Annotated in this window: 55 protein-coding genes, 1 rRNA gene and 1 other RNA gene (1 of these 57 running past the window's edge); 14 read left to right on the top strand and 43 right to left on the bottom strand. The window is 46.0% G+C overall.

The annotated features are described in order from the left end of the window. The 9 genes from BS617_RS00285 to ffh form a co-directional block, all read right to left on the bottom strand. On the bottom strand, positions 1-11 hold the 5' portion of the coding sequence (locus BS617_RS00285; protein ID WP_075170944.1) for a homoserine dehydrogenase. Its footprint begins 1,291 nt before the window's first position; the window shows 11 of its 1,302 coding nt (coding positions 1-11); its start codon is at positions 9-11; its stop codon lies beyond the left edge, outside the window. A gap of 224 nt (positions 12-235) precedes the next feature. Next, positions 236-961: a DsbC family protein gene (locus tag BS617_RS00280; RefSeq protein WP_075170943.1), complete on the bottom strand. Its 726-nt coding sequence runs from the start codon at positions 959-961 to the stop codon at positions 236-238. Positions 962-1,081: 120 nt separating this feature from the next. Continuing rightward, positions 1,082-2,023 carry a site-specific tyrosine recombinase XerD gene (xerD, locus tag BS617_RS00275; RefSeq protein WP_083609871.1) on the bottom strand — a complete coding sequence of 314 codons (942 nt, stop codon included), beginning with the start codon at positions 2,021-2,023 and terminating at the stop codon, positions 1,082-1,084. A 2-nt stretch (positions 2,024-2,025) separates the two neighbouring features. Further along, positions 2,026-3,375 (bottom strand): hypothetical protein, encoded by a 1,350-nt coding sequence (locus BS617_RS00270; RefSeq protein WP_075170942.1) that lies wholly within the window; start codon positions 3,373-3,375, stop codon positions 2,026-2,028. 132 nt (positions 3,376-3,507) lie between these two features. Continuing rightward, entirely contained in the window at positions 3,508-3,867 is a 360-nt protein-coding gene (rplS, locus tag BS617_RS00265; RefSeq protein WP_075170941.1) for a 50S ribosomal protein L19, read from the bottom strand. A 16-nt stretch (positions 3,868-3,883) separates the two neighbouring features. After that, positions 3,884-4,633 (bottom strand): tRNA (guanosine(37)-N1)-methyltransferase TrmD, encoded by a 750-nt coding sequence (gene trmD, locus BS617_RS00260; RefSeq protein WP_075170940.1) that lies wholly within the window; start codon positions 4,631-4,633, stop codon positions 3,884-3,886. A gap of 3 nt (positions 4,634-4,636) precedes the next feature. Further along, positions 4,637-5,170: a ribosome maturation factor RimM gene (gene rimM / locus BS617_RS00255; RefSeq protein WP_075170939.1), complete on the bottom strand. Its 534-nt coding sequence runs from the start codon at positions 5,168-5,170 to the stop codon at positions 4,637-4,639. A gap of 32 nt (positions 5,171-5,202) precedes the next feature. Next, on the bottom strand, positions 5,203-5,454 hold the full coding sequence (gene rpsP, locus BS617_RS00250) for a 30S ribosomal protein S16 (RefSeq protein ID WP_075170938.1): 252 nt from the start codon (positions 5,452-5,454) through the stop codon (positions 5,203-5,205). Between the two features lie 162 nt (positions 5,455-5,616). Beyond that, positions 5,617-6,999 (bottom strand): signal recognition particle protein, encoded by a 1,383-nt coding sequence (ffh, locus tag BS617_RS00245; RefSeq protein WP_075170937.1) that lies wholly within the window; start codon positions 6,997-6,999, stop codon positions 5,617-5,619. A 182-nt stretch (positions 7,000-7,181) separates the two neighbouring features. Here ffh and BS617_RS00240 point away from each other — a divergent pair, with 182 nt between their 5' ends. Both BS617_RS00240 and BS617_RS00235 read left to right on the top strand, forming a co-directional pair. After that, on the top strand, positions 7,182-7,976 hold the full coding sequence (locus BS617_RS00240; RefSeq protein WP_075170936.1) for a cytochrome C assembly family protein: 795 nt from the start codon (positions 7,182-7,184) through the stop codon (positions 7,974-7,976). Positions 7,977-8,054: 78 nt separating this feature from the next. After that, a complete protein-coding gene (locus BS617_RS00235) occupies positions 8,055-9,329 on the top strand; it encodes an HlyC/CorC family transporter (RefSeq protein ID WP_075170935.1) in 1,275 nt (424 codons plus the stop codon). Between the two features lie 25 nt (positions 9,330-9,354). On the opposite strand, the gene BS617_RS00230 is transcribed toward BS617_RS00235, so the two are convergent. Genes BS617_RS00230 through BS617_RS00220 form a run of 3 tightly spaced genes read right to left on the bottom strand, consistent with a single transcriptional unit; the run spans position 9,355 to position 10,521 of the window. Continuing rightward, positions 9,355-9,663, bottom strand: a complete 309-nt coding sequence (locus tag BS617_RS00230) for an MTH1187 family thiamine-binding protein (RefSeq protein WP_075170934.1) — start codon at positions 9,661-9,663, stop codon at positions 9,355-9,357. 37 nt (positions 9,664-9,700) lie between these two features. After that, positions 9,701-9,916 carry a DUF1289 domain-containing protein gene (locus BS617_RS00225; protein ID WP_075170933.1) on the bottom strand — a complete coding sequence of 72 codons (216 nt, stop codon included), beginning with the start codon at positions 9,914-9,916 and terminating at the stop codon, positions 9,701-9,703. Between the two features lie 11 nt (positions 9,917-9,927). Continuing rightward, positions 9,928-10,521, bottom strand: coding sequence for a CoA pyrophosphatase (locus tag BS617_RS00220; protein WP_075170932.1), 594 nt, complete (start codon positions 10,519-10,521; stop codon positions 9,928-9,930). A gap of 83 nt (positions 10,522-10,604) precedes the next feature. On the opposite strand from BS617_RS00220, the gene BS617_RS00215 reads away from it, so the two are divergent. Continuing rightward, entirely contained in the window at positions 10,605-11,171 is a 567-nt protein-coding gene (locus BS617_RS00215; RefSeq protein ID WP_075170931.1) for an NUDIX hydrolase, read from the top strand. Here BS617_RS00215 and BS617_RS00210 read toward each other — a convergent pair. The 16 genes from BS617_RS00210 to grpE form a co-directional block, all read right to left on the bottom strand. Then, a complete protein-coding gene (locus BS617_RS00210) occupies positions 11,168-12,076 on the bottom strand; it encodes a DMT family transporter (RefSeq protein WP_075170930.1) in 909 nt (302 codons plus the stop codon). The two genes, BS617_RS00215 and BS617_RS00210, sit on opposite strands and share 4 nt — an antisense overlap. 63 nt (positions 12,077-12,139) lie before the next feature. Then, entirely contained in the window at positions 12,140-15,025 is a 2,886-nt protein-coding gene (locus BS617_RS00205) for a bifunctional diguanylate cyclase/phosphodiesterase (RefSeq protein WP_075170929.1), read from the bottom strand. 140 nt (positions 15,026-15,165) lie between these two features. Beyond that, positions 15,166-17,040: a V-type ATP synthase subunit A gene (locus BS617_RS00200; protein ID WP_075170928.1), complete on the bottom strand. Its 1,875-nt coding sequence runs from the start codon at positions 17,038-17,040 to the stop codon at positions 15,166-15,168. After that, complete coding sequence (locus BS617_RS00195; RefSeq protein WP_075170927.1) at positions 17,037-17,735, bottom strand: hypothetical protein; 699 nt, start codon at positions 17,733-17,735, stop codon at positions 17,037-17,039. The genes BS617_RS00200 and BS617_RS00195 overlap by 4 nt, the downstream gene beginning before the upstream one ends. Next, entirely contained in the window at positions 17,732-18,415 is a 684-nt protein-coding gene (locus BS617_RS00190; protein WP_170870303.1) for an ATPase, read from the bottom strand. The genes BS617_RS00195 and BS617_RS00190 overlap by 4 nt, the downstream gene beginning before the upstream one ends. Before the next feature lie 6 nt (positions 18,416-18,421). Then, a complete protein-coding gene (locus BS617_RS00185; protein WP_139303123.1) occupies positions 18,422-18,868 on the bottom strand; it encodes an ATP synthase subunit C in 447 nt (148 codons plus the stop codon). Next, a complete protein-coding gene (locus BS617_RS00180) occupies positions 18,856-20,667 on the bottom strand; it encodes a V-type ATP synthase subunit I (protein WP_075170925.1) in 1,812 nt (603 codons plus the stop codon). The genes BS617_RS00185 and BS617_RS00180 overlap by 13 nt, the downstream gene beginning before the upstream one ends. Then, on the bottom strand, positions 20,664-21,269 hold the full coding sequence (locus tag BS617_RS00175) for a V-type ATP synthase subunit D (RefSeq protein ID WP_075170924.1): 606 nt from the start codon (positions 21,267-21,269) through the stop codon (positions 20,664-20,666). The genes BS617_RS00180 and BS617_RS00175 overlap by 4 nt, the downstream gene beginning before the upstream one ends. Beyond that, the gene (locus BS617_RS00170) at positions 21,266-22,648 is read right to left on the bottom strand and encodes a V-type ATP synthase subunit B (RefSeq protein ID WP_075170923.1); all 1,383 of its coding nucleotides are present in this window, start codon (positions 22,646-22,648) and stop codon (positions 21,266-21,268) included. The genes BS617_RS00175 and BS617_RS00170 overlap by 4 nt, the downstream gene beginning before the upstream one ends. Positions 22,649-22,694: 46 nt before the next feature. Continuing rightward, a complete protein-coding gene (locus BS617_RS00165) occupies positions 22,695-23,006 on the bottom strand; it encodes a YqfO family protein (protein WP_075170922.1) in 312 nt (103 codons plus the stop codon). Between the two features lie 240 nt (positions 23,007-23,246). Next, complete coding sequence (locus BS617_RS00160) at positions 23,247-23,636, bottom strand: DUF3461 family protein (protein ID WP_075170921.1); 390 nt, start codon at positions 23,634-23,636, stop codon at positions 23,247-23,249. A 146-nt stretch (positions 23,637-23,782) separates the two neighbouring features. Continuing rightward, positions 23,783-24,583 (bottom strand): 4-hydroxy-tetrahydrodipicolinate reductase, encoded by an 801-nt coding sequence (gene dapB / locus BS617_RS00155; RefSeq protein ID WP_075170920.1) that lies wholly within the window; start codon positions 24,581-24,583, stop codon positions 23,783-23,785. Between the two features lie 15 nt (positions 24,584-24,598). Continuing rightward, positions 24,599-25,420 (bottom strand): serine O-acetyltransferase, encoded by an 822-nt coding sequence (gene cysE, locus BS617_RS00150; RefSeq protein ID WP_075170919.1) that lies wholly within the window; start codon positions 25,418-25,420, stop codon positions 24,599-24,601. Between the two features lie 44 nt (positions 25,421-25,464). Next, the gene (gene dnaJ / locus BS617_RS00145; RefSeq protein ID WP_075170918.1) at positions 25,465-26,595 is read right to left on the bottom strand and encodes a molecular chaperone DnaJ; all 1,131 of its coding nucleotides are present in this window, start codon (positions 26,593-26,595) and stop codon (positions 25,465-25,467) included. 110 nt (positions 26,596-26,705) lie between these two features. Beyond that, positions 26,706-28,619 carry a molecular chaperone DnaK gene (gene dnaK, locus BS617_RS00140; RefSeq protein WP_075170917.1) on the bottom strand — a complete coding sequence of 638 codons (1,914 nt, stop codon included), beginning with the start codon at positions 28,617-28,619 and terminating at the stop codon, positions 26,706-26,708. A 114-nt stretch (positions 28,620-28,733) separates the two neighbouring features. Continuing rightward, on the bottom strand, positions 28,734-29,324 hold the full coding sequence (gene grpE, locus BS617_RS00135; RefSeq protein ID WP_075170916.1) for a nucleotide exchange factor GrpE: 591 nt from the start codon (positions 29,322-29,324) through the stop codon (positions 28,734-28,736). A gap of 202 nt (positions 29,325-29,526) precedes the next feature. On the opposite strand from grpE, the gene recN reads away from it, so the two are divergent. Next, a complete protein-coding gene (gene recN, locus BS617_RS00130; protein WP_075170915.1) occupies positions 29,527-31,191 on the top strand; it encodes a DNA repair protein RecN in 1,665 nt (554 codons plus the stop codon). A gap of 126 nt (positions 31,192-31,317) precedes the next feature. On the opposite strand, the gene fur is transcribed toward recN, so the two are convergent. After that, positions 31,318-31,743 (bottom strand): ferric iron uptake transcriptional regulator, encoded by a 426-nt coding sequence (fur, locus tag BS617_RS00125; protein ID WP_075170914.1) that lies wholly within the window; start codon positions 31,741-31,743, stop codon positions 31,318-31,320. A gap of 82 nt (positions 31,744-31,825) precedes the next feature. Here fur and BS617_RS00120 point away from each other — a divergent pair, with 82 nt between their 5' ends. Beyond that, the gene (locus BS617_RS00120) at positions 31,826-32,173 is read left to right on the top strand and encodes an outer membrane protein assembly factor BamE (RefSeq protein WP_075170913.1); all 348 of its coding nucleotides are present in this window, start codon (positions 31,826-31,828) and stop codon (positions 32,171-32,173) included. Positions 32,174-32,271: 98 nt separating this feature from the next. Here the strand turns inward: BS617_RS00120 and BS617_RS00115 are convergent, their stop codons facing one another. From BS617_RS00115 to BS617_RS00105, 3 genes are read right to left on the bottom strand one after another with little or no spacing between them, the layout of a single operon-like run. Next, on the bottom strand, positions 32,272-32,601 hold the full coding sequence (locus BS617_RS00115) for an RnfH family protein (protein WP_075170912.1): 330 nt from the start codon (positions 32,599-32,601) through the stop codon (positions 32,272-32,274). Positions 32,602-32,622: 21 nt separating this feature from the next. Then, the gene (locus tag BS617_RS00110; protein WP_075170911.1) at positions 32,623-33,054 is read right to left on the bottom strand and encodes a type II toxin-antitoxin system RatA family toxin; all 432 of its coding nucleotides are present in this window, start codon (positions 33,052-33,054) and stop codon (positions 32,623-32,625) included. 14 nt (positions 33,055-33,068) lie between these two features. After that, on the bottom strand, positions 33,069-34,436 hold the full coding sequence (locus tag BS617_RS00105) for a sodium-dependent transporter (RefSeq protein WP_075170910.1): 1,368 nt from the start codon (positions 34,434-34,436) through the stop codon (positions 33,069-33,071). A 228-nt stretch (positions 34,437-34,664) separates the two neighbouring features. Here BS617_RS00105 and smpB point away from each other — a divergent pair, with 228 nt between their 5' ends. The 4 genes from smpB (at position 34,665) to BS617_RS00085 (ending at position 37,609) form a co-directional block, all read left to right on the top strand. Next, positions 34,665-35,144: an SsrA-binding protein SmpB gene (gene smpB, locus BS617_RS00100; RefSeq protein ID WP_075170909.1), complete on the top strand. Its 480-nt coding sequence runs from the start codon at positions 34,665-34,667 to the stop codon at positions 35,142-35,144. 55 nt (positions 35,145-35,199) lie between these two features. Beyond that, positions 35,200-35,558: a transfer-messenger RNA gene (ssrA, locus tag BS617_RS00095) on the top strand. 334 nt (positions 35,559-35,892) lie between these two features. Continuing rightward, positions 35,893-36,645 (top strand): site-specific integrase, encoded by a 753-nt coding sequence (locus BS617_RS00090; protein ID WP_075170908.1) that lies wholly within the window; start codon positions 35,893-35,895, stop codon positions 36,643-36,645. Then, on the top strand, positions 36,635-37,609 hold the full coding sequence (locus BS617_RS00085) for a hypothetical protein (protein WP_075170907.1): 975 nt from the start codon (positions 36,635-36,637) through the stop codon (positions 37,607-37,609). The genes BS617_RS00090 and BS617_RS00085 overlap by 11 nt, the downstream gene beginning before the upstream one ends. A 95-nt stretch (positions 37,610-37,704) precedes the next feature. On the opposite strand, the gene BS617_RS00080 is transcribed toward BS617_RS00085, so the two are convergent. Then, the gene (locus BS617_RS00080; RefSeq protein ID WP_249263555.1) at positions 37,705-38,541 is read right to left on the bottom strand and encodes an SDR family NAD(P)-dependent oxidoreductase; all 837 of its coding nucleotides are present in this window, start codon (positions 38,539-38,541) and stop codon (positions 37,705-37,707) included. A 70-nt stretch (positions 38,542-38,611) separates the two neighbouring features. Beyond that, positions 38,612-39,502: a LysR family transcriptional regulator gene (locus BS617_RS00075; RefSeq protein WP_075170906.1), complete on the bottom strand. Its 891-nt coding sequence runs from the start codon at positions 39,500-39,502 to the stop codon at positions 38,612-38,614. A 108-nt stretch (positions 39,503-39,610) separates the two neighbouring features. Here BS617_RS00075 and BS617_RS00070 point away from each other — a divergent pair, with 108 nt between their 5' ends. Further along, positions 39,611-40,597, top strand: a complete 987-nt coding sequence (locus tag BS617_RS00070) for a zinc-dependent alcohol dehydrogenase family protein (protein WP_075170905.1) — start codon at positions 39,611-39,613, stop codon at positions 40,595-40,597. A 121-nt stretch (positions 40,598-40,718) separates the two neighbouring features. Here the strand turns inward: BS617_RS00070 and BS617_RS00065 are convergent, their stop codons facing one another. From BS617_RS00065 to BS617_RS00040, 6 genes are all read right to left on the bottom strand, one after another. Beyond that, a complete protein-coding gene (locus tag BS617_RS00065) occupies positions 40,719-42,554 on the bottom strand; it encodes an Lnb N-terminal periplasmic domain-containing protein (protein WP_170870302.1) in 1,836 nt (611 codons plus the stop codon). 114 nt (positions 42,555-42,668) lie between these two features. Further along, complete coding sequence (locus BS617_RS00060; protein WP_075170903.1) at positions 42,669-43,175, bottom strand: DUF3015 family protein; 507 nt, start codon at positions 43,173-43,175, stop codon at positions 42,669-42,671. Between the two features lie 241 nt (positions 43,176-43,416). Continuing rightward, positions 43,417-45,771: a glucose/quinate/shikimate family membrane-bound PQQ-dependent dehydrogenase gene (locus BS617_RS00055; protein WP_075170902.1), complete on the bottom strand. Its 2,355-nt coding sequence runs from the start codon at positions 45,769-45,771 to the stop codon at positions 43,417-43,419. A gap of 238 nt (positions 45,772-46,009) precedes the next feature. Further along, complete coding sequence (locus BS617_RS00050) at positions 46,010-47,020, bottom strand: patatin-like phospholipase family protein (protein ID WP_075170901.1); 1,011 nt, start codon at positions 47,018-47,020, stop codon at positions 46,010-46,012. Between the two features lie 111 nt (positions 47,021-47,131). After that, positions 47,132-47,914, bottom strand: a complete 783-nt coding sequence (locus tag BS617_RS00045; RefSeq protein WP_075170900.1) for a 3-hydroxybutyrate dehydrogenase — start codon at positions 47,912-47,914, stop codon at positions 47,132-47,134. 220 nt (positions 47,915-48,134) lie between these two features. Beyond that, the gene (locus tag BS617_RS00040; RefSeq protein ID WP_075170899.1) at positions 48,135-49,481 is read right to left on the bottom strand and encodes a magnesium transporter; all 1,347 of its coding nucleotides are present in this window, start codon (positions 49,479-49,481) and stop codon (positions 48,135-48,137) included. A 190-nt stretch (positions 49,482-49,671) separates the two neighbouring features. Between BS617_RS00040 and BS617_RS00035 the strand changes: the two genes are divergently transcribed. The 4 genes from BS617_RS00035 (at position 49,672) to BS617_RS00020 (ending at position 56,562) form a co-directional block, all read left to right on the top strand. Further along, the gene (locus BS617_RS00035; RefSeq protein WP_075170898.1) at positions 49,672-50,625 is read left to right on the top strand and encodes a zinc transporter ZntB; all 954 of its coding nucleotides are present in this window, start codon (positions 49,672-49,674) and stop codon (positions 50,623-50,625) included. A 205-nt stretch (positions 50,626-50,830) separates the two neighbouring features. Then, positions 50,831-52,918 (top strand): TonB-dependent receptor plug domain-containing protein, encoded by a 2,088-nt coding sequence (locus BS617_RS00030; RefSeq protein ID WP_083609869.1) that lies wholly within the window; start codon positions 50,831-50,833, stop codon positions 52,916-52,918. Positions 52,919-52,939: 21 nt separating this feature from the next. Continuing rightward, entirely contained in the window at positions 52,940-53,887 is a 948-nt protein-coding gene (locus BS617_RS00025) for an ABC transporter substrate-binding protein (protein WP_075170896.1), read from the top strand. After that, positions 53,887-56,562, top strand: a complete 2,676-nt coding sequence (locus BS617_RS00020) for an ATP-binding protein (RefSeq protein ID WP_075170895.1) — start codon at positions 53,887-53,889, stop codon at positions 56,560-56,562. Before BS617_RS00025 ends, BS617_RS00020 begins: the two co-directional genes overlap by 1 nt. On the opposite strand, the gene BS617_RS00015 is transcribed toward BS617_RS00020, so the two are convergent. From BS617_RS00015 to rrf, 3 genes are all read right to left on the bottom strand, one after another. Continuing rightward, a complete protein-coding gene (locus tag BS617_RS00015) occupies positions 56,559-56,933 on the bottom strand; it encodes a hypothetical protein (RefSeq protein WP_075170894.1) in 375 nt (124 codons plus the stop codon). The two genes, BS617_RS00020 and BS617_RS00015, sit on opposite strands and share 4 nt — an antisense overlap. Before the next feature lie 2 nt (positions 56,934-56,935). Next, a complete protein-coding gene (locus BS617_RS00010) occupies positions 56,936-57,415 on the bottom strand; it encodes a DUF2489 domain-containing protein (RefSeq protein ID WP_139303121.1) in 480 nt (159 codons plus the stop codon). 153 nt (positions 57,416-57,568) lie between these two features. Then, positions 57,569-57,671, bottom strand: a 5S ribosomal RNA gene (gene rrf, locus BS617_RS00005); the annotation flags it as partial.

Raw genomic sequence — 57,671 nt, 5'->3', positions numbered from 1 at the left:
ACCGGTTTCAAAACCTTACCTCGCTGTTAACAAGCCATCCCATGGATTTAAGATACATAAAGATCCCGTCTAATCACTTCAACGACAGACGCTTGCCCAATGCTCAAAAAATGGTCACACATTATAGCGAATAGTTTGACGTTACTCTATTAACACACCATGACCGACCATAAAAAAAGGAGCTTTCGCTCCTTCTTTTCTAAATTACACCAGCAATTTAATGCCTAAAGCTCGTTTATGAATCAGCTTTAATCAGCTCGATCAATCGCGAAGCAGGCATGTAACCGGGGATTAACTTACCCTGCGCCGTTACAATGGCAGGGGTTCCCGTTACACCCGCTTTTTGACCTAGCATATATTGATCGATAACCGGATTTTCACACGTAGCGCTAGCAACCGACTTCCCTTGCTTTGACTGGTCCATGGCTGCATTTCTATCTTCTGCACACCAGATCGATTCCATTTTTTTATGCACAGGAGATCCAGGCCCTTGGCGCGGGAAGGCTAAATACTTCACGGTTACACCTTGAGCTTGCAATTTAGGCACCTCATCATGCAACTTGCGGCAATACGGGCAATCAACATCCGTAAACACAAACACAGACGCTTTTTCGGCACCTTGAGCCGGATAGATGACTAGATCACTATCATCCAACGCCGCCATTTCTTTTTCACGCTGAGCATTTTGCTTTTTCTCAGTTAAGCTGACAAAACCTTCAGCATCAGATAACTGATACAAATTACCCAGCAAAAAGAACTCTCCCTTTTCATCCGTGTAAAGTACTTCTCCGCTACCGAGTTCAACTTCGTACATCCCCGGAATAGGGGCTTTTTCTATTGATACCACTGGTATGCCAGCATCAATTTTCTTAATTTGTGTTTGAATTTGCTCTTCAACGCTTTGAGCAAAAACACTCGTGCTGAGCAATAACAGCAAAGTGGGCAATAGAGTACGGCGCATAACTTCCTCTGAGGATTAATTAATAAAATTTAAGACGTAATGAGTTTGTTTTAGTTCAGCACGAGCGACCCACATCATAAGTTTTAACATAAAAGAGATCTACATTAGGGCACAAATGGATCACCCCCGTGGGTGATGATCCTTATGCAATGCTTGCAGACGCTGCTGCGCTACGTGCGTATATATTTGAGTTGTTGATAAATCACTGTGACCTAACATCATCTGAACAACCCGCAAATCGGCTCCATGATTCAATAAATGCGTGGCGAAAGCGTGGCGTAATACATGCGGTGATAAAGGCTTATCAATACCTGCAACGACAGCATACTGCTTAATACGATGCCAAAAAGTCTGACGAGTCATTTGCACGCCCCGCTGACTAGGAAAAACAACTTCACAAGCCGGGTCCGTCAGCAAATCAGGACGCGCATTTTGCAAATACAACGCTAGACAATTACAAGCTTCTTCTCCTAAAGGAACCAGCCGCTCTTTATCACCTTTACCAATGACCCGAACAACCCCCATTCGCAAGTTAATTTGGCCTAAGGTCAATGACACAAGCTCCGTTACCCGCAAACCAGTTGCATACAAGGTTTCTAACATTGCCCTATCGCGCAAGCCTATCGTGGTACCGGTATCTGGGGCATGTAAAAGCTGTGTTACATCATCTTCGGAGAGCGTTTTGGGTAAAGCACGACCTTTCTTGGGAAGCTGAATTTGCAAAAGCGGATCAACACCAATCAACGACTCCCGCAATAAATAGCGGTAAAAGCGACGTGCGCAAGAAATAAAACGAGATGTAGAAGCCGGGCTCAGCGCCTGGGCCACACGCCAATTGAGGTAACGTCGCACATCAGCAGAAGTAACGCCAAGCAAAGACATACCCAGCTCATTTAGCCAGCAAGCAAATAATGACAGATCTCTTTGATAGGCCAGCTGAGTATTCTTACTCAGGCCTTCTTCCAACCATAGGGCGTCAACAAACTGCTGAATGACTTTAACATCCGCCTCTTCTGGCGCTTTACGCGTAAAACGCTTATCTCCGCTTACAGTGACGTCCACTATCAACGATACACTTCTACGGCAGATATATTTTCGCGCAGCACCGGAATCGTCGCTTTCCCTTGCTGTATATGACGGCGAATGCTAATTCCGGAGCTATTCACTCCCACTAATACGCCATCCATTTCACGACCAAATAAGGTTTGAACTTTTATCGAGCTACCAATGTACCCTTCTAGCTCAGGAAAAGGGGTCAACTCAAAGCGCTTTTCTTTCTCGGGTGGTCTAATCGGCATAACACCCGGAACAATTTCGCGTAATCGAGCCTCACTTATCCCCGCAGGCTCCTCGATGATTGCATCAGGAGTCACCATTGCACGAGCGGCAGAGCGCACATCACCGGCATATAGCTGTAAAATAACTTCCCACTCAGCATCGGTGAACTCAATCAACTTAGCGCCGACACTCCATCGAACTTCGGCTCGACTAAAGACACCTTCTACGCCTTCAATAGCAGTTAAAGCCGACAAGGAAGGAGGTACAGCCGGTTCAAATCGTAATTGAGTACTCATATTCGGCTGCCACAAGGAAACCATCGACTGGAGCACATCTTCACTGACATTCACACCGTACAGCGCCCACCAAGCATTAAGAGCGTCTTGGTATAACGCACTGTAGTTTGCCACTTCAACACCCGCCTGCTCTGCACAACGATTGCGCCAACGCGTATTGATTCCTTGGTCTTTTATAGAAACCCTCATCTGCTGAATAACGCTAGCGGCTAATTGCTCGCGCCTTAGGGAAACCCGACCGGGCTGACCGACCAGCAAATCTATTTCGCCTGCGGCCAACTGGTTAAAATCGGCTTTCAGTACCAAGCGCAAGGCGTTGTTTTGGAGGGACGGATCAAAAAGAAACGTAGCGCTTCCTCTGATATTTTTATAACCCAGCTCCTCAAGGGGTGTCCGTCCAAACGCCGTTTCTTCTGGACAAAGCAACGTTGATAACGAAGGTGTGTCCTTATTATCGACATGCTGATGCTTTAACAGACTAAATGACTCAGAAGACAACTGAAGTTGATCAAGGGAAACAAAAAAAGATGAGGACACAACGCCTGAAGATAAAGCATTGTCTAAGGACAGTAGATCAAGCCAGTTAGTCGCGCCTATTGATAACTGCTCGGCTGATAAAAGCGGCTTACCCGAGTTTAAGCGAACACGCATCCCTGTCAGCGAGACATCTTGAAACGCCCAAGCGCTAATTTGCTGGTAGCTTACCTGCGCGATAGGGCTAATACTGGAGATTAAATTATCAACACTACGCTTAACTTGGAACCAATAAAAACCTTGCACCCCCGCTACCGCTAGCACGGGCAAAATAAGCCAAATTAACCACCTGAAACGACTACGCATCCACTCCCTCAGCTTTATGGACTAGCATCCTAGCTAGTGATTTTAGATGGGTCTTGATCAAGATGCTAATAACATACACAAAAAAGGTGACCATAGGTCACCTTTTTTTTACTGCATTGAACCAAATCAAACTCAGCCGAGTTTTTCTTTGATACGCGCAGACTTACCGCTACGCTCACGCAAGTAGTAAAGCTTAGCTTGACGAACATCACCACGACGCTTAAGAGTGATCTCTTCAACTTGTGTGCTGTAAGTTTGGAAAGTACGCTCAACACCCACACCGTGGGAGATTTTACGTACAGTAAACGCAGAGTTTAGACCGCGGTTACGCTTGCCAATTACAACGCCTTCGAAAGCCTGTAAACGGCTACGAGTGCCTTCAACTACACGAACCTGTACAACAACTGTGTCACCAGGTCCAAAAGCTGGAATTTCTTTACTATTCGTCTGTTCAGCTTCGATTTGCTGAATAATTGCGTTTTTGCTGCTCATCGCTCGCTCCTAATATTCAACCGCCGGACGCTTCGGTCTCGCGGACATAATCAGTTAACAATGCTTGCTGTTCGGCTGTTAACTGCATCTTATCTAACAGGTCGGGCCGGCGTTGCCAGGTTCTTCCTAACTGTTGTTTAAGACGCCAACGCCTGATCTTTTCATGATCACCGCTCAGCAGCACATCAGGTACAACGTGTTCATCAATGACTTCAGGCCGTGTGTAATGGGGGCAATCTAGTAAACCCTCAGCAAAAGAGTCTTCTTCTGCCGAAGCACTATGTCCCAAAACACCGGGTACCAGTCGAGAAACAGCATCAATCATAGTCATGGCGGGCAATTCCCCACCGCTTAAGACAAAGTCTCCAAGCGACCACTCTTCATCTATCTCTGTTCCAATAAGGCGCTCATCAATACCTTCATAACGCCCTGCCACTAAAATCAGCTTTTCGCAAGAAACAAGCTCTTGCACACCTGCATGGTCTAGACGTCGGCCCTGAGGGGACAAGTAAATAACCTTGGCACCTTCACCTGCTTGCGCTTTAGCCGCCTGTATAGCATCTCGTAATGGCTGCACTTTCATCAGCATTCCGGGACCTCCGCCATAAGGGCGATCATCCACTGTGCGATGCTTATCCAACGTAAAATCGCGAGGATTCCAACATTGAATGGCAATTAAACCATCTCGAACCCCTCTTCCTGTTACTCCATGCTGAGTTATTGCCTCAAACATTTCAGGAAAGAGCGTCACCACACCAAACCACACAGCCTAGAACTCCGGATCCCAATCGATCCTCATCGTACCTGCGTCTAGGTCAATTTCTTTAATCACTATATCGGGCAGATAAGGAATGAGTCGTTCGCGACGATCATAGCTTTCTGCATTGCCCCGTACGACCATGACGTCGTTCGAGCCTGTTTCCAACAAGTGACTTACACGCCCCAGATTTTCTCCGGTGAGTGTAATAACCGTCAGTTTTTCCAGCTGGCTCCAATAATATTCACCTTCTCCAAGCTTAGGTAACAACTCGGAATCGATACCAATATCAACACCGCTAAAGCGCTGAGCATGATCTCTGTCATGAACACCATCTAACTTGGCAATCAAACCTTTGCCATGCTTTTTACTTGCCTCCAATTTGAAGGTCTGCCATTGGCCGTTAATTTTTAGCTGCCATGGCGTATAACTCAATAAGTTTTCCATCGGATCAGTATGAGAGAAGACTTTTACCCATCCCTTTATACCGTATACCGAGGTAATCTGGCCGACTACGGTGATATCGTTTGATGTATTTCGGCTCATTATGAATTATCCAGTAACCAGCTGTTCAGAAATTACTGAGCAGCTTTTTTAGCTTCTTTAACTAGCTGAGCAACACGCTCAGACAGTGTAGCGCCTTTTCCAGTCCAGTATTCAACACGGGACAGGTCTAAGCGTAAACGCTCTTCTTGACCGCGAGCTGTTGGGTTGAAGAAACCGATACGCTCAATAAAGCGACCATCGCGAGCATTTCGAGAATCGGCAACTGTTACTTGATAGAAAGGACGCTTCTTAGCGCCACCACGTGACAAACGAATTGTGACCATCGTTGATCCCTTTATTTATGCGGGGTTTTGGTATCGCCCTGCGTTTGATTTCCACATCGCCCGACTAAACTAGCAAGACAATGCAGGCATAAAAATTATAGGGGGCGAATTCTACTCGAACCCGCCCCCTAATTAAAGCTTTCTGATTATTTTTTATTCAGACTACATCCGAGGGAAGCCGCCGCCTCCACCCATGCCCGGTGGCATCATACCTTTCATGCCACGCATCATCTTAGACATGCCACCTTTGCCCGAAAACTTTTTCATCATTTTTGACATTTGCTTGTGCTGTTTTAGCAGACGATTCACATCTTGAATCTGGGTTCCAGATCCCATTGCAATACGCTTTTTACGAGAACCACTGATAATGTCGGGGTTACGGCGTTCTTTTTGCGTCATGGAGTTAATAATCACCTCCATTTGCTTCATGCCTTTTTCTGCTTGGGCTGTATCCGCTTGCTGAGTCAATTGCCCCATACCAGGCAGCTTATCCAACATACCCATCATGCCGCCCATGTTGCTCATTTGCTGCAACTGCTCACGGAAATCTTCTAAATCAAAGCCTTTGCCTTTCTTAATTTTCTGGGCGAATTTTTCAGCTTTGTTTTTATCAATCTTGCGCTCGGCTTCCTCAATAAGAGATAGCACATCCCCCATACCAAGGATTCGTGACGCTAAACGGTCTGGATAAAAAGGTTCTAGCGCATCGACTTTTTCGCCCATACCGATGAATTTAATCGGCTTACCTGTGATATGACGCACAGATAATGCAGCACCGCCGCGCGCATCACCATCAGCTTTCGTGAGGATAACACCGGTAAGTGGCAAGACTTCATTAAATGCTCGTGCAGTATTAGCTGCGTCCTGACCGGTCATGGCATCGACCACAAACAGGGTTTCTACTGGATTAATCGCGCTGTGGAGCTCTTTGATCTCGCCCATCATGCTTTCATCAACGTGCAAACGGCCTGCAGTATCCACCAATAGCACATCAAAATGCTGCAGACGGGCATGTTGGATAGCATTATTAGCTATATCAATTGGCTTTTGATCAGCCGTTGACGGGTAGAATTCAACCCCCACTTCACCAGCTAAGGTCTCTAATTGCTTAATGGCCGCCGGACGATATACATCGGCAGAGACAACCAAGACCTTCTTCTTTTCACGGTCTTTTAACAAGCGCGCCAATTTGGCAACCGAGGTCGTTTTACCCGCCCCTTGCAAGCCCGCCATTAATACGACGGCAGGCGGCTTAGCCGCTAGATTTAGCGCCTCGTTTGCTTCCCCCATGACACGCACGAGTTCTTCGTTAACAATTTTAACGAAAACTTGGCCCGGAGTTAGACTTTTAGAGACCTCTTGACCTACCGCTCGCTCCTTGACCCCATTCACAAAATCTTTAACAACGGGAAGCGCCACATCGGCTTCAAGCAACGCCATACGCACTTCACGTAGCGTATCTTTTATATTGTCTTCGGTCAGTTTTGCCTGCCCCGTAACAGCACGGAGCGTTTTCGTTAATCGTTCTGACAGGTTCTCAAACATAGTCGCCTCTGATACCCCGCATTCCCACCAACATCAGCTATAAAAATCAGGGATTGCGTTACGGTTTACCTTAAATGCTTAAATATGGCGCTCATTATAGCCTAGTGTAATAGAGCACCACACCCCATTATTTCCTATACCTTCTATTTGTGCCAAACTACGGCGTCTATCAGGAGGACTTCATGCTTTTAATTTCAACGCTGTTAGCGGTTTTATTATATTTGGTTGCGGCCACGCTACAGTGGACAGTATTAAAGGGTAACAAACGCACCTCTGGGTTTGCCGTTAGAGCCGTGGCCACTACCGCTGTCGTTCTTCATACTTTTTCGATTTATCACACACTCCACCAGCCCAATGGCATCAATCTTGGCTTTTTTGCCGCAGGATCGTTAATAGCCTGGTTGGTAGCGGTCATTGTCACACTCAGTAGCTTGCGCCAAAAAATAGACAATTTGTTTATTGGTGTTTTACCGATGGCCGCCTTAGCAGCTGGGTTGGCTGTTTGGGGTCCTGAATTAGGTGAGCCACACTTATACCGCGGTGGTTTGATTTTTCACATACTGTTATCCATTTTAGCTTATAGCATGTTTACCGTAGCTACCTTCCAAGCCATTCTATTGTCTCGTCAAGATCAAGCTTTAAAACAACACCACACACGTGGGTTAGTCGCCTCATTACCCCCGCTTCAAACAATGGAGCGTTTATTATTTGAAATGCTTTGGATTGCAATGGGGCTACTATCAGCATCGCTGATCACAGGCTTCCTATTTGTTGATGATTTATTAGCCCAACATTTGGTTCATAAAACAGCTTTATCCATTATTGCTTGGCTGCTTTATGCCGTCTTATTGTGGGGTCGATTAATGCGTGGGTGGCGCAGTCAGCGCGCCGTACGCTGGACAATTTCGGGGTTCGTGATTCTAATGCTTGGCTTCTTTGGTTCTAAGTTAGTAATTGATCTTATCTATGGTGGTTAATCAAGCGCATCAGCGTATTGACAGCGCCGCTGGGGATACTGACAATGAGTCTCCATTTTTAAGTTAAGGCCCTAAGTTTTGGAAGACGCATCAATAGGATTTCTTCTCGGAGTTCTCTGCTTCCTGATTCTCTGTTCAGCATTCTTTTCCAGCTCAGAAACAGGCATGATGTCACTTAACCGTTATCGGTTAAAACATCTTGTTAAACAAAAGCACCGCGGTGCTCGTCAAGCAAGTAAGTTACTGGACCGGCCAGACCGCTTAATCGGCGTCATCTTAATCGGCAATAACTTTGTCAACATTTTGGCATCTGCCATTGCAACTGTCATTGCGGTTCGTTTATGGGGTGATGCGGGTATTGCGATAGCCACCGCAGCCCTGACCATTGTTATTCTTATATTCGCAGAAGTGTCACCTAAAACGGTCGCCGCTTTGTACCCAGAAAAAATAGCATTCCCGGCGAGCTACCTTCTAATTCCGCTGCTTAAAATAAGCTACCCTCTGGTGTGGGTAGTCAATGGTATTACCAATACTATTCTTAAAATTTTTGGGATCAGCACGGCAGGAAGTGGCGACCACCACATTAGCTCAGAAGAACTGCGCACCTTAGTGAATGAAGCAGGCGCGTTGCTGCCCAAGCGTAAGCAATCAATGCTGCTAGGTGTTTTAGAGCTCAATGACGTAACCGTTGATGACATCATGATCCCTCGTAGTGAAATACAAGGGATTGATTTAGATTTAGAGCTCGATGAAATTCTCGATAGACTTTCCCATACGCAGCATACCCGCCTTCCCGTCTATAACGGCGATATCAACCGGGTGGTGGGCATTCTACACATGCGTAACCTCGCTCAGCTCATCCAACAGGGCACGGTCAACAAAGCCTCTATTTTGCAAGTTATCAGAGAGCCTTACTTCATTCCGGAAGGTACTCCACTGCAAACCCAATTGCTCAATTTCCAAAAAGGAAGCCGTCGTATTGGCCTTGTTGTGGATGAATACGGTGACGTCCAAGGCATAGCAACCCTTGAAGACATTCTGGAAGAAATTGTTGGCGAACTATCGGCGGAACACCGTGAAGACAATAACGATATCCACCGCCAAGAAGACGGAAGCTTCTTTATTGAAGCCTCGGCGTATGTTCGAGAGATCAACAAATCACTTGACTGGGAGCTACCCACTGACGGCCCTAAAACCCTCAATGGGTTAATTATAGAAACGCTCGAATCTATCCCTGATGCAAACGTTTGCTTGCAAATAGGCCGCTATCAGATCGAAACATTACAAATGACTGACAACCTGATCAAGTCGGCAAAAATCATTCCGTTACCCGTCGAAGACCTAGACGATTAACCCAAGCGCTGCAGATTACGGCTAGCTAATCTGCAGCGTCTAACTTCTCATAAACACTTTGCACTTTATCAGCGATAGTCTGCTCGCGATCAACGCGCGTCCCAACGCGTATTGAGGTAGTGATCCGTGGTGCGCCCATACCGTGTACCGCTTCATGACACTGTTTGACGGTAGCAAAAACAGCATCCCACTCACCTTCGATATTCGTTCCATATGCGTGCATTTGATGAGATAGACCAGACGCTTTAATAATACGCTGGCATTCGGCCACGTAGGGTGAAACAGAAACACCAACACCCAGCGGCACAACACAAAGATCTATCATGACATTCATAACGCCTCCTAAACGGCAAAAAGATCATGAGTAAGTACTAACATACTTCACCGTTTTCTCGCCGCACAATTCTCTGCCAAGCTTCACGCTTTTGATCGTCGCTCAGTAAACCCCACTCAGCGATCTCCATGCCTGAGCGATGACAAGCTGTGCAAATATCATTCATATCTAATACGCAGACACCTACACATGGATTAGGTACAGGTTTAGTCTGGGAAGGGTTACCACTTGCGGAGGTACTTTTTATCGTCATTTAACTTAACTCTAGCAGTCGCTTTCATGCTCAGGTCTTGGCTTCATAGGAATGCCAGCATCCAAGCCTACATTCAATAATTCTACCAGCATAAACGCCGTCAGCCCCCAAATTATATGACCATCATATTGATAAGCAGGTACATAACGTGTTTTCCCTTTGAATAGAATCTCATCCGTATGGTGTCGGGTATCCTGCATAAAAAAAGACAGTGGCACACGAAAAATTTCATCCAGCTCGTCGAGGTTTGCCGTTAACGGCTCATCCGGCTCAACAATCCCCACCCAAGGCGTTACCACCACTTGATGCAACGACACAACCTGCCCTAATTGCGCTAATATCTCAACACGATGGGGCAGCAAACCGACTTCTTCTTCGGCCTCACGTAAGGCCGTAAACTTTAAATCCGGATCAGTCGCATCTTGCTTACCACCTGGGAAGGCGACTTCGCCACTGTGCGTCGAAAGCTTAGCAGAGCGACGTGTTAGGATCACATGCGGGTCTGGCTCGTTTGTTAGTGCTATTAGCACACTGGCTTGAGGTTTACGCGCGGTAATCAAACGCGGTTTATAAATAGCCAACCGCTGGCGTAATTGGTTTATCATAAAATCACCTTAGCACAAGGCGAACTATCATACCCTTGCGCCACTACTTCACTTAGACTTTTATACAGGTAAGGATAGCACTCATGAATTTTTGCAGTGAATGCGGGCAACCGGTTTCGGTCGAGGTACCAGCGGGTGATAACAGACCCCGCCACGTATGCCATGCCTGTGAGACTATCCATTACTCCAACCCCAATATCATAGCGGGTTGCCTACCAGTCTATCAGGAAGAGTATATACTGCTGTGCAAGCGCGCTATTGAGCCGCGAATCGGCTATTGGACACTACCGGCCGGCTTTATGGAAAATAATGAATCCGTAGAACAAGCCGCTCTACGAGAAACTTTTGAGGAAGCATGCGCCAGTGTCACCATTAGAAAACTGTATACACTGACATCAATCGTCCACGTAAACCAAGTACAAATGCTCTACCTTGCAGAGCTTACTTCCCCCGAATATGCCGCCAGCGAAGAGTCGCTCGAAGTGGAGCTCTTCCATATCAACGAGATTCCATGGGACCAGCTTGCCTTTCAAACCATCCACAATGCCTTGCGTTTTTATATTGAGGACAAAAAGAACGGCAAGTTCCCATTGCATACGGTGCTTCTTGATACGGCTCCAGGAGAATATATACGCGAAGCTAATGCCTAGGCAAAAGATGCCACTTTATCTTTTTTAGATTTCCTCGGTTGCCATTGGCTCAAGAGAACACCGCCTAGTACCAATAACGAAGCGATTAACTGCTGACCATTTAGACGCTCGCCTAACAGCCAGAACGCCAAGCCCAGCGTGAACACTGGTATTAGATTGATAAAGGCTGATGCTTGCCCCGCGTTAATTCGCGACACACCAAAGTTGAACAAGCCGTAAGCGCCAATATTTATCAATGTTCCCAAATACACGATGGGCCAAATCCCCTCTGGAACCACCTGCGTAGGCAATTGCGTACTTGGCAAAAACAAGAAGGGAGCAAAAAATATCGTCCCGCAAAACGCCTGCATGGCCGTCAAAAACCAAGTGGAATAACGAGTAGACAAATGCTTCAAACACAAGGTGTAGCAGGTTGCACATACCATGGCACAGAACTCAAGGAAGTTCCCCCACAATGGATTAGGAGCAGATTCGCTTTCGTCGCCAGCCATACTGAGCCAAACAGCCCCAATAACCGCAACAGCAAAGCCCACCCACGCCATTTTATGGAGCCGCTCAGCCAAAAAAATCAAAGCCCCCATAGCCACTAACAAGGGCGCTAACGCCGTTATCATACCGGCCTGAGTAGCACTGGTATTTTGTAATGCATGGGCTTCAAATAAAAAATACAGGCAAGGCTCACTCGCGACCATCAACAGCAATAGGCGCCAATCCCCCGAGCGATACTCAAACCGCATCACTGCTTTTAAAAAAAACATAAAGCAGACAGCGGCCACAAACATACGCCCAAAAATTACTACCATTGGGTCATAATGAACAAACGCCATTTTCAGAGCAATAAAAGAGCTCGACCAAAGCGCCATGGCGACCAACAGACTAGATACGGGAATCCAGAGTGAAAACATAACTACCTCACTGTAAAAAAAGGGAGATTACAGGAAGATAGAAATTAGCCAAACAAATAAAACTTAAATGGCATTAGACTTACTAATAACAGTTTCTAGTTCATCTGGTGACAATGGATAGGAATAGAAATACCCCTGAGCTACATCACATCCGTTAGCGGTTAGGTAAGCAGCTTGCTCTTGGGTTTCAACCCCTTCAGCAACGGTCTCCAAGCCCAAATGTCGCGAAACATCTAGGATAGAGGCCGTAATAGCTTTGTCATCCGAATCATGAGGCAGCCCATCGATGAAGGCTCGATCAATCTTCAATTTATCGATAGGAAACCGCTTTAGGTATGCCAAACTAGAATATCCTGTACCAAAATCGTCCAAAGCAATACGTACCCCCATTTTCTGCAACGTCAGTAGTATGCGTTCGGTTTTCGCGGTATCGAGCATCAACGCTGTTTCCGTTAACTCTAAAACCAAGCTTTCTCCAGGGAAACCTGTTTTTTCTAAAGCGCGAGTCACTGTGGTAAGCAAGCTTTCTTTAAATTGCGCACCCGACACATTGACAGAAATACACGGTATATCTACACCGGCCTCGCGCCAATAAGCACCTTGACGACAAGCTTCATGAAGCACCCAATCACCGATACCATTGATTAATCCTACCTCTTCAGCCAAGGGTATAAACTCAGCAGGCGGCATGAGTTTCCCCTCATGTTTCCAGCGAATGAGCGCTTCACACCCGGTAACACGACCATCGATCAACGAGTACAAAGGCTGATAAGCAAGGAAAAACTCTTGATGCTCTAATGCCTGACGTAAACCATGCTCCACCCTAAGACGACTGGATGCTTTTTCGTTCATTTCAACACTGTAAAACTGGTAGTTGTTACGGCCTTGCTCTTTGGCATGGTACAAAGCAGTATCCGCATTTCTAAACAACGTATCGGCTGTATTTCCGTCATCAGGGAACAACGTAATTCCAATACTTGGCGTTACCGTTAGCTCCAAATCATCACTGTAAATTGGCGCAGACAACGACTTCATCAAACGTTCTGATAAATTAGCAGCAGCACTTAATACTTCCTCTCGGCGTACGGTTAGCAGAATGGCGAACTCATCACCGCCAATACGCGCCACGCTGTCAACATCTCGAACAATGCTGTTTAGACGTTCAGCTATTTGTCTCAGAACAACATCACCCACATTATGACCTAAAGAGTCATTAATATTTTTAAAACGGTCTAGATCAATAAAAAGCAGCGAAAACTTTTGCATGCCACGCTGTTCTGAAAGATCAATGTACTGCTTAACGCGATCATGCAACAAGCGTCGGTTAGGCAAGCCGGTTAAGTCATCATACTCAGCTAAATACTTTAATTGCTGCTCCGCCAACACATGTTCTGACCGATCACTAAACGTAGCAATGTAATTTTTAATACGCTTTTGATCATCACGGAACACCGAAATTGCCATTTGCTGTAAATATATATCGCCCTGCTTGGTGCGGTTCCATATCTCACCTTGCCATTGATCAAATACCGCTAAACTACTCCACAAAGCACGATAAAATTCGCTTGTTTGCTGACCAGAGGATAAAAAACTAGGGTTTTTTCCAAGAACGCTGCTTTGCTCATAGCCTGTTATTTTAGTAAACGCGGGGTTAGTGGCGACGATGAGATTATCGGCATCTGTCACCATAATACCCTCGCGCGAGGTATCGAAAACACAGGCGGCAATATCAAGTTCTTGACGTGTACGTGAGAAGGCCAGTTGAGCATCGCTGGCTTGACTAGAAACCCCTTGCTGCAACTTAATCAGCGCAAGGCGATAACGCCACACTAAACCTACTAACAGAATTATAACGGCTATAGTTACACCAGAAATCTGCTTAATATAGCTGACATACGGCGAACTTAACGCCACCCATCCCGCGTGTTCGATCTGGTCTTCATCGGGATACATATCTGCGATAACAACCCAACCCCACGGCTCAAAATCTTTTACCAACGCTAACTTTGTTATCGACTCATCATTCCCGTTTTCAAACCAATCATACTCACTAAAGCCGCCTCCCTTTTGGGAAATTAACAACATCTCTCGCATCAGAGATCGAAATGCTAAATCCTCCACTTGGGTATAATGCTGACGTTCCGCCGAAGCTTCTATGGTCGGGCTATAAAGAATATGGCCCGCCTTATCAAGCACCGTAAAAGCACCTCGTTGGCCTATATTCATACTCGCAACGCGCTGCAGGGCTTTCGCTTGAATCTCTTGCTGAGCGATCTCTAAATAATCACCGGCTCCAATAACCCAGTCCATGGGTTCAAAATATTTTATATAAGAAACCTTATCGTACATCTGCGAGCCGTGATAAGGCATATACCAACGGTAACGAGCAAACCCCGCCCCCTCCGGGTTTTTAACCGCATCCAGTATGGCTCTCATGATGAATGTTCCCTGATCATCTTGATTATCTTTTAGCAACATTCCTTCAAGGGAGGGGTTAGAGGGTAATAAAATGCAAAGCCCCTGCATATCATCGATAAAAAGATAGCCGCGCCCTTGTTTAAAACGCCAGCGACGCAGTGTCTCAACAAGCAAGCTTTGCAGTTCAGATTGGGAAAGTGCGCCCTGAAAGCGATTATATAGATAAGTGGCATGACCATGCGCCTGTACCACTTGCGCTTGCAGTTGCTCTTTAAGGTCTTGCTCAGACTGGCCATGCATATAGGCTAGGTAGTCTTGCAGCGACCCCATTTCGTTTTGTAAGCGATTTTGGGTAATTGCCAATAGTCCAGACGAGCCTAAAGGGTTCTCATTTAATACAGCAGCTTGGTTTATCCGCAAGATTGTCGCGATAAACATACCAACAAAGCACGCCAAAATGACCATCACAAAAACAGTGACGCGACTGGTTAGGTATTTAGGAAGTGACACTAAGTCGGTAGGCACCGTCATATTCTACTAAGCTACTCTTACAACAACGCAGCATTCCCGACATTGGCCGAAAACGTGCCTTCATATTCAAAACTGTAATTGTAGCAGAGATTACCAATATGAACGCAAACTTAATAGAATTGCCGAACGATGCTCTACTATCATTTTGAGAAAAGCTGAGCTTTGAAGGTCGCGTAATCCGGGCTGGTTTCTGCACTGTAATTTAAGTTCTTGAAAAGTCCTGTTATCCGCATAAAGTAATGCTGCGCTGCGGCTTTATCATCAAAAGCCGGTAAGCTATCCATGACACGCTGAATAAGCCGCAATTGTTCATTCTGGCGAGACATAGGTGTAGAAGCATCTACCGTATCAAAAGCATCTTGTTGTAAAAACACTTCATCCAGAAACTTTGCTTTTAAAAACGTGCAGTAATCCTCCAAGGTGACTCCTTCTTCACCTGTCACTTGCATCATTTGCTCAATAGCTTGTGCGTCCCGCAACCATTGTTGAGCCTCACTTACGCGCAACAGCCAATCATCGCCTAACGTGGATGTATACCAGCCGGATACTTGATCAGTGTAACGCGACCATGACAATAGAGGATCGATTGCCGGATATGCACGTTTGTAAGCACGATCAGCGCTCAATCCTAAAAAAGTTTTTACCGCCCGCAACGTCGATTGGGTTACGGGCTCTTCAAAGTTGCCACCAGCAGGAGACACAGTGCCTATCATGGTTAAAGTCCCCTGCTGCCCGGCATTGTTTTGGATAACCCCAGCGCGCTCGTAAAGCGCCCTAACTGACGAGTCTAAATAAGCGGGAAAAGCCTCTTCACCTGGTATTTCTTCTAAGCGCCCCGATGTTTCTCGCATAGCTTGCGCCCACCGGGAGGTTGAGTCGGCAATTAACAAGGCGTTATACCCCATCTGCCGATAATACTCAGCCAACGTTAGTCCTGTGTAAATAGAGGCTTCACGTGCAGCTACCGGCATGGATGAGGTATTGCAAATAATAATGGTTCGATCCATTAAGGTTCCCCCTTTTGGATCAGGCATATTCGGGAACTCTGTAATCGTTTCAACAACTTCACCCGCCCGCTCACCACACGCGACGATAATAACGATATCGACATCAGAAAATCGCGCTATCAGTCCTTGGAGTACCGTTTTACCGGCGCCAAAAGGCCCGGGAATGCAGGCAGTACCCCCTTTAGCTACCGGAAAGAATGTATCTACCAAACGAATAGAAGTGAGCAGAGGAACATTGGGGTAACAGCGCTGAGAGCGTCCCGATTTGAGCATAGGTGTGCTCAACGGAATACGGACAGGCCAACGCTGCATCATTGAGACCTCAATAACGTCATCTTGCGCAGAAAGGCCGTCAGTTTGTAAAGAATTGGCGTGACGTCGATGAGATACGCTTCGCAAACGAGCAACCACCGTGGTTACCGTGAAACTCCCTTCCTGTATCCAGCTCACCTCCGCTTCACCACTTAGCTGAAAGGGCACCATTATTTGGTGCGTAAAGCGTCCTTCTTGAACGACGCCTAAACAGTCCCCACCTGATACGCGCGCTCCAACACTCACACGCGGCTGAAATGCCCATTTTTTAGAGGTATCAATCCCCGAAACATCTAAACCACGAGGCAAAAAATAACCATGACCAGAAGCAATAACCTCTAATGGATTCTGTAAACCGTCATAAACCTGCCCTAATAAACCAGGGCCCAGCAACACAGATAACATATCTCCCGTTTGTTCGACGGGGTCACCTACCGCAACTCCCCGTGTGCTCTCAAATACCTGCACATCCGCCTCGCCCAAACGCACACGCAAAACTTCAGCTTTTAAGTATTCTTGGCGTTCATCATCAGCACGACGTTGAGGGCAAATATGGACCAACTCATTTTTTATAATGGGATAAAAATCGCCCTGCTCGTCTGTTAATAATTGAATAGTGACAATATCATCGCGTACTCCCTTAACAGTAGCGCGGACGTCAATGCCCTCGGTTCTTGAGGCCGATAATTGACTCATAACGCCTCCTGCATAAACGGAGTTAGTGAGCTATTAGCTCGATTAATTACACTGTCACGCATCGATAAAAACAAAGACGACTTACTCTCATCACCCTTCATAACTCCCAGCTTCGATACTTTTGCCCGCTCAACAAGGCGCCAGCGCAATACATAACTCACTATATTCTCGTATCGAAACATCTCACTTTGCTCGCACAGTATGAGCTGGTTCCACAACCACTGATCAAACAACCGGCTGGCCTTCTTTGCCTTCTTTTCAGCCAGTGCTTGGGCAACGGCCGCAACCTCAGGCCATTGCGCCTCCAAACCAAACAATACGTCACCTGAACGTTTTGTCACTTGTGGCTGATAGCGCCCGTATACGAGTGTTAGAGGTTGATAGCCAAGCAGCCGCTCTCTCACAACCGATAAAAGCGCTAGCGCCTCCCCCATACGCTGAAAAAAGTCTTTTAAGACATCAGACTCAATACTCTGGCATTGTTGTCGCCAAAAATCGGCCCACTGCTGGTTGGTTTTCAATGTTTCAACAGACAATGAGAACAGAGACTCCATGACGGCTAATTGCTGACGGTCAGCCTCTGATAGAGCGGCTAAGCGTTGCTCTAAGCCAATGCGAGAAATAGGTAAAGCCTTGTTAGCAGACAGCGGGGCTAAATAAGGCAATGATGTAATTATCGTTATGTAATGACTCATGAGCGAATAACCCCTTCTAACAGCGCCCGGTATCTTGGTTGCAAATGCGCCAATAAAAGTGCGGTTAGGGTTTGGTCAGTCAACTCAACTTCTATCGCTTGCTCGCGTAGGCGAACTTTAATGCCCGTTCCATCATGAGTGGCTAAGGTGATACCTTGGCGTAACTGCTCGCCCGTTAACGCTTGAACAAAGTGGCTCAATACATCTTGATTGTAGGCTTTGGGGTTATTGCGTAACTCGGCTAACCCGACTTTTTGTTCAGGTAACAGAAGCGTTATTTGCGCCTGATTATCAAGATCAAGCGTGGTTTTGGCTTGTACAACTAACTCTAAAATCATCTGTGCCAACAGCTGGTCATCCAATACTTGGTCGCAAACCAAACGCCCTAACTGCTCAGAAAAACCTGTCACTAATGTTTCTTTCACATGCAATTGAACATCGCGGGCAGCCATACGCAATGCCTCCTCAGAGGCTTTGTGTTCTCGTGCGATAGAGGCTTTGGCTTCTTTTATCAAATGATCAGCCTCTTGTTGAGCCTGAGCAATTAACCAGTCCGCACGCTGCTGTGCTTCCTTTATTAACTTGGCGGCTTCTTGTTGTCCCGCCAAAACGCCCTTTTCTTTTAACCGTGTTATTAGTTCCTCTACGCCATACGAGGCGGCTTGTTGATCAGTCATCATCGCCTCCTATGCAGGTAAACTACCGCTCAATACCAACGCAAAAATAAACACGAAAACCGCAAAGCCTTCCACTATGGCAGCCGGGGCTAATGACAAACCAAAAATCTCGGGTTTAATACGGGAAACATTAATAGCCGCCGCACAGCAACGTCCTTGATAAATACCACTGACGAGTAAAGCGGCTCCGCATAACAAACCAATTGCCGCGATCCCCGGGGCGTTGGCTATCGAAAGCTCTCTATTCAGCGAGAACATCACGACAATGCCAAAGATAGACTGCGAAGACGGCATGGCCGAGATACCAATATAGCGCCCGTGTCCTGAATCAGTTTCAACTAAGGCCCCGCAAGCCGCTTGACCCGCCAACGAACACCCTAAAATACTCCCCAACGACCCTAGCGCCATTGGTGCATACAAGCCCGCCCACCCAAGCATTAACATTAGGTTTTCCACGGTACCACCTCCTGTTTTTTAAACGGACGAAAGGCATAGCCCTCGTCCGCTAAACTCCAATTAAAGAATTCGATTAAGTTAAGTCGCAAGCCATGAATAACCCCGCTTACTACCGTTAAGGTAAAATTGAGCAGATGCCCTATCAGCAGTATTAACACATAGAAAAGCACACCTAATTCAGGCATGGCGCCGGCAACTTGGCTCGCCAATTGATTAAACGTTACCGCTAACGAGGCACTAGCAAGCCCCAACGCAAACAAGCGCAAATAACTCAGCACATCACCAAACAACTTACTCAAATTCGATAACCCTAACAGGCCGCTAATCCAACGCTGCTTACCCCAACCGGATTGCGACGATGAACACAGAACTATTAAGACTAAGGCGAGCGCTATAGCACCTTGGTGCCAAGGCGTGATGTGAGTTAGCCATGCGGACAACGAAACGATTAAAACAACAACCCATGCAAACGAGGCAAGCATGTGTAAATGAAAACGTCGCATCCACATTTGTAGCAAATTAGCGATCACCAAATGCACAACCCCAATCACAATGGAAAGCGTCATCATGCTGCTAAAATCATTGATATCTACTACTTTTAACGACGCCAGCCAAGCCGTTGGCGGATCTGCACCAAAGTACCCACCCACGAGCACACCCCACACCAACCCGGCTGTTGCTAACGTCAACACAAGCGCACGGATACGCTTTCCTGATTGAGAGTGCCCAAGTTTGCGCCAATAAAAAGCTAGCCCAAGCGCTATTAAAGCGGCATAGCCTGCATCTGACATAATCACGGCAAAAAAACAGGCGAATGAAAAAAACACCAACCTAGACGGGTCCCAGCCTCGGTAGGAAGGCAGCTTGAAAAAGCCAATTAGGTCTTCTCCAGCCGCAACACAGGCAGGGTTTTTAAGCAATGTGGGCGGGGTTTCATGTTTCTTAGGGCTACGCTGCTGCAGTGCTAATCCATGACGGCGGGCAAACGCTTGCAATGCAGGACAGTCATCTTCGGCAACCCACGCAGAAACAACAAAAAGCGCTTCCGATTGCCACACGCCTTGTTCCGCTAAACGTAATTGATACTGATCATCGACCTTGGCTAATGAGTACTGTAAACAGAAAAGCCAACGGCTTAACGATTCACGCTCTATCATCACCTGCTCTTCATCCCGATGTGTTTGAACTAACTGATCTTCCAAAGTAGATAATGAAATGCTCCCCGTATGCGTTCTCGCTACAGGTAACGCATTGCTTGCAGGCTCTACCTCTGAAATAACGACAACATAAGCATAGCGGTGGTCTTTATGTACTTGCTGCCATACTAAAGACACCGCCGTCATTTCCTTTAAGCGATACAAAGGCACTTGATAAAACCACAAGCGCTGGCCTTCAAGAGCATCCAGGTCGGGTAATTCAAAGTTCCCCCAAGGTCGTAAATCAGCAATGCGTCGTTGCAGAAAAATACGCTGATCGGCTAAGTCTCGGGCTTTTTGTCGATTGACTAACACCTCATTAACTAAGCGCTCGGGATCAAAACTTTGATCAAATAACTCTTGTCGGCGAATACGCTGGCAAGCAGCCAAATAACTTACCGCTTGCTTAGCATCTTCGGGGGTTATCGAGCCAAATGCTGACGTTGCAGTGTCAACAAATGTCTCATTGGGGCCATCAACAGAGGCATCCAAGCCTGCGGGCTCTAGGTGCAACATCCCTAACGCCTGCAAATCGTCCAGAACGCTCAATTTCTGTTGTTGTAAACCAATGAGATTAATGTGGCAGAGGCGCTGAATACTCATAACGATACAAACTGCCGACGCTTTTGCTTTGCGATTTTGGCTCGTACCACAGCAGCCCTTTCATTATCAGCTAACGCAATACGTATGCGGCGAATATTCTTTTGTGCACGCGGAATAAGCACTTTTTCAAATAAATTTAATCGCTGCGTCGCCTTTAAAACAGCCGCATCCAAACGCTGCAAACGCTCCCTGAGCACCTGATAGTCTAACCATAATCGGCATGACTGCTCCAATACCTCAATTAACAAATCACTCCAAATAGGCGTAGCGGGCCGACACATATCGACATGCTCAATGACCACCTTATCCAGCCGCGGCAACACTAACCCGACGATATTATCTTCGCCATAAACCAGCTCAGTGATCTGCACTACCTCACCCAAAGCCAACGTACTTTGATCTAACGCGGGGAAATTCTTAATGACACTCGCTTCTAGCACACTTTGTTCTTGGGCAACCGTCGCCAACGCATTACGCGCTTTTGAACGAGCAGCCATCAGTTGCTTTCGCTTCATGTCTAGCGCAGGAACAACACGCTGATACACCACGAGCTGGCCTACTTCGCGATTTAGCGTGCTTTTATTTAACGAAAGGCGGCTCATGAGTTCTCCACCTCTGCGATAGCTTTCTTGGGTAAATATTTATCAACTAGCGCTTGTTTCATTAACAACTCATCCGGTTGAAAATGCTCTGCCAGCGTCGACCAACTCAAATCAAGCGCGGCCTCCAATGGCATTGACGCGCTAATGTCCATAAAACGTTCGCGAAATTGAGCACCAAAAGCCAACAACCGCTTATCGTACTCGCTCAGATCAAATGACATGGCTTGCTTTTGCGCCGCTTCTTCTGAGGCCGCATAAAAACGAATCATCGTATTCATTATCTGACCATGATCTTCGCGCGTCTCTTTACCTATCACATGCTGTTTAAGACGAGATAAAGAGCCAAATGGATCGATCACACCATCATGTAAATAAAACTGCCCCTCTGTAATATATCCTGTGTTATCCGGCACAGGGTGCGTAACATCACCACCAGGCATGGTGGTCACGGACAATATTGTGACCGAGCCTGCGCCTTGATAATCACAAGCTCGCTCATAACGTTTAGCAAGCTGTGAATACAGATCGCCAATATAACCTCGGTTTGACGGTACATGCTCCAAGGCTATGCCGACCTCTTTTAACGCATCGGCATAGGCTGTCATATCAGTTAATAAAACCAACACCCGCTTGCCTTCCTCTACGGCAAAGCGTTCGGCCACGGCTAGCGCCATATCAGGGATAAGTAATGCTTCGACTACTGGATCCGATCCTTGATGAATGTACATCACGGTTTTGGCGAGCACACCGGCTTCATCAAAGGCTCCGCGAAACGCATAGTAATCATCAAATGTTAGGCCAATCCCACCAAACACAAGAATATCAGCATCCGCATGTGCTCCGATTTGCGCCAGCAAGGTGTTGTATGGCTCCCCCGCAACAGAGAAAATAGGAATTTTCTGGCTCTCAACCAAACAATTGAAGACATCGATCATAGGCACATTCGTACGAATCATTTTGGACGCTAAGACTCGCCTCGCCGGATTCACGGTAGGCCCATCGATTGCTACTTTGGGCTCATCCGCTAACGATGGCCCATGATCAAGCGCCGCTCCAGTACCGGTAAAAATACGACCTAAAATATGAGGGGAAAATACCGCCTCCATAGAGTGCCCAAGGAAGCGAATAGAGGAGTGTGTGGACAAACCTTTTGTTCCAGAAAAAACCTGGAGTGAAATATGAGACTGTTCGAGCAGGATGACTTGCGCTAGAAATGAACCTAGGTGCCCGGAAGATTCACTTTCGATAATGGCTAAATCACCAAAACAAACTCCAGATTGTCCCTGGTCATTGAGTGGTACTTCTAATTTAACGATATCCCCCACAATCTCTAAAATGCGGGAGTAACGAACCAACCACTGAGAACTATTAAGAGACAAAGCCAACCTCCTTGCGGCTCGTCTCCAAAAGCAAGAAAGAGCCTAATTAAAAATCGGCGAGTTTCCACACGTCGTAAGCCACTGTTTCATAAGGGTGCGATGACTTGAGCGTTGCGATTAACGTTGGGACTAACTCGTCCTTGCATACCATCTCGACTTTCCATTCGGGAACTTTCTCAACACAGCCAAATTGACCGATAAATGGCTGACTCCCTTCTGTCGGTCGAAACTGACCTTCACCAAGCACTTGCCAACAGCAATGTTCATAATCCCCAATTTTGCCTGCACCCTGCTCAAACAGAGCCGCTTTTACAGACTCCAAATGAGACTCGGGAACAAAAAAAGCTAACTTATACATACAGTACCGTTTTCCATAAAAATGAATATTGATCTAGCGCAGCGAAGCAGCCGCTAGCGAAAGTACACAGCCATTCTTATTAGACAGGATAGCAAGGTTATCGCTCATCATTAAAATAAAGAAAGAGACAAGCCAGAAAAGTAGCGCGGGTAAAATTCAAAAAAGAGGGGGGGGAAAGATGGCGCAGGGAAAGTGAGCGGTAGTCTCATCCTAACAGGATAAAACTACCACACTAAACAGTTAAAGCTCTTCGATTTGACGACGCATATCAGCCAGCTTACGCTCGACCACTTTTTCTAAATGCGACATTTCTTCTAACAAGCGCTCTTTACGCGACTGTGTGTTACGTTCTTCAGCAACTAACTTATCAAGCTCATCAACCGCATGAAGAAAATAAGGCGACGACTCAGTCGTATCAATGTACGGCACACGCCCTTCGTTAACACGTAACGTTTTATGAGTACGTTTAAACTTAAACTTCTTACTTTTTGTAACCCAGTCGCCCTGATGACGGTGGAAGTAAATCTTTAACACATCAGACTCACCTTCAATACGGGCCGTATATCGTTCGATATCATAAGGATCATCAATGCCCATCTCTTTTAAGATGGGAAACTTTTCAGCAGACACGCTTTACTCTCCAGCATGGTTATTTATTAATCAATTGTGCAAGTATAGACCCTGTCACAGCTTATGTGGTATGGCTGAATGCAGATATGTCGCAAAAACAAAAAAAGCTGCGAAAAGGCAGCTTTTAACAAAATTTTTTCTGGCAATTAGCGTAAATTCAGCACATCTTGCATATCAAACAAGCCTACTTCTTTACCGGCTAACCAACCACAAGCACGCACCGCGCCTTTAGCAAAGGTCATACGACTGCTCGCTTTATGCGTTATCTCAACCCGCTCACCTTCAGTTGCAAATAACACAGTGTGATCACCCACCACATCGCCGGCTCGAACGGTTTCGAAACCAATCTCTTTTTGCGTACGAGGCCCTATTTGTCCTTCGCGGCCATACACGGCGCATTCTTTAAGGTCCCGTCCTAACGCATCAGCGACCACTTCGCCTAAGCGCAACGCCGTTCCCGATGGAGAATCCACTTTATGACGATGATGCGTTTCTATTACTTCAATATCGTAATCATCGCCCAACGTTTTCGCGACAAGCTCTAAAACTTTAAAACACACATTCACACCCACACTCATATTGGGTGCAAACATCACTGCTGTTTTATCTGCACACGCTTTTAAATGCGCTGTTTCCGCGTCGTTTAAACCGGTTGTGCCAATCACAATCTTTTTGCTATGGGCAACGCAAAAATCAAGATTCTGTTGAGTCAGTGCGGGTGTAGTAAAATCAATTAACACATCAAAGTCGTCTTTAGCCGCCTCTAGACTGCCAACTAATGCAACGCCTTGGCGACCGACACCAGCCAATTCCCCTGCATCCGCACCGATTAACGAGCTTTCAGGATGCACAATTGCGGCCCCTAGCGTCACGCCTTCGGCTTGGCATACAGCCTCTATAAGCGTTTTACCCATGCGCCCAGCGGCACCAATAACTGCGACTCTCATGTTTTTAATTCCGTATTATTTAGCAACAACATCATCATTTTTTTCAAGATCAAAGCGCTGGTTCATGTCGAGCGCGGGTTTATCGCATCCCGATGACCCAACCACCCGAGCAGGCACACCAACAACGGTTTTGCACGGTGGTACATCGTCTAAAACCACACTTCCGCCGCCCACTTTTGCCCCTTTGCCTACTTCGATATTACCAAAGATTTTAGCACCCGCTCCAATCAGTACGCCTTCGCGAATCTTAGGATGACGGTCACCCGTTTCATTTCCGGTACCACCTAGAGTCACCGATTGTAAAATCGATACATCATTTTCAATGACACAGGTTTCACCCACAACAATACCGGTAGCATGGTCAAACATGACGCCTGATCCGATAATGGCAGCCGGATGAATATCCACCTGAAACACAGAACTTACGCGACTTTGAATATAAGACGCCATCGAACGCCGGCCCTGACCCCATAGCCAATGCGCCACTCGATGTGACAGCAAAGCATGAAACCCTTTGAGATACAGCAAGACTGTTGAGTACTTATCCACCGCTGGGTCGCGTGTATGGACCGCTATAATATCCAAACAAGCCGCGTTAAGAATGAAAGGATCAGTTGCCATCGCTTGATCAAGCAACTCGCGCAACAATATAGGAGACATCACATCATCAGCTAACTTACTCGCTAAGATAAAAGACAATGCAGACTGCAAATCATTATGGTTAATGATACTGGAATGATAGAAGCTGGCGAGAAAAGGCTCTATTGACACCTCCGCCTGCGCTTCTTTCTGAATGCTCAGCCATAAATCAGCTGGCGCTATGGTCAAGTTGGTCATGCTTATCCACCAGACTAAACGGGCCGCTTAGCGGCCCGTTAGGATCAATCTTCGAAGAACTTCTTCACTGAGTCGAAGAAGGAATGCTTTTTAGGGCTGTGCTTACTGTTACTACTGCCTTCTTCTGTTGCCGCCTGGAACTCTTTGAGCAGTTCCTTCTGACGAGAAGTCAATTTCACAGGGGTTTCAACAGCAACACGCACCATCAAATCACCCGCTCCACCGCCACGCACAGGTGCTACACCTTTTCCACGTAAGCGGAATAGTTTACCTGTTTGTGTTTCAGCTGGCACTTTCAGTTTTACACGACCATCTAATGTCGGTACTTCCAGTTCTCCGCCTAAGGCTGCATCAACAAAGCTGATCGGCACCTCACAATATAAATGACGACCATCACGCTCAAAGATAGGATGCTCAAGTACATTGACCTGAACATACAAGTCTCCCGATGGCCCACCATGAGAGCCGGCTTCACCCTCGCCGGATAAACGAATACGATCGCCCGTATCAACGCCCGCTGGAATCTTAACAGACAGCGTTTTGGTCTTCTTAACGCGTCCCTGGCCATGACATGAGTTACAAGGATCAGAAATGATCTTACCTTCACCACGACATGTAGGGCAGGTCTGCTGAACAGAGAAGAACCCTTGCTGCATACGTACTTGGCCCATACCACCACAGGTGTTACAGGTTTTAGCACTTGAACCAGGCTTAGCACCGCTACCGTCACAGGTCTCACAACCGACAAGCGTAGGCACTTTGATCGTTTTCTCGATACCGCGAACGGCTTCTTCTAGTGATAAGTCCATGGTGTAACGCAGATCAGCACCACGCTGAACTGAGCTACGACGGCCACCGCCGCCTCCGCCACCAAAGATATCGCCAAACACATCACCAAACACATCCGAGAAGCCACCGTCAAAACCGCCGCCCCCGCCGCCCATATTCGGATCGACACCCGCATGGCCATACTGATCGTAAGCCGCTTTTTTCTGGGCATCCGACAATACTTCATAGGCTTCATTAACCTCTTTAAACTTATCTTCAGAGGTTTTGTCATCGGGGTTACGGTCAGGATGGAACTTCATCGCCATGCGACGAAATGCTTTTTTAATTTCCTGATCACTGGCGTTGCGATCAACACCTAAAACGTCGTAATAATCTTTCTTAGACATATCCGGTTCTATTCTACTTCAGCGGTTAGCTCCCGCCGGGAGCCGGACACGACAACGCGGGCCAAAGCCCGCGCTGCCACACATACTACTGATTAGGGCAAGCGCGATGCTTACTTCTTATCATCTTTCACTTCTTCAAACTCGGCATCGACAGCGTCATCAGCCGTGGCTTGCTCTTCACCTTGCGGCTGAGCTTCGCCTTCTTGAGCGGCTTCGGCATACATCTTCTGAGCCAATCCAGACACCGCTTCAGTTAGCGCTTCTGTTTTGCTATCGATGTCTGCTTTATCATCAGCTTTCAATGCTTCTTCCAAGGCAGTGATTGCGGCTTCAATCGCAGCGGTTTCTTCAGCTGTGGCTTTATCGCCAGCTTCTTTCAGCGTTTTCTTCGCTGAATGAACCATTGCATCACCTTGGTTACGCGCTTGAGTCAGCTCTTCGAACTGCTTATCAGCATCCGCGTTAGCTTCTGCATCACGAACCATTTGTTCAATTTCTTCATCGCTCAAGCCTGAAGACGCTTTGATAACGATCGACTGCTCTTTACCTGTCGCTTTATCTTTAGCTGACACGTTCAAGATACCGTTAGCATCCAAGTCAAAAGTTACTTCAACTTGTGGAACACCACGTGGAGCCGGTGGGATATCAGCCAAATCGAAGCGACCCAAAGATTTGTTCTGAGATGCTTGCTTACGCTCACCTTGAACAACATGGATGGTTACCGCGCTTTGATTGTCTTCAGCTGTAGAGAAGATTTGAGACTTCTTCGTTGGAATAGTCGTGTTCTTCTCGATCAACGGAGTTGCCACGCCGCCCATTGTTTCGATACCCAATGTCAACGGTGTAACGTCTAATAAAAGCACGTCTTTAACATCACCCGACAGTACAGCACCTTGGATAGCTGCGCCAATCGCTACGGCTTCATCTGGGTTTACATCTTTACGCGGGTCTTTACCAAAGAACTCAGAAACAACTTTCTGAACCAATGGCATACGAGTCTGACCACCAACCAAGATAACTTCGTCGATATCAGAAGCGCTTAAACCAGCATCTTTCAATGCAGTGCGACAAGGGTTGATTGAGTTAGTAACCAGCTCTTCTACCAAAGACTCTAACTTCGAACGTGAAATCTTAACGTTCAAGTGTTTTGGTCCAGTAGAGTCAGCCGTAATGTAAGGCAAGTTTACGTCGGTCGACTGCGCAGACGACAACTCAACTTTCGCTTTTTCAGCACCTTCTTTCAGACGTTGTAGCGCCAACGGATCGTTGTGCAAATCGATACCGGTTTCTTTCTTAAACTCAGCAGCCAAGTACTCGATCAAACGCATATCGAAGTCTTCACCACCAAGGAAAGTATCACCATTTGTAGCTAATACTTCGAACTGGTGCTCACCATCAACATCTGCGATTTCGATGATAGAAATATCGAATGTACCACCACCCAAGTCGTAAACAGCGATCGTTTTATCGCCTTTAGACTGGTCCATACCGTAAGCTAATGCAGCGGCTGTTGGCTCGTTGATGATACGCTTAACGTCTAGACCAGCGATTTTACCTGCGTCTTTTGTTGCTTGACGCTGAGCATCGTTAAAGTAAGCAGGAACCGTGATAACCGCACCTGTCACTTCTTCGCCAAGGAAATCTTCGGCGGTCTTTTTCATCTTTTTAAGTACTTCAGCTGACACCTGAGGAGGCGCCATTTTCTTGCCGTTTACGTCAACCCATGCGTCGCCGTTATCGGCTTCGATGATTTTGTAAGGCACCATGCTGATGTCTTTTTGTACGACGTCGTCTTTGAAGCGACGACCAATCAAACGCTTGATAGCATATAAAGTATTATGCGGGTTAGTCACCGCCTGACGCTTAGCAGGCTGGCCTACTAATGTTTCACCATCTGTAAAAGCAATAATTGAAGGCGTTGTGCGGTCGCCTTCAGCGTTTTCAATAACGCGTGTTTTTTCACCATCAAGAACCGCTACACAGGAGTTTGTGGTTCCTAAGTCGATACCGATTATTTTACCCATGTTTCTTACTCCGACTATTCAGCACCGCTATTTAGCGTGCGTTCAATCAATTAAATACCGTTGATGTCTATATGGTTGCGCCAAACGTTTTTTCAAGGCAATTTGGCGATTTTTTTAACCCTGAACGACAACAACCATGGCAGGGCGAATCAAACGACCGTGCATTGTGTAACCTTTTTGCATCACCGCCATTACGGTGTTTGCTTCATGGTCAGGCGACGGTACCATCGACATTGCTTGGTGCAATTCAGGATCGAATGGCTGACCTTGCGGATCGACTTGTTCAATATTAAATTTAGCTAAACCACTGACGAACATTTTGTGCGTCATTTCAACGCCTTCACGCAACGCTTTTGTGGCCTCATCATCAACGCTACAAGCGTCCAACGTGCGCTCTAAACTATCGATGATAGGCAGCATTTCGTTAGTGAATTTATCCAAACCAAATTTGTGCGCTTTTTCAACATCTTGCTCTGCACGACGGCGAACATTTTGTAGTTCAGCGGTTGCTCGCAAGGCCTGGTCTTTCAGTGTTGCGACTTCATCTTGCGCAGCGGCAAGTGCCTGCTGTAGCGCCTCAACATCAGCAACCACTTCGTTGGCCGCATCGTCAGCCGCTTGTTCTGCTACGTCAGCAGCGTCCGTTTCCTGAGTGTTTGTTTCTTCAGGGGTCGGCTCATTCGGTTTTGTCTGTTCTTCAGCCATTGGGGTCTCCGATTTAACGCAATCAAACTCAACATTAACTGCTGCGTTTTATGGGGACATAGCAACGGGTTTCAACCCTTGGGCAGATAATTTTTTACTAAACGTCTACCGTTAGTCACTTTTTTATTGATCAACAATTGCGCAACGCTTAAAAATGCCTTATACATAAACACTGTATAAATAACCATGTATGAGTTTAGCGATGCTAGCACAACTATCGATTCGAAATTTTGCAATTGTTGAAGCTCTTGATCTGGATTTAAAGGCAGGCATGACCGTCGTCAGCGGCGAAACAGGAGCTGGCAAATCGATTATGCTTGATGCCCTTGGCCTTACGATGGGCGACCGAGCCGAAGCCGGAAGCGTTCGCTTAGGTGCCGAACGTGCTGAAATCATAGCCAGCTTTGATATCAGCCAGCTAACCGAAGCCCGTGAGTGGCTAGCCAGCCAAGATCTGGACTCTGATAATGAATGCATTATTCGTCGTGTTATCACCAAGGAAGGACGCTCGCGCAGTTATATTAACGGACAAGCGTGCCCATTGAATGCACTAAAACAGCTGGGTGAACACCTCATTGCGATACATGGCCAGCACGAACACCAACGCCTGCTTAAAAAAGAGCACCACCGAGAATTACTCGATCAGTTTTCACAAAGCACGGCCCAAGCCAAAAAAGTCGCCCAACTGTTTAACGAGTGGAACGCTCAAAAAAAGCAATTGAATACGTTGCTTAACCAAAGCGCAGAGCATCACGCCAAAGTACAGCTGCTTAGTTATCAAGTTGAAGAGCTTGATCAAATCAATTTACAAACCGACGAGCTGGCCGAGTTAGAGTTAGAGCAAAAAGAACTCAGCCAAGCAGGCGAAATTCTACATAACGGGCACCACTCGCTCAATTTAATGACCGATGGCGATGGTGACAATTGTGAGCAACTGCTCAATCAAGCATTGCACTCACTCGCCAACCTAAATAATGGGGCACCAGCAATCAACCAAACCATTGAGCTACTTCAAAGCGCTCAAATTCAAATCCAAGAAGCTGGCAACGAACTCCGACACTACTTAGACCGGGTAGAAATGAACCCGTCGCGCTTGCAAGCGGTTGAAGATCGCCTCTCCGTCCTGTTTGAGTTAGCGCGTAAACATCGCATTACACCAGAAGAGATCCCCGTATTTCATCAAGCATTGCAAACCGAGCTTGATGAACTCAATCATTCAGATGAAGCACTAGAAGCCTTATCGCAACACGTTGAACAGTTGCAGCAAGATTACACACAAGCGGCCGCCAAACTCACGTTACTGCGCCAAAAAGCCGCCAAAAAACTCAATAAGCTGGTAGATGAGCAATTACACCTACTTGGCATGAGCTCTGCGGCATTTATAGCCACACTGCACCCTGTGGACAAACCGCAAGCCACTGGCGCTGAGGATGTTGAATTTCTTATTACGACGAATAAAGGACAACCCCCTCGCCCGCTGGCCAAAATAGCATCAGGTGGTGAGCTGTCACGTATCAGCCTAGCTATACAAGTAATTACAGCCCAGTGTTCAACCACACCCACGCTCATTTTTGATGAGGTAGATGTCGGTATCGGTGGAGCCATCGCCGAAGTCGTTGGCCGCTTATTGCGCCAACTGGGTCAACAGGCCCAAATACTTTGCGTCACGCACCAACCGCAGGTTGCCTCACAAGGACACCAGCATTTGTTTGTCAGCAAACGATCTGACCGTGCATCCACTCATACACGTATCAATGAGCTGGCTAAAGATGAGCGTGTTCAAGAAGTGGCGAGGATGCTGGGCGGCATTGATGTAACACAGCGCTCAATCGATCATGCGCGCGAAATGTTAGGCACCGTCCATTAAGACTGAGGCACGTCACTTTACTAGGACACAAAAAAACCGATTAGGCCGCTATGGCCTAATCGGTTTCTTAGTATACTGAAGGGCTCTAGCCTACACAGAGCCTGACACAGTCACGTAATTTATACTCTAGCTTTCTACACAACCGTCTGCGCACACACCATAGAGGTACAATGTACGATCAGTGATGTTAAAGCCAAGCTCTTTTGCAATTTCATTCTGACGCTCGATCAGAACTGGGTCTGTAAACTCACGTACATGGCCGCACTTAACGCATACGATATGATCGTGCTCTTCTTCTCGCGCAAGTTCAAAAACAGAATGACCACCTTCAAAGTGATGACGAGATACTAACCCGGCCGCTTCAAATTGAGTCAGCACACGATAAACAGTTGCCAAACCAACATCTTCGCCCATACCCATCAGAAGCTTGTAGATATCCTCTGCACTGAAGTGATCGCCTTCTCCCGCCTTCTCAAGGATCTGATAGATCTTAACGCGAGGCAGGGTAACCTTCAGGCCGGCTTTTCTTAACTCTTGATTTTCGAGAGACATTTTCTTTACTCTATTGATTCAGTCTACTGGATGTTAGACTCTATTATCTTTATTTACACGTCAAAGTGGAAGTCATTTACCCATGCGAAAGGTTTTAATCAGCGTAGCTTTAGTCACCTTACTCACCGCTTGCTCAGAATTCCCCGGTGTATACAAAATCGATATTCCTCAAGGTAACGTCGTTACGCAAGAGCAACTCAACCAACTTGAAAAAGGTATGACACCTAACCAAGTACAATACATTTTAGGCACACCACTTGTCACGGATACCTTTAGCAACAATCGTTGGGACTATATTAGCAGTCTAAGCGTCGCTGGCGGTGACCGCGTCCAAACCCATATTACTGTTTTCTTTGAAGAAGGTAAGCTAGATCATTTAGAAGGCCTACCGACCGAAACAGTACAACCTGCTGTAGCTCCCGCCGAATAACAAGGTTGATAACATACTTCTTATGCGAAAAGGGCTGATTTTTTCAGCCCTTTTATATTTTAGCAGTCATTTACACCTTAGGCATAACGCCTGCACAATTATGTACCTGAAGCTTCTGCCTCTTTTTGCGCTTTCATCTTCGCTGCACGTTTAGCGCGGGCTTCTTTTGGATCAGCAATTAACGGACGATAAATCTCAACACGCTGCCCCTCTTTAAGCACCGTCGTTTTTGGATCTCTTATCGCCTTACCGTAAATCCCCATGGGGTCTGATTCGCAATTAATCTGGGGAAATATTTTTTCAATCCCCGACAATTTTACAGCGTCATACACGGTCGTACCCGGCTCAACCTGCAAGGCCACAATACGCTGCTGGGTTGGCAACGCATAGGTTACTTCCACGTTTATTAAATCTGCATCATCACTCATGTTCTTCACCCAATATACGGCCTAGCCATGAATTGCATCAGCCCGCTGCACAAATGCATCGACCATCGTTGCAGCAACCTGATTAAACACTTTACTCATCGCCAAAGCGGTGAGCTTTCCTGCAAATTCAAAATTAAGATCTAAATTTACTTTGCAGGCTTCATCGCTTAACTTTTGGAACGTCCACACACCCGACAACGTCGAAAAAGGCCCTTTCACTAAGGTGATTTCCATTTTTTCCGGACGCTCTAAGTGGTTAAACGTCGTAAAACTATACTTGAGGCCAGCCTTAGCTAAGTGCAAGGTCGCCTCTATCGACTTATCATCTTCATGATGAACCTCAGTACTAGCGCACCATGGCAAAAACTCAGGGTAGGCATTTACATCGTTCACAATGTTAAACATCTGCTCTTGTGTGTGCATCACCAATGCACTGCGCTTAATATGGGTCATTTTCACCTTCTACTCTATACAGCGAGCTTATTGTACAAATTTAGCGCGAAAATTGCTGCAACGGCTGTTGGCGCGATAAATCGAATAGCCAAGTACCACGCGTTAAACCAAAAAGGATTGCGTATAGCCAATTCGTTTTCCAAAGCCGGACGTTTCATCCACCAGCCTACGTAAATAGAAACTAGCAAACCACCTAAAGGCAGCATGATATTAGCGGTTGCAAAGTCCAACAGATCAAACACACCCATGCCTAACAATGTGTAGTCAGATAAAACATTAAATGAGCCGATACTCAAAAGCCCCAAACCCCAGCCCAACAAGCCTAATCCGGTACAGGCAATTAAGCGATGAACCTTAAAGCGTTCGACAACCCAAGCGATCGAAGGCTCCATTAACGAAATAGCAGAGGTCCAAGCCGCCACTCCCACAAGCACGAAAAACAGAAACCCGAATACTTGGCCGCCAGCCATCTGCCCAAAAGCAACAGGCAACGTAATAAACATTAAGCCTGGGCCTGCTTCGGCACTCAATTGGTTAGCAAACACAATAGGGAAAATAGCCATACCTGCGACTAACGCTACCAGGGTATCTAACACGGCGATAATTAAAACCGTCCCCCCAATAGAGGCCTTTTTAGGCATATAGGCACCGTATGCGATCATTGCACCGATACCCAGCGACAATGTAAAGAAGGAGTGCCCCAGCGCGGTTAACACGGCTTCCCAGCTCAGTTCATCAGGGGAAAAGTGGAACAAGAAGGTCACACCTTCCATAAAATGCCCTGTGGTAAAAGAGTAGCCTAGCAACAATAGCAGTAACAAAAACAACGCCGGCATCAAAATGCGCGAAGCACGCTCTAACCCTTTATTAACTCCACCCACTAGTACGGCCATCACCAACACGACAAAAACCGAGTGCCAAATAAGCATGGTTTCAGGGTCGGCTAACAGGTTCTCAAATGTTGCTCCCACTTGCGCTTTGCCGGCATCAACAAAATCGCCATTTGCCATCGCCGCTATGTAATACAGCACCCAACCAGCAACCACAGAGTAAAAAGAGAAAATCATGAAACCTGCCAGCGCCCCGAGCCAACCAACAAGCCCCCAGCGACGCGAGAGGCCGGACTCTTTAGCGGTTTCGATCATCGAGTTGATAGGGCTCATGCGCCCACGACGCCCCACCAGCACCTCGGAGATCATGATAGGAACCCCTACCAATAAAATGCACAGCAAATAGACCAGCACAAACGCGCCACCGCCATTTTCACCTGTGATGTAGGGAAACTTCCAAATATTACCCAAGCCAACAGCCGAGCCGGTAGCCGCCAAAATGAATACCCAGCGGTTAGTCCATGAACCGTGAATTGACAGTTTTTCCTGCATAATGCTCTCTTAATACTTAACCAATAACGCCTAGAAGCGGGCATTGTTAACGTAAATAGCGATAAACACAACTTTCACCGCCTATCATATATACCGTTCAATGACTCATCCTCCCACCGGACACTGCTGTTTACTACCATCCGACAAAGACAACCAGTCACATAACGATAAACAAAATGCCATCATATTGCTTTCGCATCCCTGAACGCATCGCTATAATCAGCGGCTATGGCTAAACAGAAGAAATCAAAAAACACGGGCAACACTATCTGTCTTAACAAGCGCGCTCGGTATGAATATCATATCGAAGAAAAGCTTGAGGCCGGACTGTGCCTGACCGGTTGGGAAGTAAAAAGCCTTCGCGAAGGCCGCGGACAACTTGTCGATTCATACGTCATTTTCAAAGACGATGAAGCATGGCTAGTTGGCGCCCACATAACTCCACTTATCCAAGCCTCGACTCACTACGTGACAGAACCGCGTCGTGATAGGAAGCTATTACTCCACCATCGCCAAATCAGCCATTTTATAGAAGCAACAGAAGCAAAGGGTTACACCTCTGTCGCCTTGTCTCTATATTGGAAAGACGGCAAAGTTAAGTGCGAAATAGCCTTAGTAAAAGGTAAAAAATTGCACGACAAACGAGAGACCGAAAAGAACCGTGATTGGGACCGCCAAAAACAACGCATCATGTCGAATGCGAACTAAAACGGCTGAACCTCTTTCCATTTGTTAGGTCTTACTCCATAATGCTCCACCTCCTGGGGGTGACTTGGATTCGACGCCGGTTACAAAACCTTAGGTGCATGTCGTGAGTGTAGTGAATCACGTAAATCCATTACTACACAGTTATAGTTGCTAACGACGATAACTACGCTCTAGCAGCCTAAGGGCCGCTAGCGCCGCACTCAGAGGTGTCTGTAACTCAGAGGTTCGCGGTGTCATTTGAGACAGAACCGCCCGGATGCTTCGCCTTAAGCTGAACGGTTAAAACTAAAAAGGCTCGCCCTAAACACCCTGACTCTCGGGTCGTGCTGGGTTAACTCAATAGAGAAGTCTAAACATGTAGATCTTAGGGCAGCGGATTGGCGGACGCGGGTTCGAAACCCGCCACCTCCACCAAATTCAGGAACGATTCAAACCGTTCCAGACCAACGCAGGCTAGCAATCACGCGGCCTGCAGCGGTTCCCTAAACCTTTCCCACTTAGTCCACACTGATCAACATCGGCCTACAGCTCGTCTCAATTTCGTCACAAATTCGGCACCGAATGATGTCGATACGCTTTGTGATGCACTCAAGCCTATTGGTACTCGCCAGTGCCATGACTTTCGCAAACGCATATTTACCACTCATCAAAGCCTTGCTGATGACCTTGTACGAAGCTATTTAGAAACCGCCCAAGAAAAAAGCTACGTCGATGCCAGCACAGCACGATTAGAGACTATTACAGCTCGATGTACTTCTACCTGATTCCAAACTTCGGAAAACTGACTCTTGAAGAGCTCAAGATAGCTAATGTTTACCAATGGCTAGAAACCGTCAATATAAGTAACAAACGTATCAATAATGTATTGGTGCCTTTGCGCCAAGCCTTTCAAGAAGCCTTCTATGATGAATTGATCGACTCAAAACCAATGGATCGTTTCCGAAATCGCTCAACAGAAACAAGGGAGCCTCAACCGTTTAACCATGATGAAATCGAGCGCATTCTTGCCCAACTTGAAGGACAAGAAAAAAACCTCATCCAATTCGCGTTTTGGTCAGGCTTACGTACATCGGAACTCATCGCCTTACGCTGGGAAGATATCGACCTACCCAACAACCGCTTTTATGTTCGAACGGCCATTGTAAGACAGCGAGAAAAGACCACTAAAACCACATCTGGTATTAGAACGGTAGAGCTACAACCAGAAGCTAGAAAAGCAATTGAAGCTCAAGCAGCCTTTACTAAAAACGAACATCGAGTATTTCACGACCCAACGACTGAGAAGCCTTGGAAGGGTGACCACATCATCAGAAAAAGACTATGGATACCTGCACTTAATAACGGGGGTGTAGACTATCGAAACCCATACCAGACTAGGCACACCTTTGCTTCGATGTTACTCTCAGATAATAAGAACCCCCTTTGGGTAGCTCAACAAATGGGACACAAAGACTGGGGGATGATAAGGAAAATCTATGGAAGATGGATAAATGGAAACTAGAATCGGTTTTTCTAATACTACTCTTACAGAAACCTTGTTGTTCAAATTGTTTTTTTGGTCTCCAGTAGTAATAAGCATACTCATAGCCATAGCCATATACTTTTTTAATAAAGAACAAATTACATTATCACTTAATATTTCCGCTTTAGATAACCTATACAGCCATTTCAAACTTCCTCTTCTAATATTAGGCTCGTCTATTCCGCTGACTGCTTTGGCTGCTTCTGTTCATCGTTCTGAACAGACTCAAGCCCAATTAACACAACAGATGCTGCAAAACCAATTTTCCAACCACTTCAAACATATAGAAGAGTTCAAAAAACAATACAACGAAAAAGATATCCAACTTATAAAGACTTTATGGGGTAGTGTAGAGGCTATGCATGGTGCTTTTTACCCAAACACACATATAGGGATTTACAAGAGCACAGTAAACATTACAAAAATTGAAAACACCCTATCCGATTTCATAGAAACTTATGTGAACCGCTATAACGACTTCATTGTCGCCAACACCTTAAAATTTGAAAAGCTTATTACTGATGAGTTGAAAATCAAGAATAAACCGGAAAATGAACTGGTTTTGTTTTCGCCTGATTTATATTTCATAGTAAATAATGCGCAAAGTTTTTCTGGAAACTATAAATCAAAAACTATAGAGCAAGCACTTTTAAGCCACTCACTAACACAAGCAGGAAGCATGGGTATTTTTTTCAAAAGTGCTTATAAAATCATGAAAGAACATGATCCTGATTTAAAGACATTTAAGGCTGAGTGGGATAGAGGCTCACAGGAGTGTTTAGGTCTATCATATCTTTATAATTTCCATATAATAAAATCTAGTGGCTTATTAAATTTGCAGGATTCAAGAGAAAGGAACTCCGTAGTAACTTGTTTACAGAATGCGAAAAATGTTCAATATATATGTCACAAAAATGGCTCAACAATCTTTAAAGCTATATAAATAAAGAAATTATGAAAGATTCGAAACCCTCCACCAAACACCTTGAAAGCCTCGCAACTGCGGGGCTTTCGTTTATTTAGCGTATGGCTTTTAACCTAAAGATAGCTCGCCACTAAGGTGTCCAGCTGTTGCATCAGTTGCGCTACCTTTTGGCTGTTGAGCGCGTCGGGGTGAGGGTCTGAAAAATCAGGAATGTCGTTATCGAAATACAAGCCCGATGCATCGGCAAATTCATCAGAAAGCGCGGCTTTGACCAAAATATCAGCTCCTCGTGTTAAGTCGCTTCCAGAGATACCATAAGCCTCTTTCACCATTTTGCTCCCTAAAAGGGAAGCGGGGTTAACGGCAACGACTACAGGGCCTTGCTTCCCTATTTGTTCAGCGAGGCCGCGCGACCACATCGTGAGCGCAAGCTTACTTTTGGCATACACATGCCCGCTGGGTAGAGAGCTTGGCTGTCGTAACTCAGTAGGGTTTAAATCGGCTTGGGCTGCCGATGATAAGTTAACAACCCTAGCATCAGGTTTGAGTTGCGCCAGTAGTCGTCGTGTTAAGAGGTAAGGCGCTAGGGTGTTAACGGTAAAGCGAGTATCTAGACCTTCCTGTGTGGTGGTGTCTGCAATCGTGTGTACTCCTGCATTATTAATGAGAACATCCAAGGTTGGATAATGCTCACTCACCGTCTTAGCTAGGGAGGCTACTTGTTGCAAGCTCGATAGATCTCCTACAAAAGCTGCCAGTTTAGCGGTGGGCGTTTCTTGCAGTATGGCAGTCTGCGCAGCCTGCAATTTTGATTCATTTCGGCCATGCAGAAGGACGGTGTGCCCCAATTTAACTAGCGCGTGGGCTGTGACTAACCCGATACCGTCTGTCGACCCTGTAATCAGAATCGTTTTTTTCATCCCTTTATCCCCTTGGTCTGCGATCTGCATACCTTTATACCGTGCTTAGGCGTCAGAAATAACAGCGTTAAATAAAGAAAGAGTTTTGTGTATTTATTGATTATGAGAAATACGGCGATTCTGTAAAGTAATCCGAGAAATAATCAATAAACGCCCTAACCTTAGGTGCTACAAGCCGAGAACTTGGATACATCGCCCAGAGAGCAGTACTGCTAATGAGTGGATAATCTTTTAGTACGTGAACCAACTCCCCCCTTTGAATGTTGTCATAACAGCACCACGTTGAACTAACAGTGAGACCTAAGCCGCTAATGCAGGCATCGCGCGCGGCTTCTCCATTATCTGTGCGTAATTTGTTGTTTGTTTTAATGCTTTGCTTGCCGTCCGGCGTTTGAAATACCCATGTTTCTAAGCCCATTAAGTTGACACATTGGTGATTAACAAGCTCAGCGGGAGTGGCGGGTTCGCCATGCTGATCAATGTATGCTGGGGCAGCGCAAACCAGCCGCTTTACGGGCGCTAGTTTTCGGGCAATCATGCTGGAGTCATGTAGGAGCGCATCCCGTATTGCAATATCAAAACCACCTTCTACCATATCGACAACACTGTCACTAAGATACAAATCGACAGACAAGTCAGGATAACAGGCTAAAAAAGGTTCGAGCGCGGGCAGTAAATGCATCCGCCCTAAGGACGCTGGCGCCGCAATGCGTAATCGCCCCTGTGGCTTTGCGTTACCAGCACCAATTGAAGCTCGCGCCGCCTCAGTGGACTCAAGCACTGCCAGTGCATGCGGTAAAAACGCCTCGCCCTCTTCCGATAATGAGACTCGACGGGTAGTGCGATGGATAAGCCGAACTTCCAAGTCCGCTTCTAATTTATTCATGTGCGCACTGGCCACAGCAGGCGATAAGCCCAGCTCTTTCCCAGCTAAACTGATGTTGTGAAGTGCCGCAACACGAACAAAAAGTGCTAGATGATCAATATTCATACGCACCATTATCAATAAAAACTAAAAAGTGATTAGCTTATTTAACATATTATCAACGTTCGAAGCTATAAATATACTGGCTCTATAACTTTTTGAGGAGCCATCACAATGAAAGCAATGATCATTAACGCCTATGGCGACAGCGATGTTTTTGCATTAGCCGATGTCGCAAAGCCCGTTGTAAAACCAGGCCACGTTCTTATTAAAGTCGCGGCTACTAGCGTTAACACCGTAGATACTATGATACGTCAGATGGGCAAAGAGCTTCCGCTTTCTCCTGATTTACCAGCGGTACTTGGGATGGATTTTGCGGGCACAGTAGAAGCCGTCGCTGACGATGTCACCACTTTCAGTGTAGGCGATGAAGTATATGGCTGCGCAGGTGGCCTAGCCGATATCCCCGGGGCGCTGGCAGAATATATGTTAGCAGACGCCAAACTGATTGCTTATAAGCCTAAGTCATTGTCGATGCAAGAAGCCGCTGCCATTCCTTTGGTCGGTATTACCGCTTACGAAGGCTTAATGCGTGCAGGCATTAGCAAAGGCCAAAAGGTGCTGGTTCATGGCGGGTCTGGAGGCGTAGGTCATATTGCATTACAGCTAGCTAACTACTTTGGCGCTGATGTTTATTCAACAGGCGGTGGCGACAAACAACTGGATTTGATTAAGCAACTGGGGGCTACTGCCATTAATTATCGCACCGAGTCTGTTGCTGATTATGTTGCCAGCTACACTGACGGTGGAGGTTTTGATGTGGTATTTGACTCTGTAGGGGGCGCTAACCTAACGAACTCTTTCGATGCAGCTGCCTTAAATGCTCATGTGGCGACAACTGTGTCGATGCTGGAAGTTGATTTAAACACAGCTCACTTTAAAGGCTTGTCATTACATGTCGTGTTTATGTTGATACCTATGCTTTACAACCACAAACGGGAAGTGCATGGCGATATCTTAACGACTCTGGCCGAAATAGCTGATGCAGGAAAGCTTAAGCCTATCGTAGATAGCGAGCAGTTCAGTCTTGAAGACGCCGGTAAAGCTCATGACCGCCTAAACAGCGGCCAAGCATTAGGCAAGGTCGTTATCAACGTGTAATCCGGCTATCATCGGCCCCTATAAAGCTTCGCACACGCGGAGCTTTTTTATTGGCACTTAATCAGTAAACAAACGCCGCGATAAATGACACTGATTACCTTAGCGCATTGAATGAAAAGCCTTAAAAGTAAAACCCAAGCTTGAGGGAAAGCTCTTCAGCTTGGTCATGATCATATACTAACCGAATATCGGTTACTTTTGACAAGGCTGCACGCAGCTCTGCTCCAAGCTTATAACGGCTACTGGCATCGTTATCCACAGCCGTGAGTGACTCCACAAAAAAGGTACCGCTCAAACGATGACCTGTTGTTACGTTTGTAAACGCTCGCACAGCAAGCTCTACGTTCGCATTGTGACTCACATTATCTTGCACAACGCCGCCTAAATAACCCCCTACCAGTAGATGCGGAGTTAATCTTTTAGATTGCCCGTAGTAGGCTTGTGTTTTAAAGGCCATACAATCATCACAACGTAAGTCGAGGGGCTCAATAAGGATATTCAGTTTCCAACTTTGCCCGTTATCTCCAGGTAACCCCGTGACGGCGGCATTTACGCTTTCCAAGTCGATCAGTGACAAGCGTTTCAGCGAAACCGTGCTGTCTTCTACCAACAATTCTGCGCTACCCATGCTTAATACTGAATCGGCTACGTGGCTCTTATCCGCATCCAGTACATCGTAATAAGCCGGGCGCAACCTAAACAGCAATCCATCGCCTTGCGCCGAATTGTGCCTTAAACCAATTTGCACCAAACTAGGAGCACGCCCTTCATGCGGTGCCGCCGTGCTTGCCGTTACAAAGCTGGCCTTTCCCACCGGCAAACGGTAGCGCTCTAATAAGGCTCGCTGATAAAAAGCGTTTATTTTATTACTCGCTCTATCCTCTAACTCCCGAGAGATCTGTAAATAATCCAATAAGGTTTCAATCACTCTCTGTTGCGAAGCTACCGGCTCATGCTTATAGGTATCGCTTTCCAGCAATTTTGGATCGTCTACTAACTCATGTAACAACTTCTTTTCTCGTGCGGATAAAGAGGCATATTTGTCGTATAGCCTAGATTGGCGCGAGGGCCGATAAACCATTGTTTTAACCAAAGGCTGGCCTTTTACAGAGGCATGATGAACTGCCGTAATGAGCGATTGTGGTATGGTTACAGGCTTATCGTCCAGGATGTTAACACCGGTAGCGAGCTCGACTATCTCCGCCATTCGGTAAGCACAGTTTTTCTTAAAAAAGAAATAGGTGTACTCTTTTTTTAAGATCTCCCACGCATGAGCCGCCATGAGCGCTGTATCCTCGGCACTCACATTGAGTTCGTACTCCCACATATCACGGAGTTCGTTATCACCATAGTTATTTGTATGGAAGTAATAACCAACCTCGCTGAAACCTCCGTCATAGCCCCCAAACACTCCTTTTAAGATGTAGGTAATCGGGTTTTCGGCATCGGGGACAATAGCTCCAAAGTTGATAGTTTTATCCAAATCGTGCGAGCGTTTTTGAGCCGTATTGAACTTTAAAAACGTATGCCCATAAAATGATGCAGGATTGCCTAAGTAGCCTGTGACATAAACAATGCTAATGGACTGGAAGTTTTCGCCTTCAGACCAATCTTCATAGGCTTTACACGGCACAGAAGCCGGTAAGGTTAGTTGCTTAGGCGCCCAACGTTTAAACCATAAATAACGAGCCGGAAATCGGCATTGAGCGTGTAGGTCGTTCGAGGAATCTTCTGCATAAAATGCGGTTAGTGTTGCACTAAGCTCGGCGATTGGGTCAGAGCGTCCGTTCTCGTCTAGGTAAAAATCAGGATGCTTGATCGCTCCCAAATAGCCTGAACGCGTCGATACATCACGCTCATAGTGCATTAATTTAAGCCATAAAATATCGGTCGATCGCTGCTGAAGGAGTCTACTATTAAATTCAGGCAGCGCGGCCGCATGTGCACAAGACATCATAAAGCACATAACCACAAAGACGATACGACAGAGCATGAATAAGCATCTTTTCAATGTTAGGTAATAAGAGAGAACTTCACCCAATGCTAGGCTTTGAGTGAAGTATGTGTGTGCTTAGGCAGCGCAGACCTTAGCAGCAGAGGTTACCGCGTTGTAATAAGCCGATGCTTTTTCAACTGTGGTTTGGTTTGTGTAGTTTGCTGAGCCTACTTGCTCAGCCATGTCAGCTCGCACTGCGCTGATGACCGAAACGGCTTGTTCTTGCTGGCACCCGTAAATATCCATCATCGCGGCTAAACTTTCGCCTTGCCCCTTTGCCGTGTCTTCTGCCAGATTTTTATACGATTCCAAAATAAACTGTGCAGCCTGAACATTCTGAGCAGAACACGTTTCAGGGCTCAAGGTCGCGGAAGTAACAGCGGTTGTCCCTAAATCCCAAATGATATTAGACGATACTGCCGCCCAATGTGTGTCCTTAAATAAAGCAGCACCGATACCACAATCAGTGAATGGGTTTGGTCCAGTACCAGGTGCTTTTGTATCAGCTGCAAATGCAGTTGATGTTCCTGCGACACAAGCCGAGGCCAAAACCAATGCACTAATTATCTTTTTAGTTTTCATAATTTATCCTTAATTTCCGATAGAACTTTGAACATCCATCCAAAGCGGCCGCCGAATATAACAAACGGGAGATGTTGAAATATATAGGAATTTTTCCTAATTACAGACACTTTGTATGGATTAATACTAAGAAGATTATTGATCTACAGACGATACGCGGGACCGATTAAGACATGTGTAAAAATAATAAAGCCGCCAAGGAATACCCTTAGCGGCTTTATGTCACTGTACGCCTGCGCTGCTATTCCTGGTTAGGCTTCAGCTTGTAAGCAACAACATAATCGCCAATAGTTGTACCTATTGAGCCATGACCACCAGCCACAATGACAACCATCTGCTCGCCTTTACTATTTAAGTAAGTCATGGGTGTTGCTTGACCACCCGCAGGTAAACGGGCTTCCCAAAGCTGCTTGCCATCGGTGAGGTTGTAGGCACGAAGGTAGTCATCTACAGCTGCCGCCATAAAAACAACACCACCTTCAGTAATCACAGGACCGCCTATCCCCGGTACTCCCATTTTAATCGGGACTGGAATTGGCGATAAGTCTTCTACTGTGCCGTTTTTGTGCATCCATTCAATTTTCCCCGTACGTAAGTCAGCACCCGCAACGAAACCCCATGGAGGCTGCTGACAAGGTACTCCTAACGGCGATAAAAAAGGTCCCATTTGTACGGCATAATCGGCACCGGCATTTTCATTGACACCTTGCTCACCTGTGTTTGTTTCACCTAGTGCAGCTCCCTTTTTAGGGATCAACTTAGACGTAAAGGCAAGGTAAAGGGGCATACCGAACATCACTTGGCGCTTAGGATCTACCGCTATGCTACCCCAGTTGAAGACGCCAAAATTACCCGGATAAACAAGCGTACCTTGCGTGGATGGTGGCGTGTACTGCCCATCATATTTAAGTGATTTAAACTGGATGCGGCACATGAGTTGATCCAGTGGAGTTGCACCCCACATTTTCGCTTCAGTTAAAGGCTCAGGCTTAAAGTTCAGCGCTGACTCAGGCTGTGTTGGCGAAGAAAAATCGCCCGGAATCGTTCCTTGCGGCGCTGGCTTTTCGGTAATGGGGAAGATAGGTTCGCCTGTTGCCCGATTAAGCACATAGACATCGCCTTGCTTAGTCGGAACCACTAATGCGGGTTGTACGCCACTATCAGTATCCAAATCTAACAACGAAGGCTGAGCCGGCGTATCCATATCCCATAGATCATGATGAATAAACTGCTGAACCCACTCAACTTGACCTGTTTCCAAACTCAGTGCAACAACAGACGTGGCGTATTTTTCTTCTGCTGGTGTTCGATACATGCCCAGTTGATCAGGCGTTCGGTTCCCCATAGGGAAGTACGCTAGGCCTAACGCGGGGTCTGCACTTGCTGTCGACCAACTATTCGGAGAGCTCGTGGCATATACTTCGCCTTCGCCTATGGGAGCTGTATCATCAGGATGACCTGAGTCCCAGTTCCACTTTAGCTCACCTGTTTTAACATCATAAGCACGAATAACACCTGATGGGGCATTCACTGCATAATTATCATTTACTGACCCAGCAACGATCACTACTCCACCAGCAACGAGCGGTGGTGATGTAGAGTAATAATAACCCGCCTGTTTGAACGGCATGTTATGCATGAGATCTAACTCGCCATCATTCGCAAAGTTGCTGCATCGCGCGCCTGTTTCAGGGTCAATGGCGATTAAGCGTGCATCCGATGTTGGCAAAAACAGTTGTGCATCACATTGCATACTCGGCATGTTTTCAGCAGGGCGACTAGCTTTAACGGCTACGATCGATTCTGATGTAGATAAACCCGCAGGCGGTAAGTAAGAAACACCTCGACATGTTTGATGCTGACGCTGACTTTCAGCAGGTACTTTGGCGTTGTAGACCCATAGCTTTTCGCCAGTATCGGCATCTAATGCAACCACCCAGTTATGCGGGGTGCAAATATACAGTGCATTGCCAATTTTAAGCGGCGTTGCTTCATACGTTGTTTCGCCGACATCTTTAGGACCTTTCAGGTCCCCGGTACGGTACTGCCAAGCTTGCTCTAAGGTTTCTACGTTATCAGGTGTAATTTGCGTAAGCGGCGAATAACGCTGTCCTAAGTTGCTTCGGCCATAACTTAACCAACTATCAGCGGGGGCATCTCCTGTATCTGGGTTAACAGAGACCGTCTCATTAGATAGGGTCCCCGACACCGTAGAGCTATCGGGCACAATAAGTGTAATCAGCGTGATAGCAGCCGTAGCTCCCCATATTGGCAGTAATAATTTATTACCGCCTTTTCCTTTAGGCCCAGTAGAGATAAACAAGGGAATGGTTAATATCAAAAACATCCCCATTCGGGTTGCAAGTGGCCACCAATCAAAGCCTGATTCGTAAATAGACCATATAAGGGTGCCGACAAGAAAAGCAGCATAGAGCAGCCGTGCAGCACAGCGGTTTTTCTTTATAAGAACGGCTACCGCCAGCAGCACAACACCGGCTATGGCATAGTACAAACTGCCACCTAACGTGATTAACCAGACACCGCCCAATAACAGTGCCAAGCCTATCAACGCAAATAAAATGGAAAATATGATCATACAAAGATCCTTTTCATTGAGATTCCAGAAATATCGCTCTGCCACATTACGATAAAACAATCAGCGCTGTTTTTGACGGCCAAATGTTACTGAGCTTACTACAGGCAGACACAAGAAGAGTGTGTATGTTCCCTAACATACACGAATGAATGTAATTTTCTTTTGTAACGAAATTGTCTTTTTGTAACAGCAAGTTACAAGCAAGCCTCAGTGGGTAACTCATTATGTAGACAGTGCTTTACGAAAACTCTTTCACCAAGTCCAGTGATGAATGTTTGCCAATCGTTTCGTAATGCTGATCTAGGAACTGCTGTGCAGATGCTCGCCCTATATCGCGAAGTTTTTTTAGAAACTCCCACTCAGCATTTAATTTGCTGGAAGCCGACAATGGGTTTATTTCATCCGTCGCTTCAATACGATGAACATGAATATTCGAATAATGATCTTTATCGACTTTTTCAGATTTAACCAATCGCTGCACAAACTCAATGGATCGTAGCTCGCGTAAAAGCGAAGTATTAAACGAAATTTCATTCGCTCTATTGGCTATTTCTCTAGCTGTACGAGGAATTTCGCTTCTTTCTATTGGGTTAATTTGCACAATGACAATATCTTTGGATTTGGCCCCAAACAACGGATAAAGTGGTGGGTTACCAACATAACCGCCATCCCAATAAGATTCACCATCAATATTAACCGCTTGGTAAAGCTCCGGTAAACACGCCGATGCCATGACCATATCCGCTGTCAGCTCTTCTCGTTCAAAGACCTTGATTTTACCGGTCCGGACATTCGTTGCTGCGATAAATAACTTGAGATGCTTGCAAGAGCGTACTAAATCAAAATCCACCTGAGATTCCAACAGCTCTTTTAATGGGTTGATATTTAATGGGTTAAAGTCGTAAGGCGAACTGACATGACTAATTAAATCGTAAAAGAAGTAACTAGGCGATAAATCAAAACTCCAATTACCAGTGAGCACGTCCAACGGAGAGCGCTTAATTGGGCTCAAAGCACCGGCTTTAGATACTGCTCGCCAAAAGTCTTCTAAAGATTGGCGCGCGCCGTCTATACCACCTCTCATATAACCTTGCGCTAGTATCGTCGCATTCATAGCCCCTGCGCTTGTACCCGAGATCCCCTCAATACTAATGCGGCCATCTTCTAACAGATAATCTAATACTCCCCAAGTATAGGCGCCATGAGAACCGCCACCTTGAAGGGCTAAGTTAAGCGATTTTTTTGGCATGTAACACTCCCGTTATAAACGCGAACTAGAACGTAATTTCTGAATATTAATACAGATAGAAAAAACGCCCAGTAAATACCAAGCGTCGTTCTAAAAAATGGTTAGCATTGATTAGTGTGCGGTCCAACCACCATCGATAGGCAAAATTGTGCCTGTCATCGATGAAGCAGCATCACTGCATAAAAATACAGCCATCGCCGCTACTTGCTCAACCGTAACAAACTCTTTAGTGGGTTGGGCAGCCAGCAAGACGTTCTCTTTAACTTCCTCTTCCGTAATCCCGCGAGACTTAGCGGTATCAGCTATTTGAGCCTCCACCAAAGGCGTCCACACATAGCCTGGCGCGATAGCATTAACCGTAATACCCTTTTCGGCGGCTTCCAGCGCCACTGTTTTGGTTAAGCCTGCGATACCATGCTTTGCGGCTACATAAGCTGATTTGTATGGGGAAGCCACCAGCGCGTGCGCAGACGCCGTGTTAATAATGCGCCCCCAACCTTTTTCTTTCATGCCCGGCAGTGCCGCTTTAATCGTATGAAATGCCGAGGTTAGGTTGATACCGATAATGGCATCCCATTTTTCAGCGGGAAACTCATCAATTGGAGATACAAATTGAATACCAGCGTTATTCACTAAAATATCAACCGAACCGAGTTCTTTTTCTGCGGTTGCTATCATTTCGGCGATCTCGTCTGGCTTTAGCATGTTCGCTGATGAGTACAAGGCTTTAACACCAAACTCGGCCTCTAGTGAGGCACGTGTTTTTTCAATCTCATCCGCATCACCCAGGCCATTAATCATTACATTGGCACCTTCTTTGGCGAAGGCTTTAGCATAGGCTAGGCCGATACCTGATGTGGAACCGGTCACTACTGCGTTTTTTCCTTTTAACATGATCTTGCCCCTTACCATTTGGGATTGCTGAAGGCCCTGTGTTCGGTGGTTGCTAAATAATCGTGATCACACGCCTTCAAAAACTGTTAATTGACGATGCGATTTGTCGCTATACATCTAAGACTGCTCCCTAAAATACATCATAGGGATCTAGAAACTACCATATTTGTGTTGCGGCGCACAAAAAAGTTCCCATAGGAATGCGATAGTCAGTGAGGGATCAAATCAATAGTAGTGTTCCTAACCCTAGGAAAGTCACGAAGCCAACGACATCTGTCACTGTTGTCAAAATAACCGAGCCTGACAACGCAGGGTCTATTTTCATTTTATCGAGTATGAGCGGAACAAATACACCAGCAATGGCTGCTGCCAATATGTTAATGGCGATAGCCGAGCCTATAACCACACCGATCATCGGATCACTAAACCACCATGCGGCAATAGCACCAATGGCACCTGCCCACAAAACACCATTAAATCCACCGACACTCAGCTCTTTTCGCAATAGCGGCCATAAGTTACCTTTTGAAATCTGCCCTAAGGCTATCCCTCGAATAATCAGCGTTAACGTTTGGCTACCGGCAATGCCCCCCATCGAAGCTACTATTGGCATTAAGACAGCTAAGGCCACTACCTGCTGTAATGTTGCTTCAAACAAACCAATCGCCCACGACGCTAAAAATGCCGTCAGTAAATTAATCCCCAACCACGTCGCTCGACGCATCGAACTTCGTAAAACTGGCGAGAATAAATCTTCATCTTCCGACAAACCCGCTTGCGCCATCATTTCGGCATCATGAGACTCGCGTAAAATTTGCAGGCCATCTTTTAGTGTCATACGTCCAATTAGCATGCCCTTTTGGTCAACTATTGGCAGTAACACATAATCAGACTTCTCTATAATATCGACACTATCTTCTAGGGAGACTTCAGCCGCCAGCGGCTTAACTTGCTCGTCCATCAATTCAGCCAGCGGAATATGCCCGGGCGAGCTTAACGGTTTATGTAGGGATACTGTGCCGGTATAGCGCCCTGCCCTATCGGTCAGAAACAACGCATCAGTGCACTCGGGGATATCACGACGCATCAGTCGTAAGGCATCGTATACTTTCGCGTTTTGCGGCAGCACCAGCAAACTATGATCGGCATAACGGCCTATTTGGTCTTCATTAAATTGATTACTGTGCTCAAAGTGCTGGCGCTGTTTTTGATCCATTTGGCGCAGCGCGATATCAATGAACTCATCAGGGAGGTCATCAGATAGCTCTATCAACTCTTCTGGCGTGAGCTTAGCGAATAAACTTTCAAGCGCTGCGAATGACAAGGTACGTAAAATACTGAGGCGAGTGTCACCTCCTAACTCCACCAGGATTGCGCTTTGCTCATCGGCGGGAATGCGTTCCCATTGCTCCAAGCGCTCATCTAAGGGTAGCGCGCCTAGCAATAAGGCTAATTGCTCTGCATCTAAGTGTTCTAGTTGCTCGGCTAAGGCTTCGGAAGGAGCGGTATTTTCATCTTTATCGACCTTTAAAATCTGCTCAACTAGTACGCCTATTTCTTCGCTCATATACCGCAACTCCTTAATAGCACCGCATTAGAATGGGTGGCTACACCGCTTAATCTAGCCCACAGATAACATACACACAGTGCACTGTGTTTTCACCTATTCTGCCATCAGAATCCGATAAATTTACTCAACTTTATCAATTATCTATGCGATTATGCCGAACATATCTTTTTTGCTCTTAGAGGTAACAATGGAAGGTTTAATTCACGCATTTGATCTTGACGGTTTAGGCGGAGTCACACCCTCTCCATACCCCTTTGAGAGAAACCACTGTGCTCAATGGATCCATCTCAATTTTGATAACCCCGGTGCAAAACAATGGCTTCGCAATGAAAGCCAAATAGACCCTATTGTGGTCGAAGCACTTTTAGCAGAAGAGTCCCGCCCACGCTTTAACCAATATGATAACGGGGTGTTACTAATTTTGCGTGGCGTCAACCTCAACCCCGATGAAGACCCCGAAGATATGGTCTCTATTCGCATTTGGTTAGAGGAAGGCCGAATTATTAGTACCCGACGCCGCGTGCTCCTGAGTGTTCAGGATACCGTTAAACGCCTCGAAGAAGGCAAAGGACCACGAGACTCAGGTGAACTCATCACCACCTTATGCCAACGACTAACAGGACGAGTGGCTGATTTTGTAGACCGCGTAGATGATCAAGTAACCAGTATTGAAGACAGGGTTGTTGATCAACCTAAACAAGAGCACCGCAAGCAAGTGGCTGATCTTAAACGGCAAATCATTGCGCTGCGTCGCTACTTGTTACCCGAACAAGAGGCCTTTGACGGGATTATCGAGTCAGACTCACCCTTATTAAGCGAACATGACCGTCGCGTAGTTGAAGAAATTAACGAGCGATTGATGCGCAAGCTCGACCAATTAGAATCTGTGAGTGAGCGGATCAGCGTCATTATCGAGCAGTTAGTCAGTTACACAACCGACCTGCTGAATCAGCGCATGTATTTACTTTCTATTATTTCTGCTGTTTTTTTACCTTTGGGCTTTTTAACAGGGCTTTTAGGCGTAAATATAGGAGGCATCCCTGGGACAGAATCCCCATGGGCATTTACGTATTTCGTCGCTGGTTTAACGGCTATTTCAGCTCTCATGCTATGGTATTTCTATCGTAATCGCTGGATGTGAAGGTTCGTAAGTGGTCGTTACAGTTGTGACTACTCGTAAGCGCCTTAAAACAGTATAATTAATGATCAATTTTAAGGTTCTTTAATATGCTCGACTGGGTGCTAACAACGAACGGCTTTATCATCGAAGCTGTTTTAATGACTGCGGTTATTATTTATATCGGCACGCGTGTGTAGCAACAACAAAAATACGGGTTACTTAGTAGATGTCCCTTTTAAAAAAGACATGTGTTCGCAGTTTATTGACGACTTCTTTCTTGCTGTCACAGGATGTGTTCAGTTACAACGAAACGGATCTTTTTAACGACATACCAGAGATATCCTCTGTATCCCGATTACCTCAAAACCTGCAAGAGCTGCCGGTATCGACCACGATTATTTCTCAGGAGATGATTAAAGCGTCAACGGCAACCGATATCACGGAGCTATTTAAGTTGGTACCCGGTTTCCAAAGCTATAATCCCAATGCCAACAAGCATGCGGTTAGCTATCACGGCAACTCTGGAGAGTTTCCGAATCGGCTAGATATACGTATTAATGGCCGCCCCGTATACTTGGCTATGCTATCCACCGTGGCATGGAATACTCTAGGTATATCCATCGAAGATATTGACTATATTGAAGTGGTTCGCGGATCAAACGTTCCATCATATGGATCAAACGCATTAATCGGCGCGATTAATATTGTTACGTTCCAGCCTCTCGATCAAGAATCCCACCATATTAGCGCCACTTTAGGCAGCCAGCAGACAAAGCGTGTGAACGCTTCATTTTCTAAGCGTACTGATGACATGAGTGTCAGAGCCAGCCTGACCCATGACCAGAATAACGGGTTCGATGATGTAAATGATGGCAAGCAAGCCAATATGGGTAACGTATCACTCACGTTTACACCCACTCTGTTTGATACCATCAATATATCGGCAGGTTTCAGCCATGGTTATATTGATATAGGCGCCGCAGACGACCCAGCAGACGAGCCTTATAACTACCTACCACGTGAGCATCATTCTCACTATGAGCAGCTAGATTGGCAACGAACACTAACAGACAACAGCGATATCCGTATTAGCGTATTTAATAACTATTTAAAACTTAACTCGCCACGCTTAATGGCATCAGAATTTTTAGGGGATCCCGGGCTTGCAGGTGTAAACGGTTTACTACAACAGTTAGCAGGGCTTTATGGCCCAGCTTATCCATTCCCTTCGCAAACCGCCTCTGACTTCTCCGTCTGGCCTGCAGGAGAAAAAGGGACTGCTCAAAGCTCCGGACTAGAGCTTCAGTACACCCAAGGCTTTGGCTCTTCAGTCAACATGGCAAGTGGAATCGGCTACCGACAAGATACGGTTAAGAGCGCTGTCTACTTAGGCCAAGAAGAAGCCATCAACGAAGATCTATTTTATGCGTTTAACAATGTAGAATGGCAACTTTCACCAAAGCTCTATACTAACTTCGGACTGATGGTTGAAGACTCGACGATTGCGGGAACAGCGACATCAATCCGCCTTGGTGCTAACTACCAAGCGTCAAAAGCTATCACATTGCGCGCAGCAGCAACTAAAGCGTACCGCATGCCCTCCTTGCTAGAAGAGATGACGCAAGTAAGCTATCAATCTCCTGAAGGTGTTGTCTTTGATTATGTGTCTATGCGCAACACAAACCTGGCCCCTGAAAAGCTGATCAGCACGGAATTAGGCTTATTGTGGGCCCTGCCTCGTTACAAGGGCTATATCGACATCAAACTATACCAAGAGAAAATCAGTGATGGGCTAAACAGCTATTTCACGAACAGCGATATTGACCTGTTAACTATCGTTGATGGAGACTCTAATAGCCGAGTATTTACCGTCAAAAATGCATCTCATAGTTACGCTAAAGGTCTCGATTTACAGGCAACTGTTCACACAACGCCTAATGATTTAGTGCACCTTGCTTATAACTATAACCGTCTGACGGGTATTAAAGATCGCGGAGCTAAGAAAAACCAAACGATGGATGAAAGATCTCCACGCCATACCCTATCGCTCTTATACAATCACTCTTTCACTCCAGCGATAAATGCTAGCTTAGTTTATAATTACATGTCTGATGTAGAATGGTTTGACAGTAGCCAAGTTGATAGCTTTAGCACATTTGATTCACAATTAAGCTTTACTCATCCCCTTTCTCATGAGCAAGTATTAACTACGAAAATTATCGTAAAAAATCTTTTTAACAATGAATATCACGACTTTGGAGAGAACAACTTATTTGATCGGCGCTTATATTTAACGATGGATCTTAGCTTTTGATATTCATAGCAAGGAATGCAAATGTGCGTACGCTTCACACAGCTTAAGTTGAGAGCCTATATTGGTAGTGCAGCTTTAGCCTCATTGCTATTTATAGCGTGTGTATCAGCCTACGGGCAATCTAATTTATCGCAAATGCATGTCACTGTTCTGTTAAGCAGCAACGATGTTTCGTATCGTTCTGTCACTGAGCAGATTATCAATACCTCTCCTTCGCAAATTGAAATAGAGGTATTTAAGCTATACCCCAACGAACGATCATCAATCCAAAGCGACTTGGTAGTCACATTAGGAAGCAAAGCGTTTGAAGCCGCTTTGTTGGACTACCCTGATACCCCCATCCTAGCCAGCTTTATTCCGAGGCGCAGCTACGAGCGCCTAACGGCAAAATTTAATCGTAACGACCATCAAGTGAGCGCTCTATTCATTGACCAACCCATGTCCCGACAAGTACACCTAGCTCGGCTGCTAGTACCCGGTGCAACCGTCATTAGCACGTTGTTTGGACAATCTTCTTTCAAAGAAAAGCCCTTCTTTGAAGAGGCTGCAGCGCAATATCAATTCACAAGCCGATCAAGCGTTTTAGCGTCTACAGACAACCCAATCAACATCATTAATCCACTTATATCTAATAGTGACATCTTCCTTGCCATACCGGATCAGGGTGCATTCAACAGAGCAAGCGCCAAGTGGTCTTTATATCTAGCACTGCGTCACAAAAAGCCACTCATCGGATTCTCCGAGACCTATGTTAAGGCGGGAGCCCTAGCAGCCGTTTACTCCACAACCTTACAAGTAGGAACAGAAACAGGCGAGCTAATTAGTGATTTTCAGGTAAGTCGTCAGTTAAACAGCCCCCGATACCCCAAATACTTTGATGTAAAGATTAACGCGTCAACGGCTAAACAGCTCAAGCTATATCCGCCGTCCAGTGATCGACTGCGTTCAACGCTACAGGGGAATAGCTAATGCCAACATCAATCAATACCCGCTTTGGTATTCGCCAAAGACTGCTGTTGTTAACTTTATTCCCTCTGTTATTTATCTCTCTTGTTTTGGGTGCATACTTCACAATGACGCGCTTACAAGATGCAGAGAATATTCTCGTTGAACGAGGCCAGCTATTGGCGAGGCTGGTCGCCTCTTCATCCGAGTTTGCTTTAATGACCGGTAACAACGAACTGCTCAAATCAATTAGCAAAGGACCATTTCAAGAAAAAGATGTAGCGGATGTACTTTTCTTGAACGGCGAATATCAGTTAATTCAACGCTCAGCTCAATTTCCTATTAGTTTAAAGGTTGCTGCGCCATCGGCCTACATTCACGATCAATACTGGTATTTTACTCAGCCAGTTAGCACAACAGGCATACCTTTTTTGGATAACCCAGAGTTTCAAGAAACTGAAAGTATTTCAGATACTGTCGGTTGGGTTATAGTCATCATGTCCGAGAGCCGCAAAGAGAAACAAGAGCAACAAATTCTACTGGCCAGTATATCTTTATTACTACTGGCTTTCGTGTCTTCTGCTGTATTAGCGCTGCGTTTTGGCAAGCGAATATCTCAACCTATCCTTGGGCTAACGCAAGTAATGGAACGGATCCAAACAGGCAGCTTAGACACGCGAGTTACCAATACTTATACAGGGGAATTTAACCTCTTAGCGCAAGGCTTAAACGGGCTGGCTGATACCATACAAAAGTTAGTCACTAACCAAGAAAACCGCATTAACCTAGCCACCCGAAAATTACAGGCAACACTCCATCATTTGGAACAACAAAACACTGCTCTTGCAAAAGCCAGCAAAAGAGCCGATGAGGCGAATAAAGCTAAGGACGAATTCTTAGCAAGAATGAGTCATGAGTTGCGCACGCCGCTAACCTCTGTTGTGGGCTTTGCGAAGTTAATGAAGCAATCGCCATGCTCACCAGAACAGCTAGAGCACATACGGATCATCAATCAGACGTCGCTGATGCTGCTATCAATTATTGATGACATACTGGACTTTTCTAAACTCCAGCAAGATGCAATTACACTTGAACTAATCGACTTCAATTTAGAAGAAATCATATATGATGTGCTAGAAATGCAAGCACCAAAAGCTCATGAAAAAGGCCTTGAGCTGATAACACACATGCAGCCGCGCCAAGACCTCGACGTTATTGGCGACCCTACGCGCTTGCGCCAGATAATCTCCAACCTTATAGCCAACGCGGTTAAATTTACACAAAGCGGCACGGTAGAAGTCCATGTCGATATTAGCCCTATCAACAATCAGCAGAGTTTATACACTTTAAAAGTCATCGATACTGGTATAGGTATTCCGCAGGAGCATCTAGAACAGCTTTTCCAAGCTTTCATGCAAGCCGACACATCAATCACCCGTCGTTTTGGGGGCTCAGGCCTCGGGCTTGTTATCTCGAAAAAGCTGACTGAACTCATGGGCGGCCGTCTTGAGATGATTAGTGAGGAAGGTGAAGGGACTACCGTCAGTCTCTATTTGCCTTTCAAACCTAGTGAAAACCGTCCGCTTATTAAAGTAGAGCCGCCAACCTATAATAACGAACAAAATATAGTTATTTGCGAAGGTAATGTATCTCAACGCCGATCCCTTATTGAAATTCTCTTTCGACAAACTGAGCGCGTTATCAATGTCCGCTCCATTGACGAATGCTTGCAACACCTCGCACCTCACAACACATTTATGGTTGGCTTGCCGGCTAAAGCAACATCTGAGGAAGAGCGCATCTTTCACGCCTCTTTATCGCTACTCTCCTCACAAGGAAACCTTGTCGTAGCTATGCTACCTTCCGATTGTCAACTTCCAATTGAACACCCGACAAACCTCATTCCTATTTCCAAGCCAGCACGGCCAGATGCGTTATTTAAAGCCCTTGATCTACCGTATTACCTACTTCAAACAGGACAAGAAAATAACGAAAACCTGCTACCTATTAGTGTGGTCCTAGCTGAAGATAACGAGTTCAACCGGTTGTTAATCAGCAAAATTCTCGAGAAATCTGGCATCAATGTATTCCCCGCAGCGACGGGAGTAGAAGCCATAGAACAGACCCAAGCCCAACAGCCGGACTTGGTGATCATGGATGTGCATATGCCAGTCATGGATGGTTTAGAGGCTACCTCGCAGATTAAGCAGAAGTACCCTGATCTGCCCGTAATAGCCCTTACAGCTAATATTATTGCTCATGAGCATCACGCACTCATCAGTGCTGGAATTTCAAAAGTGCTACTCAAGCCTGTGAACGACGACGAACTAATTTCAACCATTAGATACTTAACAGTTGGAAATACGACCAATAGCATATCCCAATCGCCTCATAGCAAGCAGGAGAAAGTTACCAATATAGAGGATTACGATGTATCAACCTCTCAGATCGAAGAGGAGCTCGGTAGATTGTGTCAACTAATACACGATAGCTTTACGGCACGCAACACTCAAATTATTGGCGAAGTAAACCATCAACTTATTGGGCTAGCTGGTCTGTATGAGCTACCAGAAATTGAATGCTGCGCTTCCGAAATACATAACATATTACATACTGCACCAGTTAACTGGAAAGAACTCTGGTATGCAATATGGCAGCTTAAGCGCGTGCTTAAATCAGTTGATAACACAGATGGTTAAAAAGACTTAAATACTGGAGTTTTGAGAATTAGCTGCTCCAGCTCACCTCGTAATAACTTTAAACGATCCATACCTTGGTCGTTATAACGGTAGCGAGCCGAGCCAAAACTAACAGCACCACCAGACTCCGCATCCAACTCTAACTCATAGCAAGACTGCCTAATGTCCTCTAATTCAGGATCATGAATAATAGGAAGTCCTACAAAAAGCGTCCATGCATCTTGGTCTTGCTCTCCGCTAATCATGCCTTCAATCATATGTAGTACATACTCACGGCTTGGGCGATAAACAGGCGGCCGTCCAAAAACTAAAGCGACTACGAGTAATAGTAGAATGAATAAGCACACCAAAAAAGTGGCAACAAACTCCACCTTTATTGCTTCGCTTTGTTGATATGGGCATGGAGTTGACCGGCGGCTTTGACGACCTCTTCCCCGTGGGCTATCTCCAAACGTGCCATGAATAGTTCATGCTTACGACGGATAGGCTTTTCTAGCTTTTTCCACGCTTCTTTAATAGGAATATGCTCTGTCTGCTCATGTATTTCAGTAAATACCGTATAAGCGGGCTCATCATGTAGAGCAGGATTATAATAATCTAGCAGCGATTTAACGCGAATAGCACCTTCAACCACTCCTATCTGAGAATTCATTAAGGCATCGGTTAAAATATTGAGGCTACTCTCAATATATTCATAACGCTCTTTTTGGATTCGTTGCAAATTCTCCTGATTTGCTAATCGCTCTTCTTGTTTGCGTCGTAAACTTCTAACCTGCCGATAAATAACAACCATCAATACAGCAGAAATCAAAATCCCCGCAACCAACAAAATATACATCACCGAATCAGACAAAGCTCACTCTCTCTATTTTACGACTAGTTAAATAATTACTGTCACTAATTATATAGAAAAGGTAAAGCAAAACACCGCCTGTTTAGCCAATCGTAAAAACAATAACCATAAAAAAACCCCTGACTGCAGCGCAATCAGGGGTTCGGTATAAAAGCTTGGCGATGACCTACTCTCACATGGGGAGACCCCACACTACCATCGGCGCTAAAGCGTTTCACTACTGAGTTCGGGATGGGATCAGGTGGTTCCACTTCGC

It is taken from the genome of Neptunomonas phycophila (assembly GCF_001922575.1).
GTDB classification, from domain to species: Bacteria; Pseudomonadota; Gammaproteobacteria; order Pseudomonadales; family Balneatricaceae; genus Neptunomonas; species Neptunomonas phycophila.
The sequence above is the reverse complement of the archived record's forward strand: the minus strand, read 5'-3'. Positions and strand labels throughout refer to the sequence as shown.

What these genes read in the sequence shown, in the direction of transcription:
- BS617_RS00280 (WP_075170943.1), bottom strand. Translation starts at nt 961, where the DNA reads ATGCGCCGTACTCTATTGCCCACTTTGCTGTTATTGCTCAGCACGAGT.
- BS617_RS00270 (WP_075170942.1), bottom strand. Translation starts at nt 3,375, where the DNA reads ATGCGTAGTCGTTTCAGGTGGTTAATTTGGCTTATTTTGCCCGTGCTA.
- rplS (WP_075170941.1), bottom strand. Translation starts at nt 3,867, where the DNA reads ATGAGCAGCAAAAACGCAATTATTCAGCAAATCGAAGCTGAACAGACG.
- rimM (WP_075170939.1), bottom strand. Translation starts at nt 5,170, where the DNA reads ATGAGCCGAAATACATCAAACGATATCACCGTAGTCGGCCAGATTACC.
- rpsP (WP_075170938.1), bottom strand. Translation starts at nt 5,454, where the DNA reads ATGGTCACAATTCGTTTGTCACGTGGTGGCGCTAAGAAGCGTCCTTTC.
- ffh (WP_075170937.1), bottom strand. Translation starts at nt 6,999, where the DNA reads ATGTTTGAGAACCTGTCAGAACGATTAACGAAAACGCTCCGTGCTGTT.
- BS617_RS00240 (WP_075170936.1), top strand. Translation starts at nt 7,182, where the DNA reads ATGCTTTTAATTTCAACGCTGTTAGCGGTTTTATTATATTTGGTTGCG.
- BS617_RS00230 (WP_075170934.1), bottom strand. Translation starts at nt 9,663, where the DNA reads ATGAATGTCATGATAGATCTTTGTGTTGTGCCGCTGGGTGTTGGTGTT.
- BS617_RS00225 (WP_075170933.1), bottom strand. Translation starts at nt 9,916, where the DNA reads ATGACGATAAAAAGTACCTCCGCAAGTGGTAACCCTTCCCAGACTAAA.
- BS617_RS00220 (WP_075170932.1), bottom strand. Translation starts at nt 10,521, where the DNA reads ATGATAAACCAATTACGCCAGCGGTTGGCTATTTATAAACCGCGTTTG.
- BS617_RS00215 (WP_075170931.1), top strand. Translation starts at nt 10,605, where the DNA reads ATGAATTTTTGCAGTGAATGCGGGCAACCGGTTTCGGTCGAGGTACCA.
- BS617_RS00210 (WP_075170930.1), bottom strand. Translation starts at nt 12,076, where the DNA reads ATGTTTTCACTCTGGATTCCCGTATCTAGTCTGTTGGTCGCCATGGCG.
- BS617_RS00205 (WP_075170929.1), bottom strand. Translation starts at nt 15,025, where the DNA reads ATGACGGTGCCTACCGACTTAGTGTCACTTCCTAAATACCTAACCAGT.
- BS617_RS00200 (WP_075170928.1), bottom strand. Translation starts at nt 17,040, where the DNA reads ATGAGTCAATTATCGGCCTCAAGAACCGAGGGCATTGACGTCCGCGCT.
- BS617_RS00195 (WP_075170927.1), bottom strand. Translation starts at nt 17,735, where the DNA reads ATGAGTCATTACATAACGATAATTACATCATTGCCTTATTTAGCCCCG.
- BS617_RS00190 (WP_170870303.1), bottom strand. Translation starts at nt 18,415, where the DNA reads ATGATGACTGATCAACAAGCCGCCTCGTATGGCGTAGAGGAACTAATA.
- BS617_RS00180 (WP_075170925.1), bottom strand. Translation starts at nt 20,667, where the DNA reads ATGAGTATTCAGCGCCTCTGCCACATTAATCTCATTGGTTTACAACAA.
- BS617_RS00175 (WP_075170924.1), bottom strand. Translation starts at nt 21,269, where the DNA reads ATGAGCCGCCTTTCGTTAAATAAAAGCACGCTAAATCGCGAAGTAGGC.
- BS617_RS00165 (WP_075170922.1), bottom strand. Translation starts at nt 23,006, where the DNA reads ATGTATAAGTTAGCTTTTTTTGTTCCCGAGTCTCATTTGGAGTCTGTA.
- dapB (WP_075170920.1), bottom strand. Translation starts at nt 24,583, where the DNA reads ATGAGAGTCGCAGTTATTGGTGCCGCTGGGCGCATGGGTAAAACGCTT.
- cysE (WP_075170919.1), bottom strand. Translation starts at nt 25,420, where the DNA reads ATGACCAACTTGACCATAGCGCCAGCTGATTTATGGCTGAGCATTCAG.
- dnaJ (WP_075170918.1), bottom strand. Translation starts at nt 26,595, where the DNA reads ATGTCTAAGAAAGATTATTACGACGTTTTAGGTGTTGATCGCAACGCC.
- dnaK (WP_075170917.1), bottom strand. Translation starts at nt 28,619, where the DNA reads ATGGGTAAAATAATCGGTATCGACTTAGGAACCACAAACTCCTGTGTA.
- grpE (WP_075170916.1), bottom strand. Translation starts at nt 29,324, where the DNA reads ATGGCTGAAGAACAGACAAAACCGAATGAGCCGACCCCTGAAGAAACA.
- recN (WP_075170915.1), top strand. Translation starts at nt 29,527, where the DNA reads ATGCTAGCACAACTATCGATTCGAAATTTTGCAATTGTTGAAGCTCTT.
- fur (WP_075170914.1), bottom strand. Translation starts at nt 31,743, where the DNA reads ATGTCTCTCGAAAATCAAGAGTTAAGAAAAGCCGGCCTGAAGGTTACC.
- BS617_RS00120 (WP_075170913.1), top strand. Translation starts at nt 31,826, where the DNA reads ATGCGAAAGGTTTTAATCAGCGTAGCTTTAGTCACCTTACTCACCGCT.
- BS617_RS00115 (WP_075170912.1), bottom strand. Translation starts at nt 32,601, where the DNA reads ATGAGTGATGATGCAGATTTAATAAACGTGGAAGTAACCTATGCGTTG.
- BS617_RS00110 (WP_075170911.1), bottom strand. Translation starts at nt 33,054, where the DNA reads ATGACCCATATTAAGCGCAGTGCATTGGTGATGCACACACAAGAGCAG.
- BS617_RS00105 (WP_075170910.1), bottom strand. Translation starts at nt 34,436, where the DNA reads ATGCAGGAAAAACTGTCAATTCACGGTTCATGGACTAACCGCTGGGTA.
- smpB (WP_075170909.1), top strand. Translation starts at nt 34,665, where the DNA reads ATGGCTAAACAGAAGAAATCAAAAAACACGGGCAACACTATCTGTCTT.
- BS617_RS00090 (WP_075170908.1), top strand. Translation starts at nt 35,893, where the DNA reads ATGTACTTCTACCTGATTCCAAACTTCGGAAAACTGACTCTTGAAGAG.
- BS617_RS00085 (WP_075170907.1), top strand. Translation starts at nt 36,635, where the DNA reads ATGGAAACTAGAATCGGTTTTTCTAATACTACTCTTACAGAAACCTTG.
- BS617_RS00080 (WP_249263555.1), bottom strand. Translation starts at nt 38,541, where the DNA reads ATGCAGATCGCAGACCAAGGGGATAAAGGGATGAAAAAAACGATTCTG.
- BS617_RS00075 (WP_075170906.1), bottom strand. Translation starts at nt 39,502, where the DNA reads ATGAATATTGATCATCTAGCACTTTTTGTTCGTGTTGCGGCACTTCAC.
- BS617_RS00070 (WP_075170905.1), top strand. Translation starts at nt 39,611, where the DNA reads ATGAAAGCAATGATCATTAACGCCTATGGCGACAGCGATGTTTTTGCA.
- BS617_RS00065 (WP_170870302.1), bottom strand. Translation starts at nt 42,554, where the DNA reads ATGATGTCTTGTGCACATGCGGCCGCGCTGCCTGAATTTAATAGTAGA.
- BS617_RS00060 (WP_075170903.1), bottom strand. Translation starts at nt 43,175, where the DNA reads ATGAAAACTAAAAAGATAATTAGTGCATTGGTTTTGGCCTCGGCTTGT.
- BS617_RS00055 (WP_075170902.1), bottom strand. Translation starts at nt 45,771, where the DNA reads ATGATCATATTTTCCATTTTATTTGCGTTGATAGGCTTGGCACTGTTA.
- BS617_RS00050 (WP_075170901.1), bottom strand. Translation starts at nt 47,020, where the DNA reads ATGCCAAAAAAATCGCTTAACTTAGCCCTTCAAGGTGGCGGTTCTCAT.
- BS617_RS00045 (WP_075170900.1), bottom strand. Translation starts at nt 47,914, where the DNA reads ATGTTAAAAGGAAAAAACGCAGTAGTGACCGGTTCCACATCAGGTATC.
- BS617_RS00040 (WP_075170899.1), bottom strand. Translation starts at nt 49,481, where the DNA reads ATGAGCGAAGAAATAGGCGTACTAGTTGAGCAGATTTTAAAGGTCGAT.
- BS617_RS00035 (WP_075170898.1), top strand. Translation starts at nt 49,672, where the DNA reads ATGGAAGGTTTAATTCACGCATTTGATCTTGACGGTTTAGGCGGAGTC.
- BS617_RS00030 (WP_083609869.1), top strand. Translation starts at nt 50,831, where the DNA reads ATGTCCCTTTTAAAAAAGACATGTGTTCGCAGTTTATTGACGACTTCT.
- BS617_RS00025 (WP_075170896.1), top strand. Translation starts at nt 52,940, where the DNA reads ATGTGCGTACGCTTCACACAGCTTAAGTTGAGAGCCTATATTGGTAGT.
- BS617_RS00020 (WP_075170895.1), top strand. Translation starts at nt 53,887, where the DNA reads ATGCCAACATCAATCAATACCCGCTTTGGTATTCGCCAAAGACTGCTG.